Annotated in this window: 48 protein-coding genes (1 of these 48 running past the window's edge); 14 read left to right on the forward strand and 34 right to left on the reverse strand. The window is 63.5% G+C overall.

Going from position 1 to position 57,671, the window contains the following annotated elements; all coding sequences use genetic code 11:
- Nucleotides 1-224: 224 nt before the first annotated feature.
- From DNJ95_RS12385 to DNJ95_RS12405, 5 genes are all read left to right on the forward strand, one after another.
- On the forward strand, nt 225-1,562 hold the full coding sequence (locus DNJ95_RS12385; protein WP_131185042.1) for a TRZ/ATZ family hydrolase: 1,338 nt from the start codon (nt 225-227) through the stop codon (nt 1,560-1,562).
- Nucleotides 1,563-1,635: 73 nt separating this feature from the next.
- A complete protein-coding gene (ubiG, locus tag DNJ95_RS12390; RefSeq protein ID WP_131185043.1) occupies nt 1,636-2,334 on the forward strand; it encodes a bifunctional 2-polyprenyl-6-hydroxyphenol methylase/3-demethylubiquinol 3-O-methyltransferase UbiG in 699 nt (232 codons plus the stop codon).
- On the forward strand, nt 2,334-3,005 hold the full coding sequence (gene mupP / locus DNJ95_RS12395; RefSeq protein ID WP_131185044.1) for an N-acetylmuramic acid 6-phosphate phosphatase MupP: 672 nt from the start codon (nt 2,334-2,336) through the stop codon (nt 3,003-3,005). The genes ubiG and mupP overlap by 1 nt, the downstream gene beginning before the upstream one ends.
- 33 nt (nt 3,006-3,038) lie before the next feature.
- Complete coding sequence (locus tag DNJ95_RS12400) at nt 3,039-3,794, forward strand: YciK family oxidoreductase (protein WP_131185045.1); 756 nt, start codon at nt 3,039-3,041, stop codon at nt 3,792-3,794.
- Between the two features lie 196 nt (nt 3,795-3,990).
- Nucleotides 3,991-4,917, forward strand: coding sequence for a GGDEF domain-containing protein (locus DNJ95_RS12405; RefSeq protein WP_420824392.1), 927 nt, complete (start codon nt 3,991-3,993; stop codon nt 4,915-4,917).
- Between the two features lie 3 nt (nt 4,918-4,920).
- On the opposite strand, the gene DNJ95_RS12410 is transcribed toward DNJ95_RS12405, so the two are convergent.
- Together DNJ95_RS12410 and DNJ95_RS12415 are read right to left on the reverse strand one after the other, a co-directional pair.
- The gene (locus DNJ95_RS12410; protein WP_131185047.1) at nt 4,921-6,513 is read right to left on the reverse strand and encodes an ATP-binding protein; all 1,593 of its coding nucleotides are present in this window, start codon (nt 6,511-6,513) and stop codon (nt 4,921-4,923) included.
- Nucleotides 6,510-7,211 (reverse strand): response regulator, encoded by a 702-nt coding sequence (locus DNJ95_RS12415; protein ID WP_131185104.1) that lies wholly within the window; start codon nt 7,209-7,211, stop codon nt 6,510-6,512. Before DNJ95_RS12415 ends, DNJ95_RS12410 begins: the two co-directional genes overlap by 4 nt.
- Nucleotides 7,212-7,931: 720 nt before the next feature.
- Between DNJ95_RS12415 and DNJ95_RS12420 the strand changes: the two genes are divergently transcribed.
- Nucleotides 7,932-10,814 carry a ribonucleoside-diphosphate reductase subunit alpha gene (locus tag DNJ95_RS12420; protein ID WP_131185048.1) on the forward strand — a complete coding sequence of 961 codons (2,883 nt, stop codon included), beginning with the start codon at nt 7,932-7,934 and terminating at the stop codon, nt 10,812-10,814.
- A gap of 139 nt (nt 10,815-10,953) precedes the next feature.
- A complete protein-coding gene (locus DNJ95_RS12425) occupies nt 10,954-12,195 on the forward strand; it encodes a ribonucleotide-diphosphate reductase subunit beta (RefSeq protein WP_131185049.1) in 1,242 nt (413 codons plus the stop codon).
- Between the two features lie 273 nt (nt 12,196-12,468).
- Here DNJ95_RS12425 and DNJ95_RS12430 read toward each other — a convergent pair whose 3' ends face one another.
- From DNJ95_RS12430 to DNJ95_RS12440, 3 genes are all read right to left on the reverse strand, one after another.
- The gene (locus DNJ95_RS12430; RefSeq protein WP_131185050.1) at nt 12,469-13,653 is read right to left on the reverse strand and encodes a sugar transporter; all 1,185 of its coding nucleotides are present in this window, start codon (nt 13,651-13,653) and stop codon (nt 12,469-12,471) included.
- 261 nt (nt 13,654-13,914) lie between these two features.
- The gene (locus DNJ95_RS12435; protein ID WP_131185051.1) at nt 13,915-14,175 is read right to left on the reverse strand and encodes a cell division protein ZapA; all 261 of its coding nucleotides are present in this window, start codon (nt 14,173-14,175) and stop codon (nt 13,915-13,917) included.
- Nucleotides 14,172-14,399 (reverse strand): hypothetical protein, encoded by a 228-nt coding sequence (locus tag DNJ95_RS12440; protein ID WP_131185052.1) that lies wholly within the window; start codon nt 14,397-14,399, stop codon nt 14,172-14,174. The genes DNJ95_RS12435 and DNJ95_RS12440 overlap by 4 nt, the downstream gene beginning before the upstream one ends.
- A gap of 304 nt (nt 14,400-14,703) precedes the next feature.
- Between DNJ95_RS12440 and DNJ95_RS12445 the strand changes: the two genes are divergently transcribed.
- On the forward strand, nt 14,704-14,985 hold the full coding sequence (locus DNJ95_RS12445) for a peptidylprolyl isomerase (RefSeq protein ID WP_131185053.1): 282 nt from the start codon (nt 14,704-14,706) through the stop codon (nt 14,983-14,985).
- A 77-nt stretch (nt 14,986-15,062) separates the two neighbouring features.
- On the opposite strand, the gene DNJ95_RS12450 is transcribed toward DNJ95_RS12445, so the two are convergent.
- The 5 genes from DNJ95_RS12450 to DNJ95_RS12470 form a co-directional block, all read right to left on the reverse strand.
- Nucleotides 15,063-15,500, reverse strand: coding sequence for an HIT family protein (locus DNJ95_RS12450; protein WP_131185054.1), 438 nt, complete (start codon nt 15,498-15,500; stop codon nt 15,063-15,065).
- Nucleotides 15,501-15,758: 258 nt separating this feature from the next.
- The gene (locus tag DNJ95_RS12455; RefSeq protein ID WP_131185055.1) at nt 15,759-16,184 is read right to left on the reverse strand and encodes a DUF2141 domain-containing protein; all 426 of its coding nucleotides are present in this window, start codon (nt 16,182-16,184) and stop codon (nt 15,759-15,761) included.
- Nucleotides 16,185-16,241: 57 nt separating this feature from the next.
- Nucleotides 16,242-16,613 carry a metal-sensitive transcriptional regulator gene (locus tag DNJ95_RS19685; RefSeq protein WP_131185056.1) on the reverse strand — a complete coding sequence of 124 codons (372 nt, stop codon included), beginning with the start codon at nt 16,611-16,613 and terminating at the stop codon, nt 16,242-16,244.
- Nucleotides 16,588-16,872 (reverse strand): heavy-metal-associated domain-containing protein, encoded by a 285-nt coding sequence (locus tag DNJ95_RS12465; protein WP_207388768.1) that lies wholly within the window; start codon nt 16,870-16,872, stop codon nt 16,588-16,590. Before DNJ95_RS12465 ends, DNJ95_RS19685 begins: the two co-directional genes overlap by 26 nt.
- 19 nt (nt 16,873-16,891) lie before the next feature.
- Nucleotides 16,892-19,297, reverse strand: coding sequence for a heavy metal translocating P-type ATPase (locus DNJ95_RS12470; protein ID WP_131185057.1), 2,406 nt, complete (start codon nt 19,295-19,297; stop codon nt 16,892-16,894).
- Nucleotides 19,298-19,579: 282 nt separating this feature from the next.
- Here DNJ95_RS12470 and DNJ95_RS12475 point away from each other — a divergent pair, with 282 nt between their 5' ends.
- Both DNJ95_RS12475 and DNJ95_RS12480 read left to right on the forward strand, forming a co-directional pair.
- Complete coding sequence (locus DNJ95_RS12475) at nt 19,580-21,757, forward strand: TonB-dependent siderophore receptor (protein ID WP_165491627.1); 2,178 nt, start codon at nt 19,580-19,582, stop codon at nt 21,755-21,757.
- A 504-nt stretch (nt 21,758-22,261) separates the two neighbouring features.
- Nucleotides 22,262-23,920, forward strand: a complete 1,659-nt coding sequence (locus DNJ95_RS12480; protein ID WP_131185059.1) for an ABC transporter ATP-binding protein/permease — start codon at nt 22,262-22,264, stop codon at nt 23,918-23,920.
- An 89-nt stretch (nt 23,921-24,009) separates the two neighbouring features.
- On the opposite strand, the gene pmbA is transcribed toward DNJ95_RS12480, so the two are convergent.
- A complete protein-coding gene (gene pmbA, locus DNJ95_RS12485) occupies nt 24,010-25,356 on the reverse strand; it encodes a metalloprotease PmbA (RefSeq protein WP_131185060.1) in 1,347 nt (448 codons plus the stop codon).
- A gap of 133 nt (nt 25,357-25,489) precedes the next feature.
- Between pmbA and yjgA the strand changes: the two genes are divergently transcribed.
- Nucleotides 25,490-26,011 (forward strand): ribosome biogenesis factor YjgA, encoded by a 522-nt coding sequence (yjgA, locus tag DNJ95_RS12490; RefSeq protein ID WP_131185061.1) that lies wholly within the window; start codon nt 25,490-25,492, stop codon nt 26,009-26,011.
- 58 nt (nt 26,012-26,069) lie between these two features.
- Here the strand turns inward: yjgA and tldD are convergent, their stop codons facing one another.
- From tldD to DNJ95_RS12570, 16 genes are all read right to left on the reverse strand, one after another.
- Nucleotides 26,070-27,512 (reverse strand): metalloprotease TldD, encoded by a 1,443-nt coding sequence (gene tldD, locus DNJ95_RS12495; RefSeq protein WP_131185062.1) that lies wholly within the window; start codon nt 27,510-27,512, stop codon nt 26,070-26,072.
- Nucleotides 27,513-27,514: 2 nt separating this feature from the next.
- On the reverse strand, nt 27,515-28,360 hold the full coding sequence (locus tag DNJ95_RS12500; protein WP_131185063.1) for a carbon-nitrogen hydrolase family protein: 846 nt from the start codon (nt 28,358-28,360) through the stop codon (nt 27,515-27,517).
- 74 nt (nt 28,361-28,434) lie between these two features.
- Entirely contained in the window at nt 28,435-32,244 is a 3,810-nt protein-coding gene (locus DNJ95_RS12505) for a YhdP family protein (protein WP_131185064.1), read from the reverse strand.
- 34 nt (nt 32,245-32,278) lie between these two features.
- On the reverse strand, nt 32,279-33,736 hold the full coding sequence (rng, locus tag DNJ95_RS12510; RefSeq protein ID WP_131185065.1) for a ribonuclease G: 1,458 nt from the start codon (nt 33,734-33,736) through the stop codon (nt 32,279-32,281).
- Nucleotides 33,737-33,785: 49 nt separating this feature from the next.
- Nucleotides 33,786-34,397: a Maf family protein gene (locus DNJ95_RS12515; RefSeq protein WP_131185066.1), complete on the reverse strand. Its 612-nt coding sequence runs from the start codon at nt 34,395-34,397 to the stop codon at nt 33,786-33,788.
- A 263-nt stretch (nt 34,398-34,660) separates the two neighbouring features.
- Nucleotides 34,661-35,812 carry a PEGA domain-containing protein gene (locus DNJ95_RS12520; protein WP_131185067.1) on the reverse strand — a complete coding sequence of 384 codons (1,152 nt, stop codon included), beginning with the start codon at nt 35,810-35,812 and terminating at the stop codon, nt 34,661-34,663.
- Between the two features lie 283 nt (nt 35,813-36,095).
- Nucleotides 36,096-36,584, reverse strand: a complete 489-nt coding sequence (gene mreD / locus DNJ95_RS12525; protein ID WP_131185068.1) for a rod shape-determining protein MreD — start codon at nt 36,582-36,584, stop codon at nt 36,096-36,098.
- Complete coding sequence (gene mreC, locus DNJ95_RS12530) at nt 36,581-37,507, reverse strand: rod shape-determining protein MreC (protein WP_420824393.1); 927 nt, start codon at nt 37,505-37,507, stop codon at nt 36,581-36,583. Before mreC ends, mreD begins: the two co-directional genes overlap by 4 nt.
- Before the next feature lie 96 nt (nt 37,508-37,603).
- The gene (mreB, locus tag DNJ95_RS12535; protein ID WP_131185070.1) at nt 37,604-38,641 is read right to left on the reverse strand and encodes a rod shape-determining protein MreB; all 1,038 of its coding nucleotides are present in this window, start codon (nt 38,639-38,641) and stop codon (nt 37,604-37,606) included.
- A 298-nt stretch (nt 38,642-38,939) separates the two neighbouring features.
- A complete protein-coding gene (dapB, locus tag DNJ95_RS12540; protein WP_131185071.1) occupies nt 38,940-39,740 on the reverse strand; it encodes a 4-hydroxy-tetrahydrodipicolinate reductase in 801 nt (266 codons plus the stop codon).
- Nucleotides 39,741-39,826: 86 nt separating this feature from the next.
- The gene (gene dnaJ, locus DNJ95_RS12545) at nt 39,827-40,948 is read right to left on the reverse strand and encodes a molecular chaperone DnaJ (protein ID WP_131185072.1); all 1,122 of its coding nucleotides are present in this window, start codon (nt 40,946-40,948) and stop codon (nt 39,827-39,829) included.
- A 121-nt stretch (nt 40,949-41,069) separates the two neighbouring features.
- A complete protein-coding gene (dnaK, locus tag DNJ95_RS12550) occupies nt 41,070-42,983 on the reverse strand; it encodes a molecular chaperone DnaK (RefSeq protein WP_131185073.1) in 1,914 nt (637 codons plus the stop codon).
- A 96-nt stretch (nt 42,984-43,079) separates the two neighbouring features.
- Nucleotides 43,080-43,649, reverse strand: a complete 570-nt coding sequence (gene grpE / locus DNJ95_RS12555) for a nucleotide exchange factor GrpE (RefSeq protein ID WP_131185074.1) — start codon at nt 43,647-43,649, stop codon at nt 43,080-43,082.
- Between the two features lie 215 nt (nt 43,650-43,864).
- Nucleotides 43,865-44,308: a recombination regulator RecX gene (gene recX / locus DNJ95_RS12560; RefSeq protein ID WP_131185075.1), complete on the reverse strand. Its 444-nt coding sequence runs from the start codon at nt 44,306-44,308 to the stop codon at nt 43,865-43,867.
- Between the two features lie 13 nt (nt 44,309-44,321).
- Nucleotides 44,322-45,368 carry a recombinase RecA gene (recA, locus tag DNJ95_RS12565; RefSeq protein WP_131185076.1) on the reverse strand — a complete coding sequence of 349 codons (1,047 nt, stop codon included), beginning with the start codon at nt 45,366-45,368 and terminating at the stop codon, nt 44,322-44,324.
- Between the two features lie 84 nt (nt 45,369-45,452).
- Entirely contained in the window at nt 45,453-45,950 is a 498-nt protein-coding gene (locus tag DNJ95_RS12570) for a CinA family protein (protein ID WP_131185077.1), read from the reverse strand.
- A 745-nt stretch (nt 45,951-46,695) separates the two neighbouring features.
- Here DNJ95_RS12570 and DNJ95_RS12575 point away from each other — a divergent pair.
- From DNJ95_RS12575 to fdxA, 3 genes are all read left to right on the forward strand, one after another.
- The gene (locus DNJ95_RS12575) at nt 46,696-47,856 is read left to right on the forward strand and encodes a GGDEF domain-containing protein (RefSeq protein ID WP_131185078.1); all 1,161 of its coding nucleotides are present in this window, start codon (nt 46,696-46,698) and stop codon (nt 47,854-47,856) included.
- A gap of 192 nt (nt 47,857-48,048) precedes the next feature.
- On the forward strand, nt 48,049-50,622 hold the full coding sequence (gene mutS / locus DNJ95_RS12580) for a DNA mismatch repair protein MutS (RefSeq protein ID WP_131185079.1): 2,574 nt from the start codon (nt 48,049-48,051) through the stop codon (nt 50,620-50,622).
- 341 nt (nt 50,623-50,963) lie between these two features.
- On the forward strand, nt 50,964-51,287 hold the full coding sequence (fdxA, locus tag DNJ95_RS12585; RefSeq protein ID WP_131185080.1) for a ferredoxin FdxA: 324 nt from the start codon (nt 50,964-50,966) through the stop codon (nt 51,285-51,287).
- Nucleotides 51,288-51,589: 302 nt separating this feature from the next.
- Here fdxA and DNJ95_RS12590 read toward each other — a convergent pair whose 3' ends face one another.
- The 7 genes from DNJ95_RS12590 to hrpA form a co-directional block, all read right to left on the reverse strand.
- The gene (locus DNJ95_RS12590) at nt 51,590-51,781 is read right to left on the reverse strand and encodes a CsbD family protein (RefSeq protein ID WP_131185081.1); all 192 of its coding nucleotides are present in this window, start codon (nt 51,779-51,781) and stop codon (nt 51,590-51,592) included.
- 51 nt (nt 51,782-51,832) lie between these two features.
- Nucleotides 51,833-52,846, reverse strand: coding sequence for a glucosaminyl phosphatidylglycerol flippase (locus DNJ95_RS12595; RefSeq protein WP_131185082.1), 1,014 nt, complete (start codon nt 52,844-52,846; stop codon nt 51,833-51,835).
- Nucleotides 52,843-53,586: an N-acetylglucosaminyl phosphatidylglycerol deacetylase gene (locus tag DNJ95_RS12600; RefSeq protein WP_131185083.1), complete on the reverse strand. Its 744-nt coding sequence runs from the start codon at nt 53,584-53,586 to the stop codon at nt 52,843-52,845. The genes DNJ95_RS12595 and DNJ95_RS12600 overlap by 4 nt, the downstream gene beginning before the upstream one ends.
- Nucleotides 53,579-54,694: an N-acetylglucosaminyl phosphatidylglycerol synthase gene (locus tag DNJ95_RS12605; protein WP_131185084.1), complete on the reverse strand. Its 1,116-nt coding sequence runs from the start codon at nt 54,692-54,694 to the stop codon at nt 53,579-53,581. The genes DNJ95_RS12600 and DNJ95_RS12605 overlap by 8 nt, the downstream gene beginning before the upstream one ends.
- 225 nt (nt 54,695-54,919) lie before the next feature.
- Nucleotides 54,920-55,447 carry a DUF3087 family protein gene (locus DNJ95_RS12610; RefSeq protein WP_131185085.1) on the reverse strand — a complete coding sequence of 176 codons (528 nt, stop codon included), beginning with the start codon at nt 55,445-55,447 and terminating at the stop codon, nt 54,920-54,922.
- A gap of 34 nt (nt 55,448-55,481) precedes the next feature.
- Nucleotides 55,482-56,105, reverse strand: coding sequence for a DUF998 domain-containing protein (locus tag DNJ95_RS12615; RefSeq protein ID WP_131185105.1), 624 nt, complete (start codon nt 56,103-56,105; stop codon nt 55,482-55,484).
- Nucleotides 56,106-56,424: 319 nt separating this feature from the next.
- Nucleotides 56,425-57,671 carry the final stretch of an ATP-dependent RNA helicase HrpA gene (gene hrpA, locus DNJ95_RS12620; RefSeq protein ID WP_131185086.1) on the reverse strand. Its footprint extends 2,821 nt past the window's final position, so only the last 1,247 of its 4,068 coding nucleotides appear in the window; its start codon lies beyond the right edge, outside the window — the gene reads right to left on this strand; it ends in the stop codon at nt 56,425-56,427.

Raw genomic sequence — 57,671 nt, forward strand, 5'->3', positions numbered from 1 at the left:
ACACCGGAAAACCACTCAAACCTAATGTAACTTGTTGATTTGAAAGCTGTTTTCCTTCGCTACCGCGCCGGAAGTGGTGCGCATTATAGGCCAGGCAAATCTCACGTCAAGCGCTGTTTTCGATTTTCTGGGGAATACCCACAAAGCCAGCCTGGCCCGTGCTTTCTTCAAACTCGCGGACACAACCTATACACTCCGGCGAACCTCATGGAGACGGCCCGCCGATGCCTACACATCCACCCGCACCGCTGGACCTGCTGCTATTCCCGACCTGGCTGGTACCCGTCGAACCCGCCGGCGTCGTACTGCGCGAGCATGCGCTCGGCATCAGGGATGGCCGTATCGCCTTCATCGGCCCACGCCGAGAGGCACTGAAGCTGCAGACGACTCAGCGAATGGAACTGCCTGACACCCTGCTTGCCCCTGGCCTTATAAATGCCCACGGGCACGCAGGCATGACCCTGCTGCGCGGTATCGCGGATGACCGGCCACTGCATATATGGCTGCAGCAACATATATGGCCACTCGAGAAGCGCTGGGTCGACGAGGCCTTCGTCCGCGCCGGCACCGAGCTGGCCATTGCCGAACAATTGAAAGGCGGCACGACTTGCTTCTCCAGCATGTATTTCTTCCCTGACGCCATTACCGAGCAGATACATGCGTCAGGCACGCGAGCGCAGATCGCGGTGCCCATCATGGACTTTGCGGTTCCCGGCCTCAGGGATGCCGACGAGGCCATGCGCAAGGCAGTCGCCCTCTACGACGACCTTAAGCATCACCCGCGCCTGAGCGTGTCCTTCGGCCCGCATGCGCCCTACTCGGTCACGGACACGACCCTGGAGCGCCTCGGAATACTGAGCGCGGAAATGGATGTAGGCATGCAGATGCATATGCATGAAACGGCCAGGGAGGTGCTCGAAGCGGAGCATGAGAATGGCGAGCGCCCGCTGGCCCGGCTGGCTCGCCTGCAACTGCTGGGTCCGCGTTTCCAGGCCGTGCATATGGTGCATATGAACGATGCCGACCTCGAATTACTGGTCGAACACAACTGCAGCGTCATCCACTGCCCGGAATCCAACCTCAAGCTGGCCAGCGGCTTCTGCCCCGTCGAGCGACTGTGGGAAGCAGGCGTCAATGTCGCCCTGGGCACCGATGGCGCAGCCAGCAACAATGACCTCGACATGCTCGGCGAGGCCCGCACCGCAGCCCTGCTGGCCAAGGCCGTGGCCGACTCGGCCAGCGCCCTGAGTGCCCACCAGGCCTTGCGCATGTCGACACTCAACGGCGCGCGTGCCCTCGGGCTGGACGAGCAGGTCGGCTCCCTGGAAATCGGCAAGCTTGCCGACCTGGTGGCGTTCGATATGTCCGGCCTGGCGCAGCAACCACTCTATGAACCGGTTTCGCAGTTGATCTACTCGTCGACCCGGGACTGCGTCAAACATGTATGGGTCGCAGGCAGGCAATTAGTGGATAATCGCCAGTTGCTGCGCATGGACGAGCAGAAAATCATCGCCACCGCCCGCCAGTGGGCGGACAGGATCGCAGCAGGGCGTGCCTCATGAGGAAAGAGACCGTGACTCCAGCGGATCATCCTTCGCGGCACCCTGTCAAACCCGTTTTGAAATGGAACAGAGCATGAGCAACGTCGATCACGCCGAAATCGCCAAATTCGAGGCACTTGCCCATCGCTGGTGGGACAAGGACAGCGAATTCAAGCCGCTGCATGAGATCAACCCATTGCGCGTCAACTGGATCGACGAGCGTAGCGGCCTGGCCGGCAAGAAGGTCCTGGATGTCGGCTGCGGAGGAGGCATCCTCAGTGAGTCCATGGCCAGGCGTGGGGCCCGGGTGACCGGCATAGACATGGGCGAAGCCCCTCTCTCGGTAGCCCGCCTGCACTTGCTGGAGTCCGGCCTGGAGGTCGACTACCGGCAGATCACGGCAGAGGACATGGCCGCCGAGGCCGCCGGGCAATTCGATGTGGTCACCTGCCTGGAAATGCTCGAGCACGTCCCCGATCCGTCCTCGATCATCCGCGCCTGCCACGCGCTGGTGAAGCCTGGCGGCCAGGTGTTCTTCTCGACGATCAACCGCAACCTGAAAGCCTATGCGATGGCGATCATCGGTGCCGAATACCTGCTGCAACTGCTGCCCCGCGGCACCCACGACTACAAGAAATTCATCCGCCCTTCCGAACTGGGCTTCTGGTGCCGCGAGGCCGGCCTGGACGTAAAGGATATCGTCGGGCTGACCTACAACCCGTTGAGCAAGGAATACAAGTTGACCGATAACGCCGACGTCAACTACATGATCCAGACACACAAGGAGGCCTGATGCGCCTGCGCGCCATTCTGTTCGACATGGACGGCACCCTGCTGGACACCGCCCCGGACTTCATCGCCGTCATCCAGGCCATGCGTAGCGCCCGCGGCCTGCCCCCGGTCACCGAGCAAAGCGTGCGTGACGTGGTATCCGGAGGTGCGAGGGCCATGGTGCTCGAGGCCTTCGATGTCGATCCGCTGTCCGAGCAGTTCGAAATATTGCGCCTCGAATTCCTCGCACGTTATCAAGAACACTGCGCCGTATATTCGCACCTCTACCAAGGCATGCCGGAACTGCTGGCCGATATCGAGAAAGCCAGGCTGATCTGGGGCGTGGTGACCAACAAGCCGGTATGCTTCGCCGAGCCGATCATGCAGCGCCTGGGGCTGGCCGAACGCTCTTCCATCCTGATCTGCCCCGATCATGTCCGCCGCAGCAAGCCGGACCCGGAACCCATGCTGCTGGCCTGTGAACGGCTTGGCCTGGAACCGGCCAGCGTATTGTTCGTCGGCGATGACATGCGCGATATAGAGTCCGGGCAGGCCGCCGGGACACGCACCGCCGCCGTCCGCTACGGCTATATCCACCCGCAGGACAATCCGAACAACTGGGGCGCGGATATCGTGGTGGACAGCCCGTTCGAGTTGCGCTCGCTGCTGGATCGCGCCCTCTGCTCGTGCTGAGCTCACCCCGCCCTTCATATATAGAGGTTCATGATGTTCGACTATTCTGCGCCCAACGATCTGCTCGAGGGCCGCATCATCCTGGTGACCGGTGCCGGGCGCGGGATCGGCGAGTCGGTAGCCAAGGCCTATGCCGCCCATGGCGCCACCGTACTGCTATTGGGCAAGAACGAGGAAAACCTCAACCGCGTCTATGACGAGATCGAGGCGGCTGGCTACCCGCAGGCCGCAGTGATTCCCTTCAACCTGGAAACTGCCCTGCCCCACCAGTACGACGAACTCGCCGCCACCCTGGAAGGGGAATTCGGCAGGCTCGACGGCCTGCTGCACAATGCATCCATCATCGGCCCGCGCACACCCCTGGAACAGCTTTCCGGCGATAACTTCATGCGCGTGATGCAGGTGAACGTGAATGCCATGTTCATACTGACCAGCACGTTGCTGCCCCTGCTGAAACTCTCGGACAGTGCTTCGGTGATCTTCACCTCCAGCAGTGTCGGCCGCAAGGGGCGCGCCTACTGGGGCGCCTATGCCGTATCGAAATTCGCCACCGAAGGGTTGATGCAGGTTCTCGCCGACGAAGTGGACGATACGCTGCCCATACGCGCCAATAGCGTCAACCCCGGCGCCACACGTACCGATATGCGCGCCAAGGCCTACCCCGGCGAAAACCCGGCAAGCAACCCACACCCGGACGAGATCACGCCGATCTACCTCTACCTGATGGGAAGGGACAGCGCAGGCGTCAATGGAAAGGCGCTTGACGCAAGAAACGGAAGCCCTCTCTGAAAGTGCCGTTTTTCCGGCACAGCCATGCAGGCAAGAATGTCAAAACGGCAGCACCTTGCCTCATGTCTGGCGAAAAATTGCCACTTTCATCCACAAAAAATCATAAGCCAATGATTCAAAAGGATTTATAAAAACTGGCATCAAATTCGCTTAGCCCTTGTCATTCAGTGTAATCGCATCAGGGGCATTGGCCATGCTGACACTCTCGTCCAAGAGCACTACCGTCAATTTCAATACGCTCCGCCCGAAGCCCTTCGGCCTGTCCCCACTCAAGCACAACCGTCATGACGCCAGGAACCTGGATGACCTCCAGCACCTGCTGACCCAGCACCTGCAGACCAGCCTGGAAGTGGACCGTCTGTTCGGGTACTTCTTCGCGGATATCACCGGCCTCATCGCTCTCAGCGGGCTGAGCTACAGTCACGAAAAAACCGACCTGCACCTGCAACTCGGCTCGACGGCAGCCAATAGCTGCACGTTCCCGCTGATCCATGAATTCGAATCGCTTGGAATATTGACGCTGTACCAGGAGCAGCCTTTTACCCTGCAAAAGCAGATGCTGCTGGAAAACCTGGTCGATACGCTGCGCTTTCCATTGCGTAACGCGCTGCTTTATCGCAGCGCCGTCCAGGCATCTCTGAAAGACCCACTGACGGGTACAGGCAACAGGGCGGCCCTGCAGCAGAGCATACAGCGTGAAACGGAACTGGCCCGCCGTTACGGCCAGCCGCTGTCACTGATCATGCTGGACATGGATCACTTCAAGCGACTCAACGACGAGCATGGCCACGATGCCGGCGACCAGGCCCTGAAAAGCGTGGCCAGGCTGCTCAAGGCGCAGTTGCGCAACGTCGACATGGTCTTTCGTTTCGGTGGCGAAGAGTTCCTCCTGCTGCTCGCCAATACCCCCGCCAGCGCAGCCGTACAAGTCGGTGAACGGGTCCGCCGGGCAATAGAAACCACCCCGCTGGAGCTGCGTTCGACGAGCGTCCGGCTATCCGCCAGCCTTGGCTGCGCGGTCTACCGCCCCGGCGAATCGAGCGATGCCCTGCTGCAACGGGCCGATGCCGCGCTGTACCGCGCCAAGCAGGCGGGACGCAACCAGATGCAACTGGCCGTCTGAACATCAATCGCCGCCATGCCGTGCCGGCCATAGCAGAGTGAAGCGGGCGCCGCCCAGGTCCGCCCGCCCTACCTGTACACGACCGCCATGCCAGTAGATCACCCGGCGCACGATGGACAGCCCCAGGCCATGCCCGCCGGAGTCCCGTGTACGGCTGTCATCCAGCCGTAAGAAGGGCGTGAAGATCTTTTCCTGGTCAGCTTCCGGCACACCCGGGCCATCGTCTTCCACTTCCAGGCCCGCCCGGCCATCCTCATGAAAGAAACGCACCTGCACACGGGACTTGGCGTGGCGCATAGCGTTGCTCACCAGATTGATCAGGGCGCGGCGCAAATAACGTGGTTCCGCGTCGACCATCGCCTCTGCGTGACAGGGGCCGCGCAGCAGCTCGACCTCCGGGCGCAATGGCGCCAGTTCGGCAATGACCTGATCGATCAGCGCATCGAGCGCGACAGGCGTGAAATTCAGCGAAGGCGCACCTTTACCCAGGCGTATGTAGACCAGCATCTCGTCGAGCAACTGGTCGAGCTCCTCCAGGTCGGTATCCATGCCTTGCAGGTAACGGGCCCTGGCCTCGTCAGACGCCGCCTCGCAGCTCATTTCCAGACCGAAACGCAAGCGCGCGACCGGTGTACGCAACTCATGCGCCACAGCGCTGACCATTTCCCCCTGGATCGCCAGCAGACGCTGGAGGCGCCCTGCCATATGGTTGAAAGCCGCGGAAAGACGGCCGACCGAGTCGCTGCCGGAGTCCGGCACTCGGACATCCAACTGGCCACCGGCAATATGACTGGCCGCCTGCTCCAGCTCGAGCAGACGGCGCTCGAGCGGCCGCACCAGCAGATAGAGTGTCAGGCCGATCAGCGTCAGCCCCAGGGCCGCGATCAGCAACAACAACTGCGGGGGATAGAGGCTCATCCGATAAAGCGGACCGAGTTGCAGCACCCAGGTAGACCCGGGGACGATATCCAGCACCCGCAACGCCTCACCGTGGCCATCCTGCAGGACCAGCGTATCGCCCTCATCGAGATGCTGCCGCTGCTCCCGATCCAGGTTCACGGCCTCGATGGCGAGCAGGCGCATATCGAAGCCGAACTGCAACCGCCTGGCGAGTTCCGCCAACCGCTCCGGCTGCTCATCCGCCGGGTAGCGGACCAGCCCGGCGACCAGCAGATGGCTGGTCATCCGCGCCAGTTGCTCGCCTATCTGCTCCATTTCACCCTCCAGCAGCAGGCGTTCATCGGCACTGACCAGGCTGTACAAGGTGAACGACCCTGGACGTACCTGCCGGACCAGTACCTGGTCGCGCAGCAGGCGACTCTCCAGCCGGGGTTCGAGGTGAGCGTCCCTGAATGTGCGCACGCGCAGCACCGCGCCCAGCTCACGCCCCCAATCACTGGTGGCCTGCCGCCGCTGCACGATCGTCATATCCTGCAGCGCTTGCGCCATCATCCTGAAGGTGCCCCCGGCCATGGCTTCGCGATGCCGATCGACGCGCTCCTCGTTGAGCCAGTGCAGGCTGCCGGCCCCCAGCAGCCCCACCAATACCAGGACGGCGAGCGTGCCTCCATAGATGCGCAGGAAGATCGAGTTCACAGGGCCTCGGCAGCCGCCGCGACAAACAGGTAGCCCTTGCCGCGTACAGTCTTGATCAACCTGGGGTGTTCGGGATCATCGCCGATCTTGGGGCGAATGCGCGAAATACGCACATCAATGGAGCGGTCCTGGCCGTCATACTCGATACCGCGCAACTGGGCGAATATCTCCTCGCGCGAGAGCACCCGCCCCGCATTGGACACCAGCAGCCACAACAGATCGAATTCGGCGCCGGTCAGCTCGATCGTATCGCCATTCAGGCTGGCCTCCCGTAGCCTGCTGTCCACGGCCAGGGGGCCGAACCGCAGGCACTGCGGCAGCGTATCATCCAGCCTCCGCAGCAAAGCCCGGATGCGCGCCAGCAGCACTCGCGGACGTACGGGCTTGCAGACATAGTCATCGGCACCGCTTTCCAGCCCAATCACCTGATCCTCGTCGTCGGCACGGGCCGTCAGCATAAGAATCGGCCCCTGATAATGCTCACGCACCCGACGACAGACGGAGATGCCATCAAGACCCGGCAGCATCAGGTCGAGGACGACAAGGTCCGGGCGCTCCCTGGTGATCCGCTCGACAGCCTGCCCGCCATCGACCTCGATCGACGCAGAGAAGCCATTACCCCTCAGGTATTCCCGGGTCAGGGCAGCCAACCGCCGATCATCCTCGACGATGAGCACTTTCCACTTCTCCTGCTCCATTGCGCGCCTCTCTATGCCGGCCATGCCCGATATCCGCATGCGAACACCTGCATGCGACCGCAGCATTGTCGCCCATGCCGCCCCCCGGCCGCGACTGTCGATACCCCATGAACGCAAACACAACATATAGTGTTTTGCCATCATGGCGAAAAACCCTTTCCACTACCCTGAATCCGCTCGATCCCGATCATGCCCGGCAAAGCCCGAGGTAACGCGGCCTGTACTGCGCCGGGGAGAAAAAACCCACAATCGGCCCACAACTTATCCATAACTTATCCACAGGCGGACGCCTTGCATTCCCTCTCCCGAGCCACTATTGTGTCGCGCCGCGAGCCAAAGACCCCATATATGGGGTGTAAAGCAGACAAGAGACACAATTGGCAAGTAGCAGCCGGGAAATTTTCAGCCATGCGCAAGCCGGCACCTGCAGACCTCGCATTCCCCGGGCCGGCAAGGCCCATTGAGCACGCCCGACTGTCGCAACGACTTTGCGAAACTCTTCGTCGCCAGTAGTGTCACAGAAAAATCAAAAACACTAGATGTTGTGTTTTGCGTCTGATTGGCTATTCTTCCAGACAATCATTTCGAACCTTGCCAAGGTTCGGAAACAGGCCGTTTTGCAGTACCGGTTCAAGGTTCCTCTCCCCTCGCCGCGCCAGAGCGGCGGGCCAGAGAGGTCTCCGCCAGACAGATAGATCAACGAGAGCATTCGGAGCCCCCATGTATAGCGACCCATCCAGAGAAAACCCATTGGCCACCGGCGGCGCGCTGGATGACGTGGCGGCAACCGCCCCCGGCCTGTTGCGTGTCATCAAACGCAACGGCACCGTCGTCGCCTACACCGATGACAAGATCACCGTCGCCATCACCAAGGCTTTTCTCGCGGTGGAGGGGAACAATGCCGCCGCCTCGTCGCGCATCCACGACACCGTGCAGCGCCTGACCGAGCAGGTCACCACCACCTTCAAGCGCCGTATGCCTTCGGGGGGCACCATCCATATCGAGGAAATCCAGGACCAGGTCGAACTGGCCCTGATGCGCGCAGGCGAGCAGAAGGTCGCCCGTGACTACGTGCTCTATCGCGAAGCCCGCACCCAGGAGCGCAAGCGTGCGACCGAGAACACCCAGAACAGCGTTGCCCAGCCGCACCCGAGCATTCGCATCGCGCGTGCCGATGGTTCGGTCACACCGCTGGACATGGCCCGCCTGGCCACCATCATCGCCGACGCCTGCGAAGGCCTGGCCGAGGTCGACGGCGCGCAGATCGAACGCGAAACGCTGAAGAACCTGTATGACGGCGTCGCCGAGAAAGATGTCAATACCGCATTGGTAATGACCGCGCGCACCCTGGTCGAGCGCGAGCCGAACTACAGCTACGTCACCGCACGCCTGCTGATGGATACCCTGCGCGCCGAGGCGCTGTCGTTCCTCAATGTCGCCGGCAGCGCCACCCACCATGAAATGGCCGACCTCTACGGCAAGGCACTGGCCGCCTACGTCGAAGCCGGTGTCGAGTTCGAGCTTCTCGATCCGAAACTCAAGGGCTACGACCTGGCCAGGCTGGGCGCAGCGATCGACCATGAGCGCGACCAGCAGTTCACCTACCTTGGCCTGCAGACCCTGTACGACCGCTACTTCATCCACAAGGACGGCATCCGCTTCGAACTGCCGCAGATTTTCTTCATGCGCGTGGCCATGGGCCTGGCGATCGAGGAAGAACAGAAGGAAGTACGCGCCATCGAGTTCTACAACCTGCTGTCCTCGTTCGACTACATGGCCTCGACGCCGACCCTGTTCAACGCCGGTACTCTGCGCCCGCAGTTGTCTTCGTGCTACCTGACCACGGTTCCGGACGACCTGGGCGGCATCTACGACGCCATCCGCGACAACGCCCTGTTGTCCAAGTTCGCCGGCGGCCTGGGTAACGACTGGACCCCGGTACGCGCCCTCGGCGCCTATATCAAGGGCACCAACGGCAAGTCCCAGGGTGTCGTGCCCTTCCTGAAAGTGGTCAACGACACCGCCGTCGCCGTCAACCAGGGCGGCAAGCGCAAGGGCGCGGTCTGCGCCTACCTGGAAACCTGGCACCTGGATATCGAGGAATTCCTCGAACTGCGCAAGAACACCGGTGACGACCGTCGCCGCACCCATGACATGAACACCGCCAACTGGGTGCCCGACCTGTTCATGAAGCGCGTCTTCGACGACGGCCCCTGGACGCTGTTCTCGCCAAGCGACGTGCCGGACCTGCACGACCTCACCGGCAAGGCCTTCGAGGAGCGCTACGAGTATTACGAAGAGCTGACCAAGTACGGCAAGCTCAAGCTGTTCAAGACCATCGCCGCCAAGGACCTGTGGCGCAAGATGCTCTCGATGCTGTTCGAGACCGGCCACCCGTGGATCACCTTCAAGGACCCGTGCAACCTGCGCAGCCCGCAACAGCACGTCGGCGTTGTACACAGCTCGAACCTGTGCACCGAGATCACCCTGAACACCAACAAGGACGAGATCGCCGTCTGCAACCTGGGTTCGATCAACCTGCCGAACCATATCCGCGACGGCAAGCTGGACACCGCCAAGCTGGAGCGCACCGTGCGCACCGCCGTGCGCATGCTCGACAACGTCATCGACATCAACTACTACAGTGTGCCGCAGGCGCGTAACTCCAATATCAAGCACCGCCCGGTCGGGCTGGGCATCATGGGCTTCCAGGACGCGCTGTACCTGCAGCACATCGCCTATGGCTCCGAGGCGGCCATCGAGTTCGCCGACCATTCCATGGAGGCGGTCAGCTACTACGCGATCCAGGCTTCCTGCGACCTGGCCGACGAGCGTGGCGCCTACCAGACCTTCGAAGGCTCGCTGTGGAGCCAGGGCATCCTGCCGCTCGACTCGCAGCAGATCCTCATCGAGTCGCGTGGCCAGAAATACATCGACGTGGACCTGAACGCCACGCTGGACTGGGCACCAGTGCGCGAACGCGTGAAGAAAGGCATCCGCAACTCGAACATCATGGCCATCGCGCCGACCGCGACCATCGCCAACATCACCGGCGTGTCGCAGTCGATCGAGCCGACCTACCAGAACCTGTACGTGAAATCGAACCTGTCGGGCGAATTCACCGTGATCAACCCCTACCTGGTACGCGACCTCAAGGCCCGCGACCTGTGGGACCCGGTCATGGTCAACGACCTCAAGTACTACGATGGCTCGGTGCAGCAGATCGAACGCATCCCGCAGGACCTGAAGGACATCTACGCCACCGCCTTCGAAGTGGAAACCAAGTGGATCGTCGATGCCGCCAGCCGCCGCCAGAAATGGATCGACCAGGCGCAATCGCTGAACCTCTACATCGCCGGTGCCAGCGGCAAGAAGCTGGACGTGACCTACCGCATGGCCTGGTACCGTGGCCTGAAAACCACCTACTACCTCCGTGCCCTGGCCGCCACCAGCACCGAAAAATCGACCATCAACACCGGCAAACTGAATGCCGTGTCCAGTGGTGGCGACAACGTACAGGCCGCACCGGCCGCTGCCCCCCAGCCGGCCCCCGTGCCCCTGGCCTGCAGCATCGACAACCCGGACTGCGAAGCCTGCCAATAAAGCAGCGGCAAGCCGCAAGCTGGCCGTGATTGCCTGACGTGCCGCGAAAAGCGGGCAGAACATCACTGCTCGCTGCCAATCATCCCTCTTGCAGCTTGAAGCTTGCCGCTTGAAGCTGCTCCTGAAAGGAGCCCCCACCATGCTGAGCTGGGACGAATTCGACAAAGACGAAGAAACCGTTGCGGTCGCTGCCAAGGCGCAGCCCACCGCCACAGAAACCGAACGGCACGACGAACAGGCTGCCGGCTCCGTGCAGGAAGCCCGCGCTGTCGCCGCCGATGACTCGGACGCCGTGGCCCGCGCCAAGGCCGCACTGAACGAGCTGGATATCCAGGAAGGCCTGGACGAGCTGGAGGGCGAGTCCGCCCGCGTGCAGGTCGGCGACAAGCAGATGATCAACGCCCGCGCCGACCTCAACCAACTGGTGCCCTTCAAGTACGAATGGGCCTGGCAGAAGTACCTGGACGGCTGCGCCAACCACTGGATGCCGCAGGAAGTGAACATGACGGCGGACATCGCGCTGTGGAAGAGCGCCGATGGCCTGACCGAGGACGAGCGCCGCATCGTCAAGCGCAACCTCGGCTTCTTCTCCACCGCCGACTCGCTGGTGGCCAACAACCTGGTGCTGGCGGTCTACCGCCTGATCACCAACCCCGAGTGCCGCCAGTACATCCTGCGCCAGGCCTTCGAGGAAGCCATCCACACCCACGCCTACCAGTACTGCATCGAATCGCTGGGCATGGACGAAGGCGAGATCTTCAACATGTACCACGAGATCCCCAGCGTCGCGAAAAAAGCCTCCTGGGGCCTCAAGTACACCCGCTCCATCTCCGACCCCAAGTTCGAGACCGGCACGCCCGACACCGACCGCCAGTTCCTGCGCAACCTGATCGCCTACTACTGCGTACTGGAGGGCATCTTCTTCTATTGCGGTTTCACCCAGATCCTCTCCATGGGCCGCCGCAACAAGATGACCGGCACCGCCGAGCAGTTCCAGTACATCCTGCGCGACGAATCCATGCACTTGAACTTCGGCATCGACATGATCAACCAGATCAAGATCGAGAACCCGCACCTGTGGGATGCGCAGATGAAGGACGACGCCACGCAGATGATCCTGCAGGGCACCCAGCTGGAAATCGAATACGCTCGCGACACCATGCCCCGTGGCGTACTGGGCATGAACGCATCGATGATGGAGGACTACCTCAAGTTCATCGCCAACCGCCGCCTGACGCAGATCGGCCTCAAGGAAGAATACCCGGGCACCACCAACCCCTTCCCGTGGATGAGCGAGATCATGGACCTGAAGAAGGAAAAGAACTTCTTCGAGACCCGTGTGATCGAGTACCAGACCGGCGGGGCGTTGAGCTGGGATTGACCGGAAATCACGACAGGAACCCCGCCGCCAGGCGGGGTTTTCGTATAAGGACAGTCGGCGACAAGCCCGTCACGCCTCGGCTCGAATGTAGGCATGTACTCCGGTGCTCTGCCGCAGGGCGCCGCCAGGGATAGCGGCGCAGCCTACGCAAGACCGCCACCATTATCTTCCGCGACACTCGATCATTGACACGACACCAGGTCTATCGGCATTTCGTCGCGACCGTGCCGGAGCCAGTGATGGACCGTGCTTTTGCCTGCGACCTGCGGTTGCTCATTGCTCCTTGGCGGCCTGCGGGAAGCGCCTGGCCGAATACACGCCCAGCGCCAACCCGCCCAGCGCCAGCACGCCGCCGACGATGCCGATATAGGGCAGCCCCAGGTGAGTGCTGACCAGGCTGCCGAGCAGCGCACCACCACCGATGCCAATGTTGTAGATGCCGGAGAACATCGCCATGGCGACATCGGTGGCGTCCGAGGCCAGCGACAACACCTTGTACTGCATGGCCAGCCCGAAGCACATGATGGCGATGCCCCAGACCACGCTCAGAGAGCCGATCAGCGAGAAATGCCCGGCCGTTGTCAGCAGCAGCAACAGGCACAGCGCCAGGGCCGAGATCGCGATGAGCGCGAAGCCGTTGGGGAAGCGTCCGCTGTAACGGCTGAACAGCAGCGATCCCAGCACACCGGCACCGCCGAACAGCAACAGCAGGATGGTGGTTCGGTGGCCATCCAGTTGCGCCACGGTGACCGAGAAAGGTTCGATATAGCTGTAGGCGGTGAACTGCGCGGTGATGACCAGGGCCGTCAACACATACAGCGACACCAGCGCCGGTCGCCGGAACAGCACCGGCAGGCTTTTCAGCGATCCTGAATTCTGGCTCGGCAACAGTGGCAGCGTCCTGCTCAGGATAAAGACGGTCACGCTGGCAAGCAGCGCAATCGCCATGAAGGTGATACGCCAGCCCAGGCTTTCGCCGACCACCCGGCCCAGCGGGATACCCAGCACCATGGCCAGCGTGGTGCCGGTCGCCAGCAGGCCCAGCGCCTGTGCCTGCCGCCCCGCAGGCGCCACGCGCACGGCCAGGGAAGCGGTGATCGCCCAGAACACCGCATGCGCAAAGGCTATACCGATACGGCTCACTACCAGTGTGGTGAAGCTCCAGGCGATGCTGGACAGCACATGGCTGGCAATGAACAACAGGAACACCACCATCAGCAGCCTGCGCCGTTCGATATTGCGCGTCAGCAGCATCATCGGCAGCGAGGCCAGCGCCACCACCCAGGCATAGATCGTCAGCATCAGGCCGACATGCGCCACTGGCATGTCGAAACTGCCGCCGATATCGCTCAGTAGCGCCACCGGCACGAATTCCGTGGTGTTGAAAATAAAGGCGGCCAGCGCCAGCGCGATAACGCCGAGCCAACTGCCACCCTGGGCATTCGTGGTCGTACTCATGAGGGAGATTCTCGAATGGCGAGCAGCCATTTCACCCACGGGTAAACAGCGGCACGCTGACACGGTCAAGGACAGCTCAGTCCAGGCAGAGAGCCAGGAAGATCATTGGAGGAACTGGAATGGCGCGGATTCTACGCCGCATACCTGACAGTCACAACGGCAGACGCACGCCGCGGGGCATGCATGGCTTTCATGGGTACGCAATGACGGCGGCCAGTGGCCGACGCCAGGCTGGAAGCAGTTGGCACGCACGGTAGCACCCTACGGCAAGTCCACCAGTTGCCGGTTGATCCGCTCCAGGCTGGCGGCCAGGCGCTGCTCCTGCTGAATCAGGGGAACACAGAGGTTCAGCGCCGTCATCACCAGCAACTCCTGGTGGCTGGCATGGGGAAACCGCTGCTGGCTCTCCTGCACACGTACTTGCAGCAATTGCATGGCCTGCGCCAGGACAACCTCTTCCTCGGCGCAGGCACGGATCGAATAGTCGCGCCCGAGAATATTCAGTACGCGGACATCGCTCATGCCACCTCACCGACCCCTGCACGCTGGAGCAGCGCCTGCAGGCGTGCGAGCGTGGCGCCCTGCCTTTCCTCCTGTTCGAGCGCAGCCAGTTGCAGGTTGTCGTTTTCCTCTCGGGCCTGCCGCAACTGCTGCTCGAGCTCGGAGCATTGGCTACGCAGGGCCTCGTTCTGTTCCAGCAATTGGGAAACGACGTGTTCAAGCTGGGCAAGGGTTGTTTCGAACATGGGGCGGTATCTTGATTCCGATGAAGGGCGCCAAGCATAAGGAATGCAGGACGCCCGCGCCACCCAAGGCATCGCGCAATGCCGTTATTCACCCGGCAAGGTGCTTCGATAAAAGCGCTGGAGGCTGGAAAGCTGGACGAGAAACACCGGTCGCCACGCTCTTTCGTCCAGCCCCGAGCCCTCCAGCCCTGCTTTCGACTGCTTGCCGTGCATGGCGCGATCGCCCTGCCCGCATCGCCGGCACCGTTTGACTGGGCGCATGATTCGGGTAGGCTCGTCGGCTTTATCGAGAGGAGTAAACACCATGGCCAAAGCCACCGCCCGCCACATCCTGGTCGACACCGAAGCCAAGTGCAACGAACTGAAAGCCGCCATCGAGGCGGGTGCCGACTTCGCCCAGGTCGCCAAGGACAACTCCACCTGCCCCTCCAGCCGCCAGGGCGGCGACCTTGGCTCGTTCGGCCCGGGGCAGATGGTTCGCGAGTTCGACACCGTGGTATTCAGCGCCCCGCTGAATACCGTGCAGGGTCCGGTCAAGACCCAGTTCGGCTATCACCTGCTGGAAGTGACCAGCCGCCAGGACTGACTCGCCCGGCAAGGCAGCGGCCATGTCGCGCATGGCCGCTCGCGTTTAGGGTCTGCTGAAAACGACCGGCTTGCGCATCACTCGCCGATTCGCCGCACCAGGCGCTCCTGCAGGGCCTGGAGCTGCGCCGGCTCGGCCTTGCCCGCGGCATGCGCGCCCAGGCCCGCATCATCGAAACGGGGAATGATGTGGAAATGCAGATGGAACACCGTCTGCCCGGCCGCAGCGCCATTGAACTGCGCCACCTGTATGCCGTCCGGCTGCAGCTCGTCGGCCAGCGCCCTGGCCAGTTTCTGCGCGACCAGTGTCAGTTTCGTCAGGTTCTGCGCATCGACCTCCAGCAGATTGCGCGCCTTGCCCCGCTTGGGGATCACCAGCGTATGCCCGAAGGACTGTGGGAACAGGTCGAGGAACGCCAGCACATCGTCATCCTCGTAGACCTTGTAGCAGGAGGCTTCGCCACGGATGATCTTGGCGAAAATATTCTGATCGTCGTAGGCACCGTATAGGCTCATATGAATTCCCGAATGGATTGAACACCGGGAGAACATACCGCGTCCGCTGGCAAACGACAAAAGCGCCCGGCGCTCTCGATCGGCAGGAAGTGCTTCCGAGTCTTTTCCAATACAACACGCTTTCGCGCTGGGAACACGTCACTCACTCGCAGTGATGGATTGAGGAGCATGGCGACGATACCCATCGGCCCCCAGGATGAGAGGTATAGCTACGTGTTCTGCCGGGACACATTGGTACGCTCGGATCACCCTGCGGTTTCAATAGCGAACGTCGATATCCGTGGTGGTTTCCGGCCCGCTCACGTCGAACGCACTGGCCTCGAACTTTGGCGGGCCCATGACCCTGGGGTTGTTCGAGAGGCCGTAGCCTTCGCGGGGGAACATGCCAAGGCGCAGGTTGAGTTTCCCGTCGGCATTCTCGTCGTGGTAGACCATCAGTGCATAGCGCCCCGGCGCCAGCCCATCGAAATGAATCACCGCATCGCCTTCGACGGCACTGACCTGGCGCACGGCAACGGCCCGGGCCTCCTTGCGGAAGCTGTCGGGGTCGTTGTACAGGCTGGCCCGCACGCTCCCCCGCTCATGCTGCAGGCCGTGCACGACCACACTGAGGCGTACGTCCTCGGCAAAGACCGGGCCACTGGCGAACAGCGCCGGCAACAGTAATGCAACGATCGCTTTCATGGTTTCCCTTGCATGCGGTTCCCGCGAGACCATTCGGGTATCGGCGCGGGTATCGGCTCAACGCATCTTCTTGATGATGCCCAGCAACTCGGTAATGGCCTCTTCGCCGCCATCCTCGAGGATCGCCTGGCGCACGCAACCATTGGCATGGTCGGCGAGCAACTGGCTGGCCACCGCATCCAGGGCCGAGCGCACGGCGGAAACCTGGGTGAGGATATCCACGCAATAGCGATCCTTCTCGATCATCTGCGCGATACCGTTGACCTGCCCGCCGATGCGGCTCAGGCGATTGAGCAGCGCCTTCTTGCGTGGCTGCACCACGCTCTTGCCGTCGACCGTGGCGGTATCGGGCTCGCAGTGCGCACAGCGCGGCGCTTCAGGGGCGGGGGCGGCAACCTGGGCTTTACGGGATTTTCTCTGGACACTCATCGGGCAGGCACATCGTTATGGGACCGCGAGTGTAGCAAAGCACGCTCGCAATCCCTATGGCACCGGGCTCAGGAAACGACGTCGAAGCCCAGGTCCTCGACGGTTTCACGGAAGCTTCATCGTACTGCACGGTGACGGCACCGCTTTCCAGCACCACCTCGGTAGCGCTGACGCCTTCGAGCGCTTCGAGCGCACGCTTGACCTTGCCGGAGCAGCCGCCGCAGGACATGCCCTGAACCGCAAAAGTAATGGATGACATGGATGTTCTCCTGTTCGGACTAACGTTTATGGGTGGAAAGCGAGCGGATAGCCGGCTTCCATTTGCGTAACAACAGCGAATTGCTCAGTACCGACACCGAACTAAGCGCCATGGCCGCCCCGGCAACCACCGGATTGAGCAGCCCGAACGCCGCCAGGGGAATGCCCAGCACGTTATAGATGAAGGCGAAGAACAGGTTCTGCCTGACCTTGCCCAGGGTCGCCCGGGACAGGTCGATGGCATCCAGCAGGCTGGCCAACTGGCTTCTCATCAACACCACGTCGGCAGTATCCAGGGCGATATCGGAGCCGGCGCCAATGGCGAAGCCGATATCGGCGGCGGCCAGCGCCGGAGCATCGTTGATGCCATCGCCGAGCATGCCGACCAGGCCATCGCGCGACTTGAGCCGCTCGACCTCCTCGGCCTTGTGCTGCGGCAGCACACCGGCGATGAAATCGTCCACCCGCACCTGCGCCGCCACCACGGCGGCCACCCGCGGGCTGTCGCCGGTCAGCATGATCACGCGCACGCCACGCGCCTGCAACGCCGCCACGGTGGAGGCGGCATCCGCGCGCAACCGGTCGGCGAAACCGATATACCCCTGCAGGGTTCCGCCCATGGCAATGCCGATGGCGGTCTTGCCGCTGTTCTCCAGGGCTTCCATGTGCGCCTGGTCGAAGGCAACGCCTTCTTCCGCCAGGAACCGCGGCGAACCGAGCAGCGCCGTTTGCCCCTCGACCGTGGCACTCAGGCCACGCCCCGGCTGCGCCTGGAAATCGCTGACGGCCACCGCCTCCACCGAGAGGCTGTTGGCATGTTCCACCAGCGCCCGCGCCAGCGGATGCTCGGAGTCGCGCTCCAGGCCCAGGGCCAGCGCCAGCAGGCGTGCCTGCGACACGCCCGCCACCGGCAGCAGGTCGCTGACCGAGGGCCGGCCCTCGGTCAGGGTGCCGGTCTTGTCCACCACCAGTGTCCGCAGTTGCTGGGCGCGCTCCAGCGCGTCGGCATTGCGGAACAGGATGCCATTGCGCGCGCCCTGGCCGGTACCGACCATGATCGCCGTCGGCGTGGCCAGGCCCAGTGCGCAAGGGCAGGCGATCACCAGCACCGCCACCGCGCTGACCAGGCTGAGGGTGAACTGCCCGGTCAGCCACCAGCCGAGCAGCAGCGTCGACACACTGATGGCGACCACCACCGGCACGAATACCGCGGAAACCTTGTCCGCCAGGCGCTGCACGCTGGCCTTGGAGCCCTGGGCCTGCTCCACCAGGCGCACGATGCGCGCCAGCGCGGTATCGCTGCCGACACCGCTGGCTTGCACACGCAGGGCGCCATTGTGGTTGAGGGTGGCGGCGAATACCTTGTCGCCCTCACCCTTGAGTACCGGCACGCTCTCGCCGGTCAGCATCGACTCGTTGATCTCGGAAACACCTTCCAGCACCACGCCATCCAGCGGGATGCTCTCGCCGGGACGCACCACGAACACATCGCCGACCCGCAGGCTGGCCACGGCGCGGTCCTGCAACTGGCCATCGACCTCGACGTGCGCGACCTGCGGCTGCAGCCCGAGCAGCCCCTCGATGGCCGCTCCGGTCTTGGCCTTGGCCCGTGCCTCGAGCAGCTTGCCCAGCAGCACCAGGGTGATGATCGCCGCGCTGGCCTCGAAGTACACATGGCCATGATGGTCGCCCGACAGCACCACCACTGCGCTGTACAGGTAGGCCACGCTGGTGCCCAGGGCGACCAGCACGTCCATGTTGGCCGAACCGCCGCGCAGGGCGTTCCAGGCGTTCCGGTAGAAATGCCGGCCACACCAGAACTGCACCGGCGTCGCCAACGCCCACTGCAGCCAACGCGGGATGACCTCGTGGTAACCCATGAACATACCGATCATCTCGGCCATCAGCGGCAGGGTGAAGAGTGCCGCCAGGCCGAATTGCCAGCGCATGCCGCGCCATTCTTCCTGCTTGCGGCGCTTGGCGGCCTCACGGGCTGCTTCATCCACCACACTGGCGGAAAAGCCGGCCTTTTCGATACGCGCCAGCAGGCTGTCGACATCGGCCAGGCCCGGCTGGTACTCGACGTGGGCACGTTCGGCGGCGAAGTTGACCGTTGCCGAAACCCCTTCCAGGGCATTCAGCACTTTTTCTATGCGCCCCGCACATGCCGCGCAGCTCATGCCGGCAAGGGCCAGCTCGACCTGTTCGGGCGCCACCTCGTAGCCGCTCTTGCGTACCGCTGCGATTACCGCCCCGGGCTGCGTGCGTCCATCGGTCAGCTCGACCTGGGCCTTTTCAGTGGCAAAATTGACATTGGCCACTGTGCCCGGCAGGCGGTTCAACACACGTTCGATACGGCTGGCGCAGGCGGCACAGCTCATGCCGGTAATGGGAAAACTGATGACTCTTGGATGCTGAGAAGACATGCGGACGCTTCCGTTGACTGACCCGCCGATCATACCCTTGAAGGGTATTTTTTAAATACCCACATAGGGTATATAAAATTTTTACCCACATGACATTTAAATAAAAACCAATGAATTCATATATTTATATATCCATAGAATCTTTATGCCATTGAATATGTCGAAATAATCTTTTAATAACTTTTTTTCGTCCTCCTACCATCCATGCCACTGACCAGCCACAGAATCTGGCGGAAGTGCTCACTTTCATCTTTCTCGGATTCATTCCCGTGGGGGGAAATCATGTGCAAGACTCACTCTAAATCCTATACCCATACCCGGTATAGAAAATTCTCCAGGGCACTCGGCCTCGGCGTCCTGTTCGGCCTCTCCGCACCGCTGCTGGCGAACGAAGACAACCCCGAAGCGACCTCGACCGAACTGAAAACCATCACCGTATGGGGCCAGGCGCCCACCGAAGATACCGACGCCTATGTGGCCAAGAAGACCACCATCGCCAGTAAGCTGCCGCTGGCGCCCAAGGAAATACCCCAGTCGGTCAGCGTCATTACACGCCAGCGTATCGAAGACCAGAACCTCAATACCCTGGAAGACGCGCTGCGCCAGGCACCGGGCGTCACGGTGATCCCCAACGACACCGTGCAGAGCCAGTTCCTGTCACGCGGCTACGGCCTCAACGTCAGCATCGACGGCGTCCCCAGCACCAACGGCCTGAGTGGCGCGGAGCAGTTCGACCTGGCGGTCTACGATCGCGTAGAGGTGCTGCGCGGCCCAGCCGGCGCGCTGCAGGGCAGCGGCGACCTGGGCGGCACGGTCAACGTGGTGACCAAGAAGCCGCGCGAGCAATTCGGTCTCAATGGCTCGGTCAGCGCCGGCAGTTGGGACAACTATCGTGGCGAGTTGGACATTACCGGCCCATTGAACGCCGACGGTAGCCTGCGTGGCCGTTTCGTCGGCGTCGGCCAGGATCGCGACTTTTTCTACGACCGGACTCACCAGCGCAAATGGGTCGGCTATGGGGTGCTGGAATTCGACCTGAACGACGACCTTACCCTGTCGCTGACCCATATCAACCAGGACAACGACACCGATGTACCCTTCTTCGGCCTGCCTGTCAGCGCACCTGGCGGTACCGCCGGCAGGCTGCTGGACGTATCACGATCGACCAACCACCTCGCAGACTGGAGCTACAATCGTTCGCGCACCAAGGAAACCGTACTGGCCGCCGAACAGCGCTTCGCCAATGACTGGAGCCTAACCACCAAACTGCGTTACCTGACCCTGGACAGTAGCTGGAGAGACGCGGTTCCGCGTGGCACAGGTGTCAACACCGATGACTACACCTTCGAATATCGCTTCCTGCGCGACTACGATGGTGTCTACCGTCGCCGCGCTGCCGATATCTACGCTTCAGGACCATTCCAGTTGTTCGGCCGCGAGCACCGGGCGCTGATCGGCTACAACTACGAGGACTATCGTGATCGCTATAACATGGTCAACCGAACGACTACCTCTGCTACCGGCATAGACCTGTTCAACCCGGTATTTGCCGAACCTGACCTGCCGCACACCTCAGGCTTCGAGAGCCGCACCGAGCAGAGTGGATTGTATGGGCAGACCCGTCTGCGGCTGCTGGACCCACTGACCCTGGTACTGGGTGGGAGACTCAGCGACTACGAGTACAAGAGCCGCAATCGAGCGCCCTCAACCCCCAGCGACTGGAGCAATGGAGAGGATGCCAGTGACGAATTCACACCCTATGGCGGCCTGGTCTACGAACTGACCCGGCATGTATCGCTGTACACCAGTTACTCGGACATCTTTATTCCCCAGGATTATCAGAAAGCCGACGGCGGCACTCTGGATCCGCGGGTTGGCAAACAATACGAAATCGGCATCAAGACCAGTTGGCTCGACGACACCTTGAGCGCCTCGCTGGCCACCTTCCGTATCCGTGACGAAAACCGCCCAATGGAGGACCCGAACGACGACCTCTACTACATCGCCGCAGGCGAAGTGGAAAGCCGTGGTTGGGAGCTGGAGGTCACCGGCCGGCCACTGCCGGGCTGGGATATCAGTGCCGGCTACACCCGCCTGAAGACCCGTTACCTCAGCGACGACGACAACGCCGGGCTGTTCAGCCATGCCTCGCCCAAGCACAGTTTCAAGCTGTGGAGCCACTACCGCTTCCAGGATGGCCTGTTGAAGGGGCTGGCACTGGGCGGTGGCCTGGCGGCCACCAGTTCCTACGGCAGCGACCGTTACGCCTCGGATCGCGAACAGAGCGGCTACGCCCTCGTCAGCGCGGCGGCCAGCTATGAGTTGAACGAGCACCTGACCCTGGCACTGAACGGTGAAAACCTCACCGACCGCAAGTACTACGCCAGTCTTGGCAACAATACCTATAACACCTATGGAGATCCTCGCAACTTCACGCTGTCGCTACGCCTGAAGTATTGAGTAGAAGCTGCCGCGCCATAAGTGGGGAGATCGGTTCCCTTCTCCCGCAAGGCTACGGTGTTCACGCACTTTCCGGCTTGCGACACAGCCCACCCTCTCCGCTCGTGGGCTAACGTATGCACACATCTACACCTTGTCCTGGCGTTCCTGTTGTCACGAACCATGGTGACAATGGAAAGAGCCGTCGACGCGGTACCGAACCATTCGTAGGGCTTGCGGTTTCGCTGGCTCTTTCCCACAGGCGCTGCTGAAGGTGGCTGTGCTGATGCCAGGTGGCGGGACGGGGCCTTCGCCGCCAGGGATGGCGGCGAAGAGCTACAGGGAGGTATTCACGCGTGCCCCGTCCCGCCACCTGGCATTCGCACAGGAACGCTGATCCCGAGGGGCGAAGAGGTGTGCACACCGTAGCCCGCCAGGGGAGAAAGAGCACAGCAAGCCTATGCACAAACCGGTGCGTTGCCTGATTCCCCAGACCTCCATCCGTCCATTGACCCGAAACCCACCATGAAAACCACACCTTCCCCCTGGCAACTGATACGCCCCTACTGGTCATCGGAAGAAAAATGGCGGGCCTGGGGACTGCTGGCCCTGATCATCGTCCTCGACCTCGGCACGGTCTATTGCGCCGTGCAGATCAGCACCTGGCAGAAGAATTTCTTCGACGCGCTCTCCGAATACCAGCGGGAACTCATTTCACCCTTGATGTGGCGCCTGGCCGGGCTGATCGCCCTGACCACCTTCTGTGCCACCTTCAGCATCTTCTTCCGCCAGTTGCTGGAGATACGCTGGCGCAGCTGGGTCACCGAAGACTACCTGGCGCGCTGGACCCGCAAGCATGCCTACCAGCGTATCGAGTCCGCCAGGCTGGCGGACAACCCCGACCAGCGTATTGCCGAAGACCTCGCACTGATGGCCGGCAAGACCCTGGATCTCGGGCTGGGCCTTCTGAAAAACCTGGTCAACGCCGTATCCTTCGCCGTCATCCTCTGGGGCCTCTCCGGCAGCCTGCCGCTGACCGCCATAGGTCTGGATATCGAGCTGCCCGGTTATATGCTGTGGGCAGCCATCCTCTACGCAGCGCTAGGTTCCTGGCTGATGGAAAAGATCGGCAAGCCCATGGTCGGACTGGACTATCGCCAGCAGCAGTACGAGGCGGACTTCCGCTACCTGCTGGTGCGCATGCGCGAAAATGCGGAACAGATCGCCTTCTACCGCGGAGAAGCCATCGAACACAACCGCCTGCGCAACGCCTTCCATGCCATTCGCCAGAACTGGCGGGGACTGATGACCTACACCAAGCGTGTGGCCTTTACCGAATCGGTATACATCGAGGTGGGCTCGATACTGCCTTACCTGATTTCGATACCGCGCTACTTCGCGAAACAGATCACCATCGGCGGGGTGATGCAGCTCAGCGTCGGTTTCTCGCGCCTGCGTACTGCCCTGTCCTGGTTCCTTTTCAATTACAAGGAACTGGCGCTGCTGCGCTCGGCGCTCCGACGCCTGGGCGAGTTCGATGCGGTGCTGCGCCAGCCGCAGGTCTCCGGTATCCGACTGGTGCAGAGCGAGCACGCCAACCTGCGCACCCACGGCCTGAACCTGCAACGCCCGGACGGCTCGCCGCTCAGCGCCATCGCCGATATCGAGGTACGCCCCGGCGAACGCTGGCTGGTGCGCGGCCCCTCGGGTATCGGCAAATCAACCCTGCTGCGCGCCCTGGCCGGCCTCTGGCCGTACGGCGACGGGCGCATCGAGCTGCCCCGGGGCAGCCAGTTGTTCCTGCCACAGAAAAGCTACCTGCCGCCCGGCAGCCTGAAGGATGCATTGTGCTATCCCGCCGCCGCCGAAACCTTCGATGACGCCCAGTGCGCCCGGGCGCTGGGGCTGGTGCAACTGCCGCAGTACACCAAGCGGCTGCACGAGAGCGATCACTGGGAGAAACGCTTGTCGCCCGGCGAACAGCAGCGGCTGGCCTTCGCCCGCGTACTGCTGCACCGGCCCGACTACCTGTTCCTCGACGAGGCCAGCTCGGCGCTGGATGCGCAGAACGAGGACAACCTTTACCGCCTGCTCGACGAACACCTGCCCGCCAGCACGGTGGTCAGCGTCGCCCATCATGCCAGCCTGGAGCGCTACCACCAGAGGCGGCTGGATATCGGCTGAGGCAGCCAAGCTGCAAGCGTAGTCAGTGTGGAAGACGGCCTGCCCTCCCTGTAAAGCTTCTCCTTTCGGCTTACAGCTTGTGGCTGCCGTCAACTGCCCGCCACGGTCATGCGCTCGATCAGTATCGAACCGCTGCGGATATTGCTGCGTGTCTCGATATCGCTGCCGATCGCGACGATCTGGCGGAACATGTCCCGCAGGTTGCCGGCGATGGTCACTTCCTGCACAGGGAACTGGATTTCGCCGTTCTCCACCCAGTAGCCACCCGCGCCACGGGAATAGTCGCCGGTCACCAGGTTCAGCCCCTGGCCCATCAGTTCGGTGACCAGCAGGCCACGGTCCATGCGCCTGATCAGCGCCGCCTGGTCTTCGTCGCCATGGCTGACGAAGAGGTTGTGTATACCGCCGGCATTGGCGGTACTCGGAAGGCCGAGCTTGCGCCCGGAATAGGTGCCGAGCACATAGCGGGTCAGTTGCCCGTTCTCGACGAAGGACTTGGCATAGGTGGCCAGGCCATCGCTGTCATAGGCGGCGCTGCCCAGGCCTTGGGGGATATGCGGGCGCTCGTCCAGGCTCAGCCACTCGGGAAACAGCGTCTGCCCCAGCGCACCCTCCAGGTAAGAGGACTTGCGATAGAGGTTGCCGCCGGAAATCGCCGACATGAAATGCCCCAGCAAGCCGCTGGCCAGTTCCGACGAGAACAGCACCGGCACTTCGCAGGTCGGCACCGGGCGGGCGCCCAGACGGCGTACGGAGCGCTCGGCGGCACGTCGGCCGATCAGTTCGGGAGCGGCCAGGGCACTGCCGATACGGCTGACATCGTAGTCATAGTCACGCTGCATCTGGCCGTCGGTCTCGGCGATCATCACGCAGCTCAGGCTGTGCCGGGTACTGGCATGGCCGCCGATGAAACCATTGCTGTTGCCATAGGCCCGGCAGCCCTGGTGCGTGCTCAGGCTGCTACCGTCCGCCTTGCGGATGCGCGGGTCGCTGGCGAAGGCCGCGGCCTCGCACCGCAGCGCCTGCTCGATGGCCTGTTCGGGGGTGATGGCCCAGGGATGGTAGAGGTCCAGATCGGGCAGGCCGCTAGCCATCAGTTCCGCCGCGGCCAGGCCCGCATAGGGGTCCTCGGAAGCATGCCGGGCAATCGCCAGGGCCGCCGCCACGGTTTCGCGGATGGCTTCGGCGCCACTGCCGGTGGTACTCGCCGAGCCCTTGCTCTGCCCCACATAGAGTGTGATGCCAAAGCCCTGGTCGCGGTTGAACTCTACAGTCTCGACCTCACCCTGGCGCACGCTTGTGGACAGACCCTGGTCCAGCGATACCGACACCTCGCTGGCCGTGGCGCCCTGGCGGCGCGCCTCGTCGATGATGCGCTCGACCGTTTCATACAACGCCGGCAGCGCCTGCGGACCCACCTGTGATACTTCGCTCATAAACACTCCGATTTTCAGAAGCCGCAAGCCACGAGCGGAAAGCCAGCGGGTAAAGCGGCTCTTCTCTTGTCGCTTGCAGCTTGCGGCTTGCAGCTACTGTTATCATGGCGGCGTTTCCCTCTGGACCCGTCCCATGCCTGAATACTCCGACGCCGACGCTTTCGATGAAAAAAGCAAATCCCAGGTCAAGCGCGAGCTGCATGCCTTGCAGGATCTCGGCGAACGCCTGATCGCCCTCAAGCCCGAACTGCTCGAACGCCTGCCGCTGACCGATGCCCTGCGCAAAGCCGTACAGGACGCCCCCAAGCACAGCGCGCACATCGCCAAGAAGCGCCACCGCCAGTACATCGGCAAGCTGATGCGCGATCAGGATGTCGACGCCATCCTGGCCCTGATCGAGCAGGTGGATGCCTCGACCCGGCAATACAACGAGCGCTTCCACGCCCTGGAGCGCTGGCGCGACCGGCTGGCGGGCGGCACCGACAGTGACCTGGACGCCTTCGTGAACGACTACCCGGAAGCCGACCGGCAGCACCTGCGCAGCCTGATCCGCCATGCCCAGCACGAGGCGGCCCGCAACAAACCGCCAGCCGCCGCCCGCAAGATATTCAAATACATCCGCGAACTGGACGAGGTACAGCGCGGCCTTCGATAAGCCTCCCGCAGGAGCGGCCGGCCGCAAGGGCTTCACGGCCCAGGCCGCCCCTACCGGCTCAGGCGCCGGTACCGCCGACCGTGATCGCATCTATCTTCAGCGTCGGCTGGCCGACGCCCACCGGTACCGACTGTCCATCCTTGCCACAGGTGCCCACCCCGGCGTCCAGCGCCAGATCGTTGCCGACCATCGACACCCGGCTCATCGCTTCCGGTCCGTTGCCGATCAGGGTCGCGCCCTTGACCGGCGCGGTGATACGGCCATTCTCGATCAGGTAGGCCTCGCTGGTGGAAAACACGAACTTGCCGCTGGTGATATCCACCTGGCCACCGCCCAGGTTGGCGCAGTAGATGCCTTTGTGCACCGAACGGATGATTTCCTCCGGCTCGCTTTCCCCGGCCAACATGTAGGTATTGGTCATGCGTGGCATCGGCAGGTGCGCATAGGATTCGCGGCGGCCATTGCCGGTCGGCGCCGCCCCCATCAGCCGCGCATTCAGGCGGTCCTGGATATACCCCTTGAGCACGCCATTCTCGATCAGCGTGGTGCATTGTGTCGGCGTGCCTTCGTCATCGACGCTGAGCGAGCCGCGCCGCCCGGCCAGGGTGCCATCGTCGACGATAGTGCACAGGCTGGAAGCGACTTTCTGGCCGATCCTGCCACTGTAGGCGGAGCTGCCCTTGCGATTGAAATCCCCTTCCAGGCCATGCCCGACCGCTTCATGCAGCAATACGCCGGACCAGCCCGGCCCCAGCACTACCGGCAGGCTGCCGGCAGGCGCCGGCTGCGCCTCGAGGTTGACCAGCGCCTGGCGCAAGGCCTCGCGGGCATAGCCCATGGCCCGGTCCTCGGCGAGGAACCAGGCGTAGCCGGTACGACCGCCGCCACCCTGGCCGCCCCGCTCGCGCCGCCCATTCTGCTCGACGATGACACTGACATTGAAGCGTACCAACGGGCGGATATCGGCCGCCAGCACACCGTCCAGGCCGGCCACCAGGATATGCTCCCAGACCCCGCCCAGGCTCACGGAAACCTGTTTGATACGCGGATCGAGCGCACGCGTGGCGACATCGATACGTTTGAGCAGCTCGACCTTCTCCGCCCGGCTCAGGTCATCCAGCGGGTTCTCGGCACCGTAGAGGCTGGCGAACGACGGTCGTTGTGTCACCCCGACCTGCTGCGACTGGCCGCTGCGGGCGATCGAACGCGCCGCCTGCGCGGCCTGGCGCAGGGCATCGGCGGTGATGGCGTTGCTGTAGGCGAAGCCGGTCTTCTCCCCGGACAGGGCTCTTACGCCAACGCCCTGCTCCAGATGGAAACCGCCTTCCTTGACGATGCCGTCTTCCAGCATCCACGACTCGCTGACCTGATCCTGGAAATACAGGTCGGCGGCATCTATGCCGGGGCCGGCCAGCTCCGCGAGCAGCCCCGGCAGATCGTCGAGCTCCAGCCCTCCCGCACTCAGCAGGCGCCTGGAAACAGGCAATAACAACTCACTCATAATCACTCCTGGGTACCCGCGACAATGCGTGGTACGGAAAATCGGCGATGCCCGGTGACCGGCATGCGCTGGCGGATACTGCCCTGCCCTGCGCTGTCACGCCGGGCCAGCAGCACCCCGGGCCCCTGCTCCAGCTCGTGCAGAACGCGGCCCCATGGATCGATGATGGCGGCATGCCCGTAGGTCATGCGCCCGCCCGGATGTTCGCCACCCTGGGCCGCGGCCAGCACATAGCATTGTGTTTCTATCGCCCGTGCACGGATCAACGTTTGCCAATGGGCTGCCCCCGTCAGCGCGGTGAAGGCGGCTGGCGCGCTGATCAGCTCGGCACCCGCCAGTCGCAATGCCGTATACAGCTCGGGAAAGCGCAGATCGTAACAGACCGTCATGCCCAGGCGCCCGAACGGCGTATCCGCCAGCACCAGTTCATGCCCCGGCGCATAATCGTCCGACTCCCGATAGCGGCCACGCTCATCCTGCACATCGACATCGAACAGGTGCAGCTTGTCATAACGCGCGACCTGTTCGCCGTGCTCGTCGATCAGCAACGAACAGGCATTGGGCTTGCCCTGCGGCTGGCCATCCGGCGGTAGCGGCAAGGTCCCGGCCACTATCCATAACCTGAGGTCGCGCGCCGTGCGTTTCAACCACGGCAGGATCGGTCCCTGCCCCAACGCCTCGGCGCGCGCCAGCGCCGGCATGTCGGAATGCCCCATGGCCGCGAAGTTCTCGGGCAGTACGGCCAGCCCCGCGCCATTCGCCGCGGCCTGCGCCAGCAGCCGCCCAGCCTCGGCGAGATTGGCCCGCACATCGGCCTGGGTGACCATCTGGATAACTGCTAAAGACATACAAGGCTCCCGTAAAGGCGCTATAGGCTGGAGGCTTGGCGAGTGCTTGTCGGCCGATGGCGTTGTCTTCGGCTTCAATTCGGCTTCTCGAAGGGTCTGTCGAAGGTGATCTGCGGCGATTGCCAGGCCCCCTTGACGTCGTACTGCACCGTGGCGAAACGGGCCACCCTGTCCCCCAGCAGCTTGTCGGCGATGAACAGCGCCCCGCCGATGGCCGGCGCGCCGACGATCAGCGCGGCCAACGGCAGGTTGTTGCTGACCGGCAAGGTCACCAGCAGCTTGGCATCGATACTGTCGGTGACCATATCCAGCCGGCCATTCAGTTCCAGATTGCTCGACGGACTGGTGACAGTGATAGGTTCACGGGTCAGGAATACGCCATCGGAAGCCTGCAGGGTACCCTTGAGCCGGTCATAACCCAGGCCCTTGCCGAACAGGTCGGAGAAATCCAGCCGCAGGCGACGGCCAATGGCGTTGAAGTTGAGCAGGCCGAACACACGCAACGCCTGCGCACTGCCCTCGACCTCCTTGAACTGGCCATTGCGCAGTTGCGGCGCCAGCGTCCCCGAATAGCGTTGCAGAGCGAACCAGGCCGGCGACCCCGGCCAGTTGCCATCTGCATCGAGATGGAAGCTATTGCTGCTGGTCGATGGCGCGAAGCCCCAGGCGAGCAATACATCCTCGAGGTTGCCGCCGTGCAGACGCCCCTTGTAGGTCGTTCGCCCATCCTTCCAGGTCATCTCGCCACCGATCTTCAACCCCTTGAGATCCAGGTCGATATCGCTCATGGCGGTGCCACCGGCAACCGGCCGCAGCTTCAGCGCCCAGCGCCCGAGCAGGCTGTCGCCACGGAACAACTGTTCGATCAGCAAATCGACCGCCGGCAGGCTGGCGGGGTCGATGCCCGCCAGTGGATCGACGGAGACGCTCTGCGCATCCGCCTCCTTCGCCGCCGGCAGGCGCAGATAGCGCAGCCTGACGTCAATTGGCGCGCCGGTCGCGGACGGCAGGCGTACCTGGCCGTCGACCACCTGGCTGCGCAACCCCAGTTGCCAGGCGTTCTGGATCGAGCGCAGATCGACATCCAGCGAGTCGATACGGGTGCCGAAGCCCTCGAAGCGGTCCAGCCGCAACCGTGCCTCGCGAAGAAACGACAGATCCGCCGGCATGCCTTGGCGGCCCTCGCCCTGCACGTTTTCCAGCACGGCCTGCCAGGCATTCCAGTCCAGTTGCGACAAGCGCCCGCGCACGCGCAAGCCCTGGTTGCCCGGCAACGCCGCCGCGCCGCCGCCGAGGCGCAACTCGCCACGCCCCTCCTGCAGGCGCCCTGCAGGCGCCATGTAGACCAGGGCAGCCAGGGCCGCATGCTGGAATTCATAGCGCCGCTGCTCGCCCTGCAGGGTCATATGGAAGCTGGTATCACGGCGGGTCGAGGCACCCTTGCGGAAAGGCTCGGGCAGGTCGATGGCCAGGCCCTGGAGCGAAGAGTCCACCTGCAGGCGGGCGGCAGCACCGCCGATGTCGACGCGCAACTGGTAGGGCAGTTCACCACGGGCGGGCAGTTGCTGCGTCACACCCAGCCAGCGGGTCAGGCTCTCCAGCGCCAGGCTGCCGCGCACCTCGATGCGCGACAGCGGCTCGCCGGGACGCCCGGTCGCCAGGATACGCCCGCTGACATCCCGCCCGAACGCCCGGGCACTGACCCGGGTCGCACTCAACCCCTTGGCCGAGTCGTAGCGGAAATCACCCGCCAGCGCTCTCAGCTTCAATTCCGGCTCGCGTAACTGCAGGCTTGCATCGCGACTGGAAAAATCCACCCGTATCTGCGGCTGCGCGCCACGGGCCAGCGGAATATCCAGATCGAGCTGCGCCTGCAATGGCCCCTCGGCCTGCCAGCCGGCGAACACCTGCCCGGTGCCGAGCGGTGCTTCCTGCAGGATATGCATGCCATCGGCCAGTGTCCCGATGACCTTCCCCTGCAGCGCCAGTCGCGGCGTATGCCCTTCCCTGGCCGGCGCGATCTCGGCCTGCGCCTGCAGCACCTGACTGTTCAGGATGCGCCCCTCGTCCAGGCGTACCCGCACCCGGCCATTTTCCACCAGCACCTCGCCACGCCCCTCGCGCAGTGCCGGCCAGCCGGGCTGGAAAGCCAGCTCGGCGTCACGCACCTTGAAATACAGGCCGAGGTGGTGAGCCACCGCAGGGGCGCCCTTGTTCAACGAACCCTGGTACTGGAAATAGCCCTGCTCCACATGACCGGCGCGAATGGCGTCCTTCAGCCAGTCGACCAGTGCCGGTGTCAGCGCGGGAGAAAGCGTCGGCAGGTAGCGCTCGGTAAAACGGGCATCCGCGTCGCTCATCCCAACCCGCAGGTCCATGTAGTCTTCAGCCTCGGGATCGCGCATCAGGCGGATCAGCAAATCGCCCGCCAGTTGTCCTTCTTCGCCATCGAGCCGCAGGTAGGGCGCCCGCAACGTGAAAGCCTGCTCATCCAGATGCCACTGCAGGCTGCCCTGGCTGCGCCGGTAATGCCAGGCTGCGGGAAACAGCCGCGCCAGGTGCAGGGAAAAATCCCGGCTATCGAAACGCAACTCGCCACTCCCCAGGTCGCCGGTGATGCTACCGGAAACATTGCCGGCGGCCGGCACCCAGCCATGCTCGCGGATACTGACCGCCTCCAGGTTGGCGCTGTAGGACAGCCGCTGCGCCAGCTCCCGGTCGGGGCGATAGTCGAGCTGCAGGTTGCGCAGCAAACCGCTGGGGGCCAGATCGTCCAGCGCTTCGGCTGCGACTTCCGGCAGCACCATGACTTCGCGCAGCAGATGGGCCAGGGGCCGCAGTTGCACATGGTCGGCGCGCAGGCGCCAGTGCCCAGTGGCCCGTTGCTGGTCGAGCAGCAGGCGCATGTCGCCCTGATGCTCCTCGCCCTGGACGAAGGTCAGCCCGTCGAGCTGCATATGCCAGCCCGCTTCGCGCTGCTCGGCGTGGACGGTGACGCCCAGCTCGCTCAGCGGCGCGACCGAACGCTCGCCCTGCGCCAGTTCCAGGCGTGGTGCCTGCAAGCGCGCCACACCGCGCTCGAGCCGGCGCTCGCGGATACGCAACCAGAGCTCGCCGCCCATTTCCAGTTGGCGCACCCGCCAGTCCGACGGCAAGTGGCCAGGCACCAGCGCCGCCCAGTCACTTTGCGGCAGATCGAGATAGAGATCGAGGGCGGAATCCTGCCATTGGCGACCGTCGACATCCAGCCGTGCCTGCAGGGCCAGCGGCTTGCCATCCGGCAACAGCAGGTGGCCATCCAGCCGCAGACGCTCGCCCTGGCTCTGCAGCGCCAGGTTGGCATAGCTCAGGGTCTGCGGCTGCCCGCCCGCGACGGTCAGGGTCAACTGGCTGTCGATCAGGAGCAGATTGCGCACCCTGCGCAGCCCCTGCAGGATCGCCTGCGGATCGGCCGCCGCCTGCGGCGTATGTGGGCTGAAGCCCTCCACCCGCCACGCGCCCGTATCGTCCTGCTGCAGGCTCAGGTGCAGGCCGGCCAGACGCAGCTCGCTCAGGTAGGGCTGGCGCGTCCAGAGGCTCTCGGCCAGGTCGGGCACCAGTTCCAGGCGGTCCAGCCGCAGCGGGTTGTCGCCCTCGCCGATGAACACGTCATGCGCCAGCAGCCTCGGCAACAGGCCATCCCAGCGGCCTTCGAGGCGCTCGATGCTCACCGGCACACCCAGTTGCCGCGCCACGATGGCCTCGGCATCCGCCCGGTACTCGGCCACCAGCGGCACCAGTTGCCGCCCCAGGCTCACATAGAGCGCCAGCAACACCAGGCCGCCCCCCAGCAGACCGACACACCGGTAGAGGGTGCGGGCAACGAGATCGGCGAAGTGCTTCATGCGGGTGCTCTCCAGATACGCCCTGACTGTCTATTCAGAGCAGCACCACGTCATACTGTTCCTGGCCATACATGCTTTCCACCTGAAATTTGATGGAACGTCCGATGAATGCCTCCAGGTCGGCGACATTGCCCGACTCCTCGTCCAGCAGGCGGTCGATCACCTTCTGGTTGGCCAGCACCCGATACCCCTCGGCCTGGTAGGCGCGGGCCTCGCGCAGAATCTCGCGGAAAATCTCGTAGCACACCGTCTCCGGCGTCTTCAGCTTACCGCGCCCCTGGCAGTGTTCACAGGGCTCGCACAGTACCTGTTCGAGGCTTTCCCGGGTACGTTTGCGCGTCATCTGCACCAGCCCGAGTTCGGTGATGCCGATGATATTGGTCTTGGCATGGTCGCGTTCGAGCTGCTTCTCCAGGGTGCGCAGCACCTGGCGACGATGCTCCTCGTCCTCCATGTCGATGAAGTCGATGATGATGATGCCGCCCAGGTTGCGCAGCCGCAGTTGCCGGGCAATCGCGGTGGCCGCCTCGAGGTTGGTCTTGAAGATGGTTTCTTCCAGGGTGCGATGGCCGACGAAGGCGCCGGTGTTCACATCGATGGTGCTCATCGCCTCGGCCGGATCGATCACCAGGTAGCCGCCGGACTTGAGCGGCACCTTGCGCTCCAGGGCGCGCTGGATTTCGTCCTCCACCCCATAGAGATCGAAGATCGGCCGCTCCCCCGGGTAGTGCTCCAGGTACTCGCCCAGTTCCGGCATCAGTTCGTCGACGAACTGCCCGACCTTCTGGAAATTCTCCCGCGAGTCGATGCGGATCTTCTCGATACGTGGGTTGACCAGGTCGCGCAGGGTCCGCATCGGCAGCGCCAGGTCCTCGTAGATCACCGTCGGCGTGGGCGCCGTCTTGATCTGCCCGGCGATCTGCTCCCAGAGACGGCGCAGGTAGCGGATGTCCATGAGGATTTCATCCTTGCCCGCGCCCTCGGCGGCGGTACGCAGAATGAAGCCGCCATTCTCCTCGATACCCTCGGCGGCCACGCACTCGGCCACAACCTGCTTGAGCCGCTCGCGCTCGGCCTCATCCTCGATACGCAGGGAAATACCGACATGGCTGGTACTCGGCATATACACCAGGTAGCGCGAGGGAATCGACAGTTGCGTGGTCAGGCGCGCGCCCTTGGTGCCGATCGGGTCCTTGGTCACCTGCACCACCAGGCTCTGGCCCTCATGCACCAGTGCGCTGATCGGCTCCACCGCGTTGCCTTCGCGGCTGGAAATCTCCGAAGCGTGGATAAAGGCCGCACGGTCCAGGCCGACATCCACGAAGGCCGCCTGCATCCCCGGCAGCACCCTGGCTACCCGGCCCTTGTAGATATTGCCGACGATGCCGCGCTTTTGCGTACGCTCGACATGCACTTCCTGCAGCACGCCGTTTTCCACCACCGCCACACGCGACTCCATGGGCGTGATGTTCATCAGGATTTCTTCACTCATTGTTCTTCTCCCCTGGGGTTCCCGCTGCACGACAGCAAAGGGCCTCGACTCATGCTTCACCGCCGGACGTGAAATGCCAGCAGCCGATGCCATGCCTGCCGAGCAACCGGGCAGTCTCGTACAGGGGCAGGCCCACCACTGCGGAATAACTGCCATGCAAGTACTCGACGAACACCGCCGCCGCGCCCTGGATGGCATAACCGCCGGCCTTGTCCGCCGGTTCGCCGGTGTCCCAGTAGCGCCCGGCCTGCTGCACGGAAATCTCGCCGAAACCGACACGGCTCTCCACCAGGCAGGTCTCGCAGGCATCCGGCCCGACCAATGCGACAGCGGTCAGCACCCGATGTTCGCGCCCGGACAACGACCGCAGCATGGCCAGCGCGTCGTCGCAGTCGGCAGGCTTGCCGAGGATGCGCCCATCGAGCACCACCGAAGTGTCGGCCCCCAGCACGAACAGCGCCGCCCCCTGCTGCCGTTGCCGCAGCGCCAGCCGCCCGGCCTCGGCCTTTTCCTGCGCGATGCGCAGCACATAGTCCTCGGCGCGCTCGGCGGCAAGCGGGGTTTCATCGATGGAAACGGGCAGAAGAGAAAAGGCAACGCCGATCTGTTCGAGCAATTCACGACGGCGTGGCGATGCGGAAGCGAGAAACAATGCGGCCATGCCGGCTCCTTGTTGGAAATGCGGACAGGTTCGCATATCTCGGCATGTGGCGGGAAGCGCCAGTGGGGCAGCGGCTACCGGTATCGGCAGCAGGTCTTTCTAGAGTCGTGCAGGCAAGAGCCGGACAAAGCGTCGAAGGCTGGACGAGAGGTCGGAGTCCATCTCGTCCAGCCTTCGAGCCGCCAGCGCTCCCCTCGCCTTCCGGGCGTCTGTCGGCTTTTACCCATCAACCGCCATGGCGGCTACCTTGCAATGGCTGGCTATCAGAAGTTGAAATTAATCACCTGGTCGCCATTCAGATCCAGGGAACGGCTCTTGGTCACGCCGCCGACACTGACCTTGATCTCATAGGCGCCACTGTCGAGCATCAACGATACCGGCGTGGAGCCATAGGCCTGATCGTTGATCAGCACCTGGTCGTTGAACCTGTTGCTACGCACGATCAGCGAATGGCTCTTGCTGTCGCACAGTTCATAGGACACATCGAGTATGGCGCAGGCCATCATCTTCTTCGCCGTGACCGCCGCTTCGATACTGACCTGTGCCGAAACCGTACCGTCCAGGCTCATGTTGGCCTGGGAGAAATCGCTCTTGGTGCGATAGCTGAACCAGTTGGGGCTGACCTTCAGGTCGCTCACCTGGTCACGGATCTCCTCGCCCAACACCCGCTGATAGTGCTCCTGCACCCACTGCGGCATGCGGCCGTCGTACTCGTAGTCGGCCAGGCAGGCCGCCAGGCTCTTGGCGGTCGAGCAGCGGAAGGTGATGGCTTCGTTGAAATAGATGGTACGGTCCAGGCGTTGGGCGATGGCCTGGATACGCTTGCTGTCGCGCTGGCGCACCTCGGATGCGAGTTGTGCCTTGAGGCGCTCGACATCGCGCGCGGCCTGGGTGAACCTGAGATGCTGGTCGCCAAGTTCCTTCTCGACGCTCTGCACCCGCAGGCGCACGGCATTCTCTTCGTCGGCACTGCGCTTGTAGTCCTCCAGCAGGCTGTCCAGGCGCTCGCGATTGGAGGTCTGCGCGAAGAAATCCTCGACTTCCAGGCGAATCAGCTTCTTCACGTTGGTCGATTGCAGCGCAGCGGCGCTCTGGGCGCTCTTCTCGACCCGCAGGCTGTCTTCCAAGCGCTTGCGATCCAGCAGGATTTCATCGAGTTCGGCAATCTTCACCGCCAGTGCCTGGGCCCGGGAAGAAGTCGGCACACCCGAGGCCGAATCCCCGGGAGCCTTTTCGCCCGCACCGGTAGTGACCAGCAGGGTAGGTGCCGCCGGCTTGTCTTCGGCTTGCGACTCGCCGCCACTGACCAGAGAAAGCAGCAACAATGCGCAAAAGAACGATGCCGTCAGTAAGACCGGCTTGCGCGCGCCCAAATATCCACCCGGTTTGGAACAATACGAAACATCAGTTTCCATAACCACTCGCCCGTGCTCTGTGTTGGTATTTCTATTTTTTCTGGAAAACGGCCACCTGGATCAGGGCCTGCCGACGTTTCATTACGCTCTCGCTGCAACCGATATCGCATCGATACCCGGCCCCAGCGCTTGCCCCTCCCCCCACGCCAACCTCGATTGAAAGCGGCGCACAAAACAGAAAGAGTCGGCATGGTTTCAGAAAAAACGCCCGCGTTCAAGATTGTCATGGCCAGAAGCCATGCCCCAAGTCAACGATTTGCAGCGAAACAGCGAGATCGGACAGTCAATTGACGTGGAAACGGCGGCGAACGCCCTCCAGGGCGATATAGATCCAGGGCCACAGCAGTGCACTGATCGGTACAGGAACCAGGAACAGCAAAGTCGGTGGATGATTACCGGTCAGGGTGCGCAACCAGAGCTGAACCAGTTGAGCCACCCCGAAGATGACCAGCAGGACCATACTCTGCTGCCATAGAGGGAACATACGCAAGCGTTGTTGCAGGCTCAGTACCAGAAAGACGATCAGCACCAGTGGCAAACCGCTCTGCCCGAGCAACGTGCCACTCAGGACATCCAGCGCCAATCCCAGGCAGAACGCCACGGTCATACCGCCACGCTGCGGCAGCACCAGCGCCCAATAGGCGATCACCAGCCCCAGCCAGAGCGGTCGCCCCAGCGCCATGCCCTCCGGCATCGGCGCGATGCTCAACATCAGCGCCAGTATCCAGCTCAGCCAGATGACCCAGACATTACGCGAGGCTTCCTGGATCACTGGGCGGCCTCCTGTTCCCGGGTCGGCGCCTGCTCGACAGCGCTCTCCTCGTCCTGTCTGTCGGCGTTCAGTTGCGCCTCCGCAGCGGCATTGGCCCGCTCTTCCGGACTTCTCGAATCGCTGAAGACCAGCAGCAGGTAACGGCTCCGGTTGAGCATCGCGGTCGGCGCCGCGCGCACGATGGCGAACGGCTGGCCGGAACCGTGGATGACCTCGGTCACCTGCGCCACCGGATAGCCCGCGGGGAAGCGCTGGCCGAGGCCGGAGCTGACCAGCAGGTCGCCAACCTTGATATCCGCGGTCTCGGCGACATGACGCAATTCCAGGTAATCGGCATTGCCGGTACCGGCGGCGATCGCTCGCAGGCCATTGCGATTGACCTGCACCGGAATGCTATGGGTAACGTCGGTAATCAGCAGGACACGCGAGGCATAGGGCATCACTTCCACGACCTGCCCCATCAGGCCGCTGGCATCGAGTACCGGCTGGCCGATGAAGACACCATCCTTCGCCCCCCGGTCAACCAGGATGCGATGTGTGAAGGGATTCGGATCGACACCGATCAACTCGCCGGCGATCACCCGGTCATCGACCAGCGCCGAGGAATTGAGCAGTTCGCGCAAGCGCACATTCTGCTCGGTCAGGGTCGCCAGCTTCTGCAGGCGCCGCTGCATCAGCAACAGCTCCGCCTTGAGCTTCTGGTTCTCGGCCAGCAGGTTGCTGCTGGAGGTCATCTGCTGGGTCGCCCCCTCCCAGACGCGCACCGGCAGATCGGCCAGCCAGTAGAATGGCGCCAGCACCATCCCCATCTGGCTGCGCACGACCTTCAGCGCATCCAGGCGCGCATCCACCACCATCAAGGCGACACTCAGCACGGCGAACACCAGAAGGCGCACACCCAGAGAAGTCTTCTTGGCGAACAGTGGTTTGATGGCGGGCTCCTATCCAAAGCGGCATCAGGCCACAAGCCGCGGGCGACGGGGAAACTCCCGATCCACCCGTGGCCCGCAGTCAGCGGATCACTCCGTGGACAACAGGTCCATGGCGTGACGGTCCATCATTTCCAGCGCCTTGCCGCCACCACGGGCGACACAGGTCAGCGGCTCTTCGGCAACGATCACCGGCAAGCCGGTTTCCTGGGACAGCAATTTGTCCAGGTCGCGCAGCAATGCCCCCCCCCCGGTCAACACCAGGCCGCGCTCGGCGATATCGGAAGCCAGCTCGGGCGGCGACTGCTCCAGCGCACTCTTGACCGCCTGCACGATGGTCGCCAGCGACTCCTGCAGGGCTTCGAGCACTTCATTGGAATTGAGCGTGAAGCTGCGCGGCACGCCTTCGGCCAGGTTGCGACCACGCACATCGACTTCGCGAATCTCGTTGCAGGGGAAGGCGGTGCCGATTTCCTGCTTGATGCGCTCGGCGGTGGATTCACCTATCAGGCTACCGTAATTGCGCCGGACGTAGGTGACGATGGCTTCGTCGAAACGGTCGCCGCCGACCCGCACGGATTCGGCATAGACCACGCCATTGAGGGAAATCAGCGCGATCTCGGTGGTACCGCCACCGATATCGACCACCATCGAGCCTCGCGCTTCGTCCACCGGCAGGCCGGCACCGATGGCCGCAGCCATCGGCTCCTCGATCAGGAACACCTCGCGCGCGCCCGCGCCCAGCGCCGACTCGCGAATGGCGCGGCGCTCGACCTGGGTCGACTTGCAGGGTACGCAGATCAGCACACGCGGCGAGGGTTGCAGGAAGCTGTTCTCGTGTACCTTGTTGATGAAGTACTGCAGCATCTTCTCGCAGACGCTGAAATCGGCGATCACGCCATCCTTCATCGGACGGATGGCATTGATGTTACCGGGTGTGCGACCCAGCATGCGCTTGGCGTCGGTACCGACGGCCACCACGCTTTTCTGGTTACCATGGCTACGGATGGCGACGACGGAAGGTTCATCCAGAACGATACCGCGATCACGCACATAGATAAGGGTATTGGCAGTGCCCAGGTCGATCGAAAGATCACTGGAAAACATGCCACGCAGTTTCTTGAACATGGGGAAGGGCCCTGGGGCGAACGCGTGGGAAAAATGGCGCAAACAAGGCGCGTATAAAAAGTGGCGCAAACTCTAACAACCGTCCGCGCATAGGGCAAGGCGCGAGTGGTTTTGCGGGCGGATTCGGATGGCAGCATACATCCGCAGAAGCGGCCCTGGCCGCGAAAACGCTGCCCGCATGCCACTGGCGCGACATTTGATGCCTGCCACTACACCAGAAGCATCATCGGCCTGAAAGACAGGGCCGCCACCCTGTCAAACTTTTCTTCCAGCTTATGGCTTCAAGCTTCCGGCCACGTCAAAGCCCCAATACGTCCTGCATATCGTACAAACCGGCAGGGCGGCCCTGGAGCCAGAGTGCCGCGCGCACGGCGCCCTTGGCGAAGGTCATGCGGCTGGAAGCCTTGTGGGTGATCTCCACGCGCTCGCCATCGGCGGCGAACAGCACGGTGTGATCGCCCACTATGTCGCCGGCCCGCACGGTGGCGAAGCCGATGGTCTCGCGCTCGCGAGCACCGGTCTGACCCTCGCGACCATAAACCGCAACCTTGCGCAAATCGCGGCCCAGCGCGTTGGCCACCACCTCGCCCATGCGCAGCGCTGTGCCGGAAGGCGCATCCACCTTGTGCCGGTGGTGAGCCTCGATGATCTCGATATCCACCTCGTCCCCCAGCACCTGCGCAGCGGTATCCAGCAGTTTCAGACATAGGTTGACGCCCACGCTGAAATTGGCGGCGAAGACGATAGGAATCTCTTGCGCCGCCTCGGCCAGCCGTTGTTTTTCCTCAGGGCTGAAGCCAGTGGTGCCGATGACCATGGACTTGCCGGCCTGCCGGCAGGTTCCCAGGTTCGCCAGGGTCACACTGGGGTGGGTGAAGTCGATCAGCACATCGAAATCGGTGGTCACCACGCCAAGCTCGCCGACCAGCGCCACGCCGACCTTGCCAAGTCCCGCCAGCTCACCCGCATCGGCGCCAATCAGGCTGCTGTCCGGCCGGTCGATGGCGGCACTCAGTTGCGCCCCCTCGGCCTGGCGCACGGCCTCGATCAGGATCCTTCCCATGCGCCCGGCGGCGCCCGTCACTGCTATTCGTTGCATAGAGTCAGCTCCAAGCTGCAAGCCTCGAGCCACAAGCCAAGCGCAATACCCTCTTGCGGCTTGCAGCTTGCAGCTTGCGGCGGGGTTCAGACATCGCCAAAGAAGCGCTTCACACCCTCGAACCAGCCGCTGGCCTTGGGTGAGTGGGAGTCGTCGCCGTCGAGGGTCTTGCGGAACTCCTCGAGCAACTCGCGCTGGCGCTTGTTCAGGTTGACCGGCGTTTCAACCGCGACCCGGCACATCAGGTCGCCAGCACCACCGCCACGTACCGGCGCAACGCCCTTGCCACGCAAGCGGAACAGCTTGCCGGTCTGGGTGCCCTCCGGAATCTTCAGCTTGACCCGGCCATCCAGGGTCGGCACTTCCAGCTCGCCGCCCAGGGCGGCATCGGCGAAGCTGATCGGCACCTCGCAATACAGGTGCTTGCCGTCGCGCTGGAAGATCGCATGCTCGCGCACGCTGACCACGACGTACAGGTCTCCGGCTGGCCCCCCCAGGGAGCCGGCCTCGCCTTCGCCCGACAGGCGGATGCGATCGCCGGTATCCACACCTGCCGGCACCTTGACCGACAGGGTCTTCTGTTCTTCGACCCGACCATGGCCATGGCAGGAGCCGCAGGGGTCGGTGATCATCTTGCCGGTGCCATGGCAGCGCGGGCAGGTCTGTTGTACCGAGAAAAAGCCCTGCTGCATGCGCACCTGGCCAATACCGTTACAGGTGGTACAGGTGACCGGGCTGGTGCCTTTCTTGGCCCCGGAGCCATCGCAGGTCTTGCAGTTGACCAGGGTCGGCACGCGAATGGTGACCGTGGTGCCGCGCACGGCTTCTTCCAGATCCAGCTCGAGCGTGTAGCGCAGGTCGCTGCCCCGCTGGGGACCACCGCGCTGGCCGCCACGCTGGCCACCAAAGAAATCACTGAAGACATCACCGAAGATATCGGAGAAATTGGCGCCGCCATGGCCTGCGCCACCGCCCATCTGCGGATCGACGCCGGCATGTCCATACTGGTCATAGGCGGCGCGCTTGCTCGCATCGGCAAGCACTTCGTAGGCCTCGTTGGCTTCCTTGAATTTCTCTTCCGCGTCCTTGTCGTCCGGGTTGCGATCCGGGTGGTACTTCATCGCCAGACGTCGGTAGGCCTTCTTCAGCTCCGCCTCGCTGGCACCGCGCTCGACGCCGAGCACCTCGTAATAGTCACGCTTTGCCATAAGTCTTCAACACCTTTGAAACCTCTCCTCCCCAGACACGCCAACGCGGGAGCAAGCTCCCGCGTGGCGGATACAGGCCCCGGCTGCCACGCAGCGGGGCTGAAACACAGGCAAGCCGGGCTTACTTATTGTCCTTGACTTCCTCGAACTCGGCGTCGACCACGTCGTCGCCGCCCTTGGCCTCATCGGCTGCGGGCTTGGCGTCGCCGGCCGGCTCCTGCTCGGCATAGAGTTTCTGTGCCAGCGAGGAAGAAGCCTGGGAAACCGCAGCCACCTTGGCGTCGATCTCGGCCTTGTCGTCACCCTTGATCGCCGCTTCCAGCTCGCCGATGGCCTTCTCGATGGCGCCCTTCTCTTCCTCGGAAGCCTTGTCACCCGCCTCCGCCAGCATCTTGCGAGTGGCATGCACCAGTTGGTCGCCCTGGTTGCGCGCACCGGCCAGTTCCTCGAACTTGCGGTCCTCCTCGGCGTTGGCCTCGGCATCGCGCACCATCTGCTCGATTTCCTCCTCGGACAGGCCCGAGTTGGCCTTGATCACGATGGACTGCTGCTTGCCGGTCGCCTTGTCCTTGGCGGACACATGCAGGATACCGTTGGCGTCGATATCGAAGGTCACTTCGATCTGCGGCACGCCACGCGGCGCCGGCGGAATCTCGGCCAGGTCGAAACGGCCCAGCGACTTGTTCTGCGCGGCCTGCTTGCGCTCGCCCTGCAGGACGTGAATGGTCACCGCGGACTGGTTGTCGTCCGCCGTCGAGAACACCTGCGACTTCTTGGTCGGGATGGTGGTGTTCTTCTCGATCAGCGCGGTCATCACGCCACCCATGGTTTCGATACCCAGGGTCAGCGGGGAAACGTCCAGCAGCAGCACATCCTTGACATCGCCAGCCAGTACCGCGCCCTGGATGGCGGCGCCCATGGCCACGGCTTCGTCCGGGTTGACATCCTTGCGCGCTTCCTTGCCGAAGAACTCGGCGACCTTCTGCTGCACCAGCGGCATACGGGTCTGGCCACCGACCAGGATCACGTCGTCGATGGCACCGACATCGATACCGGCGTCCTTGAGGGCGGTACGGCAAGGCTCGATGGTACGCGCCACCAGGTCCTCGACCAGCGCTTCCAGCTTGGCGCGGGAAATCTTCACGTTCAGGTGCTTCGGCCCGCTGGCATCGGCCGTGATGTACGGCAGGTTGACATCGGTCTGCTGGCTGGAGGACAGCTCGATCTTGGCCTTTTCCGCCGCTTCCTTCAGGCGCTGCATGGCCAGCGGATCGCCCTTGAGGTTGATGCCGCTTTCTTTCTTGAACTCGTCGACCAGGTAGTCGATCAGGCGAATATCGAAGTCTTCACCGCCGAGGAAGGTGTCGCCGTTGGTGGCCAGCACCTCGAACTGATGTTCGCCATCGACTTCCGCGATCTCGATCACCGACACGTCGAAAGTACCGCCGCCCAGGTCATAGACGATCACGGTGTGGTCGCCCCTGGTCTTGTCCATGCCATAGGCCAGCGCCGCGGCGGTCGGCTCGTTGATGATGCGCTTGACATCCAGGCCGGCGATACGACCGGCGTCCTTGGTGGCCTGGCGCTGGCTATCGTTGAAGTAGGCCGGAACGGTGATGACCGCTTCGGTGACAGGCTCGCCGAGGTAGTCTTCGGCGGTCTTCTTCATTTTCTTGAGGATTTCCGCGGAAATCTGCGGAGGCGCCATTTTCTGGCCATTCACTTCGACCCAGGCGTCACCGTTGTCAGCCTTGGCGATCTTGTAGGGCACCAGGCTGATGTCCTTCTGCACCACGTCCTCGTCGAAACGACGACCGATCAGGCGCTTGACCGCGTACAGCGTGTTGTGGGGGTTGGTCACCGCCTGGCGCTTGGCCGACTGGCCGACCAGAATCTCGCCGTCGTTGGCGTAGGCAATGATCGAAGGGGTCGTGCGCCCGCCTTCGGCGTTCTCGATGACCTTGGCGTTGCCGCCTTCCAGAATGGAGACACAGGAGTTGGTGGTCCCCAGGTCGATACCGATGATTTTGCCCATTTATCTCTCTCCCGAATTCCTGAATTTCCGCGCCCGTTTACCGGCTGCGGTAACACTAAAACGCTTGCCCTGAAGATGGGGGTGACGCAATGAATTTCAAGCCTGCTCGTCGATCGAAGGTGGCGTTTGCGCCGGAGCACGGCTGACCACGACCATGGCCGGACGCAGCAGGCGGCCATTGAGCAGATACCCCTTCTGGAAAACCTTGAGCACACTGTTGGGTTCGGCGTGGGTACTTTCTTCCATCGCCATGGCCTGGTGGTGCTCGGGGTCGAAGGGTTCGCCCTGCGGATCGAGTGGCAACAGCTGGTGGCGCGCCAGGGTGTCCTGGAGCAGCTTGAGGGTCAGCTCCAGCCCTTCGCGGATTGGGCGGATCGCCTCGTCGTCCGGGCTGGACAACTCCAGGCCACGTTCCAGGCTGTCGAGCACGGGCAACAGGTCACCGGCGAACTTCTCCAGTGCAAACTTGTGCGCCTTCTCCACATCCTGCTCGGCGCGACGACGAACATTCTGCAATTCCGCGGCGACGCGCAATGACTGATCCTGGGCCGTCGCCAACTGTTCTTCGAGCGCCTGCACACGCCCGGCGAGATCGCCGTTCGCCTCGGCCACCGCTTCCTCGTTCAGGTCCGGGGTCTGGTTATCCAGGTTCTGCTCGTCTGCCATACCGTTCTCCATACAATGCATCCGCGGGAAACAGCCCGCACCTGCACGCTATATGGGGGCATTCGATGCATGTTCAAGGCCCTGGAAACACGGCCGGTCGGCCAAGTCCGCCCTCCACCCGGCGCGGGTGCGGCCTTGGTCGCGAAGATGAAAACCTCATGGGCAACGGCATGCCGTTGGCGGGCAAGCCCGCCCCTACGACCCGGGAACAAAGCTCAACGCCCGGACAACAGGCGCCCGATCATATCCTGCGGATAGCCTCTGTAAGCGAGGAAACGCCCCTGCCTGGCGCGCTCACGAGCATTGCCCGGCAACTCGGCGAACTTGCGCTCCCAGACCTGTCGCAGCCGCTCCGCCCAGTCGAAACCACTGGAGGACAGCGCCACCTCGATATCGGCACGGGGCAGCCCACGCTGCGCAAGCTCTTCGCGAATGCGCAGGGGACCGTAGCCGGCCATGGCCTTGCTACGGATGAAGCTTTCCAGATACCGGGCTTCGCTGAGCAATCCCTGTTCGGCCAGGCGATCGAGGGCTTCTTCTATCAGTGCTTCGCCCGCCCCACGCTGGCGCAGCTTGCGCGCCAGCTCGATCCGCCCATGCTCTCGCCGAGCCAGCAGGTCCATGGCGGCACGGCGTACCGCAAGCGGGTTATCGAGCATGGCCTGGCACTATTCAGGCATCGCTATCGAGCGAATCGTCCAGCGGAGCATTGCCTTTGCTGGAATTCGCGGAAACCACCAGCAGTTTTTCACGGATCTGTTGTTCGACGGCATTGCCCACGTCCGGATTGTCTTCCAGGTACTTGGCGGCATTGGCCTTGCCCTGGCCGATCTTGCTGCCCTGGTAGCTGTACCAGGCGCCGGCCTTCTCGATCAGCCCCTGCTGCACGCCCAGGTCGATGACCTCGCCATTGCGGTAGATACCCTTGCCATAGAGGATCTGGAACTCGGCCTGGCGGAAGGGCGGCGCCACCTTGTTCTTGACCACCTTGACCCGGGTCTCGCTGCCGACCACCTCGTCGCCCTCCTTCACCGCACCGATACGGCGGATATCCAGGCGCACAGAGGCATAGAACTTAAGCGCATTGCCGCCGGTGGTGGTTTCCGGGCTGCCGAACATCACGCCGATCTTCATGCGGATCTGGTTGATGAAGATCACCAGGCAGTTGGCATTCTTGATATTGCCGGTGATCTTGCGCAGCGCCTGGGACATCAGTCGCGCCTGCAGGCCGACGTGGGCATCGCCCATCTCGCCTTCGATCTCGGCCTTGGGCACCAGCGCGGCCACCGAGTCGACGATGATCACGTCGACCGCGTTCGAGCGCACCAGCATGTCGGTGATTTCCAGCGCCTGCTCGCCGGTATCCGGTTGCGAAACCAGCAGGTCATCGACGTTCACGCCCAGCTTGCCGGCATAGTCCGGGTCCAGCGCATGCTCGGCGTCGACGAAAGCGCAGGTAGCGCCCTGTTTCTGCGCCTCGGCGATCACGGAAAGGGTCAGGGTGGTCTTGCCCGAAGACTCCGGCCCATAGATCTCGACGATACGCCCCTTGGGCAGGCCGCCGATGCCAAGCGCGATATCCAGCCCCAGCGAGCCGGTGGAAATGGCGGGAATGGCCTGACGCTCATGGTCCCCCATGCGCATCACCGCGCCCTTGCCGAACTGTTTCTCGATCTGCCCCAGGGCGGCAGCCAAGGCGCGCTTCTTGTTCTCGTCCATTGCAATCCTCACTTGATCAAGAGGGCCATAGGCCACAACAACTGTATAAGTAGCCAGTATTAGAACATAGCCCAAATGTCACGCCTAGCCCTGTAGCGCTTTTTCTCCACGCGCCAGTTCGATCAGCCCCTGCAGCGCCACCCGCACCGTCGCCCGCCTGACCGCCTGGCGGTCACCGGGGAACAGGTGGCGCTCGCTGAGCACCCGCTCACCCGCCGCCCAGGCCAACCAGACGGTGCCCACCGGCTTGTGCGGCGTACCGCCCCCCGGCCCGGCGATACCGCTGACCGCCACGGCGAAATGAGCGCCACTGGCGGCCCGGGCGCCTCTCGCCATGGCTTCCACTACTTCGCGACTGACCGCGCCCACCTGCTCCAGCAGGTTGCCGGGAACTCCCAGTTGGCGGGTCTTCTGCGCATTGGAATAGGTCACATAGCCCGCTTCGAACCAGGCTGAACTGCCGGCCACGCGAGTGATCGCCTCGGCGATGCCGCCACCGGTGCAGGATTCCGCGGTCGTCACCTGATGCCCCAGGTGCAGTAGAAGCCGCCCCAGTTCATCCGCCAGTGCTTCCAGTTCCATAAGGCCTCCATCTCGTTATAGATCGGAAATCCGGCAGCAGACGACAGCCTCCCGCCAACCGGTCCGGCGTTGGAGCGACACCTTAGGGTCTGTTGCCGTTTCGTCGCAAGCCGCGTTGTCGTGAGAAATCGCCCCTGATTAGGCCGCGCCCGTTCCTGACGGGCTTGCGGCATTCACTCCATCCCTGGAGATTGCGCAGGACGCAGGCAATGGCCACTCCCTTGTCAAGTCCTGCAACGACAGCGGGGGCGATTTCTTGCACAACCCGAAGGGCCGGGCCTGTTTTTGCACGAGGCTGCGTTACTCGATGGCTCATTTAGCCCACTACAAAAACGCCAGGAGCGTTTTTGGGCGTAAGCCCCGAAGGGGTGAAGCGCATGGACGCGCTGAACAAACTTCGCATCTCGTGCCTTGCCTGGTGCAAAAACAGGCTCCGGCGCAGTCTCGACGAAACGTCAACAGGCCCTCGCATTTCCTTCCCGCATCCCTCCGCTCATGACGCCATGTGCGCCACGCGTGGCGAAAAGGCCGAAAAGAGCGCCGGGAAAGCTGGAGGCCGTACGCAACACGAAGAACGCCCGCGAGCCCGTGCCTTTCATAGTACGGCCCAGCGCCCTTATCGAAGCCCCCTGCCGCTGCCAACGGGATAACGCGAGCGCCCCGATGTCACACCCGAGTCCATGCCCAAAAGCGCTGGAACCCTGTATTTTGGCGCCTACGACAATACTTCCATACTCTCATCCTCGTGAACCTGCCTCCCGACCACTACTTCGTACTCATCGTCCCCATAGGCATCTTCCTGCTGGGCATGGCCCTGTTCACCTGCTGGAGGGTGCTGCGCCAGCAGCATTTCCTGCCCTGGCTGGCGACCGGATACCTGCTGCCGGCGCTGGCCATGGCGGTGCAATCGCTGATGAGCAACGAGCAGCTTGCCGACTGGTCGGTGATCGCCGCTGCGCTCTACCTGGTCGGCGGCTGGGCATTGACACGCGGCCTGGCGATGCGCCATGGCGGCGATGTTTCGCTGCCACTGGCTATCGTCATCGGTGTCACGACACTCGCCCTCCTCTATTACTACTCGAGGGTAGAGGAGCAACTCTGGACTCGAGCGATCTGCCTGAACACGGCGCTGGCACTGATGTACCTGCTGCCGTTTCGCAGCATTCTCCGCAGAAGGAACCCGGGCGATACGCTGGAGCGCATCGTCCGCTGGTCGTACATCGCCTGCGTCGGTTATGCGCTGCTGCGCCCCCTGCTCATCATGGCCCTGGCTCCCGACTACGAGATGGCGATGCTGACGCGCTCCGGCTACTGGCTACTGACCCTGGCCGCAAGCCTGATCTTCAGTATCTGGTTCATGTTCATCCTGCTCGCCTGCGCCCTGCGCGATGTCATGCGGGTATTGCACGAAGAGCGTAATCGCGACCCTCTCACGCAACTGATCAACCGCCGCGCTTTCTTCGAATCGGCAGAGCGCGCCCTGCAAGACAGCAACCTGGCACCCTGGGCATTGCTCGCTTGCGATGTCGATCACTTCAAGCAGGTCAACGACACCTGGGGACATACCGCCGGCGACCAGGTACTCCAGAGTGTCGCCCATATCCTGACGGAGCAGGTACGACGGGATGACCTGGTCTCCCGCTTCGGTGGCGAGGAGTTCATCATACTGCTGAACCGCTCCGATGCCGGCCACGCCCGCAGCGTGGCGCAACGGATCCAGTCGCAACTGGCGCTGACACGCTTCAGCGCCATCCCGGGCAAGGTCACTGTCAGCTTCGGGCTGACGCTGGTAACCTCTGCGGCTGACCTGGCGCACGCTATCGAACGAGCCGATATCTCGCTCTACCAGGCCAAGCAGTCGGGGCGTGACCGTATCTGCATGCTGCCGGAAGAGCCGCCAGCCTGAACGCAGCAGCCCGTCGGAAACAGGCAGGTGCAGAGAACAGCTGCATCACGCCGGCCCGGCGCAATGACATTCCACAGTGCGGCCTGCCCCGCCGAACTGCGCCTGGGTGCGCCTTTCCTGGCCATGAGCGGCCCGGCAGCGGCTTCGACCTGCCGCAAACTCCAGTACAGCAAATACAAGTGACCGATCCATATGAGTAAAAACGATTTTTCCGCTCACACACCGATGATGCAGCAGTACTGGAAACTGAAGAACCAGCACCCCGACCAGTTGATGTTCTACCGCATGGGCGACTTCTACGAGTTGTTCTATGAAGATGCCAAGCGCGCGGCCGCATTGCTGGACATCACCCTGACCGCCCGCGGGCAGTCGGCGGGGCAGGCCATCCCCATGGCCGGTATCCCCTTCCACGCCGCCGAAGGCTATCTGGCACGCCTGGTGAAACTCGGCGAGTCGGTGGTGATCTGCGAACAGATCGGCGACCCCGCCACCAGCAAGGGGCCGGTGGAGCGCCAGGTGGTGCGCATCATCACCCCCGGCACGGTGAGCGACGAAGCGCTACTCGACGAGCGCCGCGACAACCTGCTGGCCGCCGTGCTCGGCGACGAGAAACTGTTCGGCCTGTCGGTGCTGGATATCGCCAGCGGCCGTTTCAGCGTGCAGGAACTCAAGGGCTGGGAAAACCTGCTGGCCGAACTGGAGCGCATGAGCCCGGCCGAACTGCTGATTCCCGATGACTGGCCACAGGGCCTGCCGCTGGAAAAACGCCGCGGCGTGCGCCGCCGCGCGCCCTGGGACTTCGACCGCGACTCGGCGCACAAGAGCCTCTGCCAGCAGTTTTCCACCCAGGATCTCAAGGGCTTCGGCTGCGAAAACCTGACCCTGGCCATCGGCGCCGCCGGTTGCCTGCTGGCCTATGCCAGGGAAACCCAGCGCACCGCGCTGCCGCACCTGCGCCGCCTGCGCCATGAACGCCTGGACGAAACCGTCGTGCTCGACGGTGCCACCCGCCGCAACCTGGAACTGGATACCAACCTCGCCGGCGGTCGCGACAACACCCTGCAATCGGTGCTCGACCGCAGCCAGACCGCCATGGGCAGCCGCCTGTTGAGCCGCTGGCTGCACCGCCCACTGCGCGACCGCGCAGTGCTGGAGGCACGCCAGGGGTCCATCGCCTGCCTGCTGGAGCACTACCGTTTCGAGTCGATCCAGCCACAACTCAAGGATATCGGCGACCTGGAGCGCATCCTCGCGCGCATCGGCCTGCGCAACGCCCGCCCGCGCGACCTGGCGCGGCTGCGCGATGCCCTGGCCGCCTTGCCGCAACTGCAGCAGGCGATGCAGAACCTGGAAGCACCACACCTGCTGCAACTGGCCGGCAGCATCCGCACCTACCCGGAGCTGGCCGAACTGCTGGCACGCGCCATCATCGACACACCGCCGGCGGTGATCCGTGACGGCGGTGTACTGAAGAGCGGCTACGACGCCGAACTGGACGAACTGCAATCGCTCAGCGAGAACGCCGGCCAGTACCTGATGGACCTCGAGACCCGGGAAAAGGCCCGCACCGGCCTGGCCAACCTGAAGGTCGGCTACAACCGCGTGCATGGCTACTTCATCGAATTGCCGAGCAAGCAGGCCGAATCGGCGCCCCCCGACTACATCAGGCGCCAGACGCTGAAGGGCGCCGAGCGCTTCATCACCCCGGAACTGAAGGCGTTCGAAGACAAAGCACTGTCAGCCAAGAGCCGCGCCCTGGCACGTGAGAAGCAGCTCTACGAAGCACTGATCGAGCAACTGATCGAGCACCTGGCGCCGCTGCAGGAGTCCGCCGTGGCGCTGGCGGAGCTGGATGTGCTGAGCAACCTGGCCGAACGCGCGCTCAACCTCGACCTGAACTGCCCGCGCTTCACCGAACAGCCCTGCCTGCGCATAGAGCAGGGGCGCCACCCGGTGGTCGAGCAGGTGCTCGACACCCCGTTCGTCGCCAACGACCTGGGGCTGGACGACGACACGCGCATGCTGATCATCACCGGTCCGAACATGGGCGGCAAATCCACCTATATGCGCCAGACCGCACTGATCGTGCTGCTGGCGCAGATCGGCAGCTTCGTGCCGGCCGCCGCCTGCGAGCTGTCGCTGGTGGACCGCATCTTCACCCGTATCGGCTCTTCCGACGACCTCGCCGGTGGCCGCTCGACCTTCATGGTCGAAATGAGCGAAACCGCCAATATCCTGCACAACGCCACCGACAGCAGCCTGGTGCTGATGGACGAAGTCGGCCGCGGCACCAGCACCTTCGACGGCCTGTCGCTGGCCTGGGCCGCCGCCGAACAGCTTGCGCGCCTGCGCGCCTTCACCCTGTTCGCCACCCACTACTTCGAGCTGACGGTACTGCCGGAGAGCGAAGCGGTGGTCAGCAACGTGCACCTGTCGGCCACCGAGCACAAAGAGCGCATCGTCTTCCTGCACCACGTCCTGGCGGGGCCGGCCAGCCAGAGCTACGGCCTGGCGGTGGCGCAACTGGCGGGCGTACCGGAGGAAGTCATTCGCCGCGCCCGCGACCATCTGTCACGGCTGGAGAGCAACAGCCTGGCCCATGAATCGCCGAAAATGGCGCCCGGCCAGGCAGCAGCGCCGATGCAAAGCGATCTGTTCGCCAGCCTGCCACACCCGGTGATCGAAGAACTCCATCGCACCGACCCGGATGAAATGACGCCCCGGCAGGCGCTGGAACTGCTTTATAGCCTGAAAAAACGTATCTGAGGGCCATGCCCTCAATGTTGCTGGAAAGCGACGACCGGATACGGCCATAAAGCCGGAGAGAGCGCTGAAGACTGGACGAAAAAGTGAACACCACACTTCGTCCAGCCGCCAGCGCTCTCTCCGGCTCTTCAGGCTTTATGGCCCCCGCCTGCAAGGAGATCGACGGGGGAAGGTAGCCAGCCTGACAGATGCGAATTCGACGCAATAATGCAGCTAACCCAAAAGTCAACAGCCTGCACATGAAAGCTGCTAGAATCGCGCACATTTTTTGGATGGGCGGTATGCCTGGTGCCGCCATACCACTGTCGTGCCAATCGACACGCCTGAGGAGATAGCTAGAAATGACCTTCGTCGTCACCGACAACTGCGTCAAGTGCAAGTACACCGATTGTGTGGAAGTCTGTCCGGTGGACTGCTTCTACGAAGGCCCGAATTTCCTGGTGATTCACCCGGACGAGTGCATCGATTGCGCTCTGTGCGAACCCGAGTGCCCGGCCCAGGCCATCTTCTCCGAAGATGAAGTGCCGGACGATATGCAGGAATACATCGAGTTGAACGCCGAACTGGCGGAAGTCTGGCCGAACATCACCGAGAAGAAGGATTCGCTGCCCGATGCCGCCGAGTGGGATGGCGTCACCGGCAAGATCCAGCATCTGGAGCGCTAGGGTCCGCGTGATTGACCAGATACCTTTGTGGGCGGCCCCGCAAACGGAACCGGCCACAAAGGCGATGCCGGCAAGCCTGCCGAGGCGCGATGGCACCGGCGAAGATGACTAGCAATCCGACCATTGCGCCGCGGCGAAGCGGTCGGGGCCCTAGCGTTCTCAGACCCTGCTCAATATCTCGCGGGCTAGAGCCCTGCAAGGCAAAAACAGGCGGAAAAGCGCAGTTTACAAATAGTAAATGAGCATTTTGAGCCTGTTTCTGACACAGCAGGACCGACGCGCAACAGATCGTGAACAGGTTCTCAGACCTTGTCCACGCCCTTCTTCAACGCATCCTTCGCGCCGCCCTTGAGCTGTTGCGCCTCCCCCTTGACCTCTTGCTGCAGCCCCTCATCCTTCAAGCGATCGTTGTCGGTTGCATCGCCAATGCTCTGTTTCACCTTGCCGATGACTTCGTTGGCCTTGCCCTTGATCTTGTCGCCAGTGCTGCTCATAAGAACCTCCAGTCGTTGAGTACATGCCTGGAAATTGACCGGGCCGGCGCCTCAAGAGTTTCCATTTCCCGAGGAACGGTCACGCCGGCGCATGAGCCGCTCCAACAGTGGGCGCCCGGCCAGTTGCAGGAACACCGGGGCCCCGGCGATCAGGTAGAAGTGATAGGTGACGAAACGCCAGATCAGGATGGCCGCCGCACTGGTGGACTTGCCGACCATCGGTGCCAACAGCGCCGCCGAGGCCAGTTCGGCGCTGCCAGCGCCACCGGGCAGCAGGCTCAGGTGCCCGGCACCGAGGGCCAGCATCTGCACCAGGAAGCTCCAGCCCCAGTCGATCTGTCGCCCCAGGCCAAGCAGGGTCAGGTACAGCACGCTGTAGCGCAGCAGGCCATGCAGCACGGTCAGCAGGAAGACGCTCAGTAGCAACAGGCGCGGCAGGCCCAGGCTGGCGCGCAAGGCATTGCGAAAGCGCAACAGCATCCTGGCCCAGCGCCAGCGGCGGCGGCGCCCTACCCCCAGGCGCGCCAGCAGTACGCCGGCGCTGCGGAACAGCCCAAGATGAAAGCGCGCCAACAGCCCCAGCAACGTCAGCACAACCAGCATGAGCGCCAGGCTGCCGCCCAGCAGATTGTCCATGAAAGGCGTCAACGCATGGGTCAGGCCATAGACCAGCACGCCCAGCATGGCACAGGCGAAGAACAGCAGATCGCTCAGTTGCTCCACCGCGTAAGTGGCGGCGCCCTTGGCTGGTGCCACGCCCTGGCGCGCCAGCAGCACGGCCAGGGTCACCGGCCCTCCGGCACCGCCCGGCGTGGCGCAGATGGCGAACTCGGTGGCCATGACGATGGCCGTCGCCCGCCCCTGCCCCAGGCTCTTGCGCCCCAGCAACAGGCGCAGGCGCAAGGCATTCAGGCTCCAGCCCAGCACGATCATGGCCAGCATGCCCAGCAACCAACTGAGGGGAAAGCGGCGCAAATGCCCCAGCGACTCGCTGCCGCCCAGCAGCAGGGGGATCAGCGCGGCGGCGATCAGGGCCGCCAACAGTATCCATCCACCGCGGTTCATGGCTGCCGGCGCAACCAGTCGAACTTGGTCAGTGCCTGGCGTCCATCCGCCAGCTCCTGGCGCAGGACCCGCAACCAGTAGTCGCGGGAGAAAGCGTGGCGCATATCCACCGGGTGCAGCCCCAGCCGCAGCCCGGGCGAATGGGCACAGCGCCGTCGCGCCGATTCGCTGTTGAGCCACGACAGCCCGCGCCGCCAGCCACTGCGGGCACTCCAGACCAGGCCTGGCGCCGGCAGCCGCTGGAAATCCGGCAGGCGGTACAGGCAACCGGGTGCGCTGCTGTAGGACAGCCCGCTATCGCGCAAGGCCCGGCGCGTGCCCTCACTCATCAACCAGGCCGGCGCCACGAAGCCGTGCAGGGGCCAGACGAGTTCCCGGAACAGTTCGATACCCCGCTCCAGGCGCTCGCGGGCCGAGGCCTGGTCACGCCCGTAGAACTCGCCCTCGTGGGTGTAGACGCGGCGCATGAACCAGTCCACCGGGGCGCGCGGCGCCGGCCCCTCATCGGCATGGTGAAAACCGTGCAGCACCAGTTCGTCGCCCCGCTCGAGACGCGACGCCAGCATCCGGCAGAAATCGGGATACTGGCGCAAGGGATTGCGCCGATGGAAATCCGGCACCACCAGCCAGGTGATGGGTATTCGCCCCAGGGCATCCACCCGCGCCACGAAAGGCTGGTAGTCCCGCCAGGTTTCCGGGGCCACGTCGTGCAGCACCAGCATCAATGCGCGCTCAGCCATGGGCGGCCACCGCCGACTCGGCATACCCGGTCACGGCCCGGTAGTGGACCAGCAGGCCGGCGATGACCGCATCCCAGGCATAGTGGGCCTCGACATGCAGGCGCGCCTGCTCACCCATGCGCCGCACATCGGCCTCGAACAGCTCCCGCACGGCCCGCGCCATGTCCTTCGCATCCAGCGGCCGGCAGAGGTTGCCGGCATGCGCGGGAACCAGTTCCGGCAGTGCCCCGGCACGCGCCGCCACCACCGGGATGCCACAGGCCATGGCTTCCAGCGCCACCAGGCCGAAGGTCTCCTGGTTGCCCGCGTGCAGCAGCACGTCACTACTGGCCATCAGCCTGGCGACCTCCACGGCCGGGCGAAAGCCATCCATGACCGTGACATTCTCCGGCACCCGTCGTGGCATGCAGGAGCCGACCAGCAGCAGGTGATAGGGCCCCCCCAGCTCCCTGGCCACCTCCAGCAACACGGGCAGGTTCTTCTCGCGCGACCCGCGCCCGGCGAAGATCATCAGGCGCGCGCTATCGTCGAGCCCCAGTTCGGCGCGCAACCGCTCATCGCGCCAGCGCGGATGGAACACCTGCAGGTCGACCCCCAGCGGCCGGACGTGAACATTGCGCACGCCAAGGCCGAGCAGTTTGTGCGCCATCACATGGCTTGGTACCAACACCCGGTCGAAGCGGCCATACAGGTTGGCAACATAATGCTCCAGCCGCTCGCCGAGCCAGTCACCGCCACGGTTGCGCGCCAGCAGGGGCAGGTCGGAATGATAGAAACCGATCACCGGTACATCCAGGCGGCGCCCCGCGTCCAGCGCCGCCCAGGCCGTCATGTAGGGATCGCCGACCTCGATCAGGTCCGGATTCAGGCTGCGCAGCAGGTTGCGCCAGGGGGAACGCCGCAGCGGGAAACGGTAGCCCTTGCCGAACGGCAACAGCGGCGCGGGCAGTTCGTAGATGCCGCCTTCCTCGCCATAAGCGGCGCCCGGCACCAGGACACTATGGCGAATACCGGGATAGTGCTGCAGGCGCCGGTGCTTGGCTTCCAGATAGGTACGCACGCCGCCGCTGGCTGGCGCATAGAACATGGTCATGTCAACGATATGCAAGGCACTGCTACTCCATTGAGTCGGTGCCATGGCACAAGCCACTGGCCGCTCACACAGAAAGAATCTGTAATGATTTCAATGGACCCCCGCCGCCGGCAGTCGTTCTGCCCATATGTCACAAGACTGTATGGAACGCCTTGGCGTGGGGTGCGCCGGGATAACTGCGATCATTGCGGTGCGCACGGCGCATCCTGCGCACCACGGCGATAGCCGATCGGCCCCGGGCTATTTCGCCTCGAGCGCCGCCAGCCACTCGGCGTACAGATGCGTCTGCTCCGGCTCCAGGCCGAGACGCTGCATATGTTCCAGGTGCTGGTCGATCTCATGCACCATCGGGTCGATACCGCCGGGGTTGCCATCCAGCCGGCACATCTGCATCACCCCCAGGTGGTAGAAGCGCAGCAGTTTCAGCGCATGCGGCTCATCCCGCGCAACGGCCTCCCTGATACGGTGCATGCGGTTGGTCACCCGCATCAGGTTGCGCTTGAGGCGCCAGCCGTACACGGCGGGCGCCATCCAGGGGCGGGGCCAGAAGACCAGGCGGACCAGCGCCACGCTCAGCACCAGGCCGGCCAGCACGCCCGCCAGGTTCAAGCGGAAATTATCGCCCCCGGGCGTACCGAACAGTTGCACGCCCAGGGTCGACAGCCCCAGCCCCAGGCCAGCGAAGATGACAACAACCAGCAAGGTGATACGGCGTGTCTGTTGCCGATAGCGCTGTGGCTCCATCGGCTGGATTTCGAAAAGCGTCACGGCAGTTGTCTCCTTGCAGACGATAAGTGCAGGCTCAGTCCGACAAACGCCGGGACTGCCACCAGATGGTCAATGCCAGCGCGGCCACCCACAGCACCTGGACACCATAGTTGAGCCGCTGGTAAAGCCCGAATCCCTGCCCGGCCTCGACGGCCTGCGCCATCAACGGCATGGTCAGCACCGCCAGCATCACCGCCGCCACCGACAACAGGCTCAACACGCGGCTGCCGAGCAGCTTCTGCGCCAGGAAGATCCAGATGAAGCTTGCCAGCAGCAGACTCAGGAACATCACGAAACCGGCCAGGTTATGCAGGTTCTGGCTGCTGGACGGCCGCTCCAGCGAGCAACCGACATCGCACGCGTAATAGCCCGTGGCAAAGCTGGCCAGCCCGTGCAGCATCACGAGCACGGCAGTCGCACGCGACCAGAGGTTGCCGAATTGCAGCCACAGGGCCAGACCAAAGAGAACGAACAACACCCCGAGAGGGTAGTTGTTGATCAGCGGGGAAATACCATGGGTGGGGGCACCCAACGCTCCCAGCTCGCTCATGGCCTGGTCCACATGGCTGTAACCGGGATACAGTGCGCCGGCCAGCATGACCCCGAGCGCCAGCCAGAATGGAATCAGAACCCCCGCCATAAAACCGTATTTGCGCATGTCCCCTCCGTCGTTATCGTTAATGCATTGAATCGCCAGGCGGCCGTTCAAAACCTCGCAAACCAGAGCCTGCTCTTAACGCAGCAGGCCAGACTTAGAACAGGCTCTCACGCCCATGCCTTTCAGCGTCTTTGCAAAGGCCGCGTTCAAGCCACTGTCGCGAACGATCTGGATATCCGCGCACCTGGGTCCCCGCCTTCGCGGGGACGACGGTGGGGGACCTCTCGCTTCTCCCTGCTTCCCCTACCCCTGTCCTTCCCGCGAAGGCGGAATACACGCAATGGTGGTAGCACTCCTGCCTTGCCGGCAAGCATGGTTCTCACGCCTCAACGCTTGCCCATTGCTTGCCCAAGCGCTTCTCGGACACCGGCATCTTCGTGCCCAGTTGCTGTGCGAACAGAGAGACACGGTACTCCTCCAGCATCCAGCGGTACTGATACAGCTCAGCATCACGCCGACCTTCCTTCGCATGTTTTTCCAGGCGCGCCTGGTATTGCTGCCAGCAGGCAGTCAATTCGCCCGCCCAGACACGGTCCCTTTGCACCTGCGAGCCGACCTTGTCCAGGCGCTGTTCGATGGCCTTGAGGTAGCGAGGAAACTCCTTCAGCCACTCGGCCGGGGTATCGCGGACGAAGCCCGGATAGACCAGGTTCGCCAACTGCTGCTTGATATCGTTCAGCGCCACCGCCTGGGCCAGGTCGATACGGCCCTTGAAGCGCTTCTGCAGGCCGTGCCATAGCTTGAGTATCTCCAGCACCAGGCGCGCCAGTTGCCCGGCCTGCTCGCTCCAGTCGCCACGCCGGCGTTCGGCGAGGGTGGCCAATGCACCGCCTTCGCGGGGCAGCTCATCGAGACCGCTGAGGATGCAACTGTCCAGGCTGGCCAGCAGGAGGTCCTCGACCAGTGCCTCCACCCGGCCCAGCTCGCGATAGAGCAGGCCAAGCTCCGTCAGCCCTGGCAGGCGGCCGCGCAAGTGCTTGGCCTGCTCGGCCAGTTGCTGCAACAGCAGCCGCTGCAAGGCGCGGCGGTGCTGGAAGTCCGCTTCGGCACGGGTCGGAAAGCGGCCCTGGTGGACCTCGCCCTTCTCCTCCACCAGGGCCGGGTAGACCGTCATCGACAGCCCCGCGACCTGGTGTTGCGCCTGTTGCTGCAAGGGGGCGAATGCCTCGGCCTGTACCCGCTCCTCACTGGTGCGCTTGCCGGGCGTGGCCAGGGCGATCCGCCCGTCGGCGGCGAAACGCGCCGTCAGCTCGGACAGCTCGCGCCCTTCTCCCAACGGCCTGCCTTCGCCGTCGACCACCTCGATATTCATGCGCAGGTGGCTGTCGAGCTGCTGTTCGGCCTCCTGCCAGGCTTCTTCCGGTACCCGTACGCCGGTCATGCGCAGCAGTTCCTGCCCCAGCGCCTGGGTCAGGGAGGCGCTGGCGAACGTCACCCGCGCCAGGGCCGCCTGGACGAAATCCGGTACCGGCACGAAATTCTTGCGCAGGGCCTTGGGCAGGTTGCGCACCAACGCCACGCACTTGGCCTCCAGCAAGCCCGGCACCAGCCAGGCCAGGCGCTCGG

The sequence above is a fragment of the Stutzerimonas kirkiae genome, assembly GCF_004327335.1.
Classification (GTDB): domain Bacteria; phylum Pseudomonadota; class Gammaproteobacteria; order Pseudomonadales; family Pseudomonadaceae; genus Stutzerimonas; species Stutzerimonas kirkiae.

Excerpts from the sequence above, each read along its gene's own strand:
- DNJ95_RS12385 (WP_131185042.1), top strand. The coding sequence starts at position 225 with ATGCCTACACATCCACCCGCACCGCTGGACCTGCTGCTATTCCCGACC.
- ubiG (WP_131185043.1), top strand. The coding sequence starts at position 1,636 with ATGAGCAACGTCGATCACGCCGAAATCGCCAAATTCGAGGCACTTGCC.
- mupP (WP_131185044.1), top strand. The coding sequence starts at position 2,334 with ATGCGCCTGCGCGCCATTCTGTTCGACATGGACGGCACCCTGCTGGAC.
- DNJ95_RS12400 (WP_131185045.1), top strand. The coding sequence starts at position 3,039 with ATGTTCGACTATTCTGCGCCCAACGATCTGCTCGAGGGCCGCATCATC.
- DNJ95_RS12415 (WP_131185104.1), bottom strand. The coding sequence starts at position 7,211 with ATGGAGCAGGAGAAGTGGAAAGTGCTCATCGTCGAGGATGATCGGCGG.
- DNJ95_RS12420 (WP_131185048.1), top strand. The coding sequence starts at position 7,932 with ATGTATAGCGACCCATCCAGAGAAAACCCATTGGCCACCGGCGGCGCG.
- DNJ95_RS12425 (WP_131185049.1), top strand. The coding sequence starts at position 10,954 with ATGCTGAGCTGGGACGAATTCGACAAAGACGAAGAAACCGTTGCGGTC.
- DNJ95_RS12430 (WP_131185050.1), bottom strand. The coding sequence starts at position 13,653 with ATGAGTACGACCACGAATGCCCAGGGTGGCAGTTGGCTCGGCGTTATC.
- DNJ95_RS12435 (WP_131185051.1), bottom strand. The coding sequence starts at position 14,175 with ATGAGCGATGTCCGCGTACTGAATATTCTCGGGCGCGACTATTCGATC.
- DNJ95_RS12440 (WP_131185052.1), bottom strand. The coding sequence starts at position 14,399 with ATGTTCGAAACAACCCTTGCCCAGCTTGAACACGTCGTTTCCCAATTG.
- DNJ95_RS12445 (WP_131185053.1), top strand. The coding sequence starts at position 14,704 with ATGGCCAAAGCCACCGCCCGCCACATCCTGGTCGACACCGAAGCCAAG.
- DNJ95_RS12450 (WP_131185054.1), bottom strand. The coding sequence starts at position 15,500 with ATGAGCCTATACGGTGCCTACGACGATCAGAATATTTTCGCCAAGATC.
- DNJ95_RS12455 (WP_131185055.1), bottom strand. The coding sequence starts at position 16,184 with ATGAAAGCGATCGTTGCATTACTGTTGCCGGCGCTGTTCGCCAGTGGC.
- DNJ95_RS19685 (WP_131185056.1), bottom strand. The coding sequence starts at position 16,613 with ATGAGTGTCCAGAGAAAATCCCGTAAAGCCCAGGTTGCCGCCCCCGCC.
- DNJ95_RS12465 (WP_207388768.1), bottom strand. The coding sequence starts at position 16,872 with ATGTCATCCATTACTTTTGCGGTTCAGGGCATGTCCTGCGGCGGCTGC.
- DNJ95_RS12470 (WP_131185057.1), bottom strand. The coding sequence starts at position 19,297 with ATGTCTTCTCAGCATCCAAGAGTCATCAGTTTTCCCATTACCGGCATG.
- DNJ95_RS12475 (WP_165491627.1), top strand. The coding sequence starts at position 19,580 with ATGTGCAAGACTCACTCTAAATCCTATACCCATACCCGGTATAGAAAA.
- DNJ95_RS12480 (WP_131185059.1), top strand. The coding sequence starts at position 22,262 with ATGAAAACCACACCTTCCCCCTGGCAACTGATACGCCCCTACTGGTCA.
- pmbA (WP_131185060.1), bottom strand. The coding sequence starts at position 25,356 with ATGAGCGAAGTATCACAGGTGGGTCCGCAGGCGCTGCCGGCGTTGTAT.
- yjgA (WP_131185061.1), top strand. The coding sequence starts at position 25,490 with ATGCCTGAATACTCCGACGCCGACGCTTTCGATGAAAAAAGCAAATCC.
- tldD (WP_131185062.1), bottom strand. The coding sequence starts at position 27,512 with ATGAGTGAGTTGTTATTGCCTGTTTCCAGGCGCCTGCTGAGTGCGGGA.
- DNJ95_RS12500 (WP_131185063.1), bottom strand. The coding sequence starts at position 28,360 with ATGTCTTTAGCAGTTATCCAGATGGTCACCCAGGCCGATGTGCGGGCC.
- DNJ95_RS12505 (WP_131185064.1), bottom strand. The coding sequence starts at position 32,244 with ATGAAGCACTTCGCCGATCTCGTTGCCCGCACCCTCTACCGGTGTGTC.
- rng (WP_131185065.1), bottom strand. The coding sequence starts at position 33,736 with ATGAGTGAAGAAATCCTGATGAACATCACGCCCATGGAGTCGCGTGTG.
- DNJ95_RS12515 (WP_131185066.1), bottom strand. The coding sequence starts at position 34,397 with ATGGCCGCATTGTTTCTCGCTTCCGCATCGCCACGCCGTCGTGAATTG.
- DNJ95_RS12520 (WP_131185067.1), bottom strand. The coding sequence starts at position 35,812 with ATGGAAACTGATGTTTCGTATTGTTCCAAACCGGGTGGATATTTGGGC.
- mreB (WP_131185070.1), bottom strand. The coding sequence starts at position 38,641 with ATGTTCAAGAAACTGCGTGGCATGTTTTCCAGTGATCTTTCGATCGAC.
- dapB (WP_131185071.1), bottom strand. The coding sequence starts at position 39,740 with ATGCAACGAATAGCAGTGACGGGCGCCGCCGGGCGCATGGGAAGGATC.
- dnaJ (WP_131185072.1), bottom strand. The coding sequence starts at position 40,948 with ATGGCAAAGCGTGACTATTACGAGGTGCTCGGCGTCGAGCGCGGTGCC.
- dnaK (WP_131185073.1), bottom strand. The coding sequence starts at position 42,983 with ATGGGCAAAATCATCGGTATCGACCTGGGGACCACCAACTCCTGTGTC.
- grpE (WP_131185074.1), bottom strand. The coding sequence starts at position 43,649 with ATGGCAGACGAGCAGAACCTGGATAACCAGACCCCGGACCTGAACGAG.
- recX (WP_131185075.1), bottom strand. The coding sequence starts at position 44,308 with ATGCTCGATAACCCGCTTGCGGTACGCCGTGCCGCCATGGACCTGCTG.
- recA (WP_131185076.1), bottom strand. The coding sequence starts at position 45,368 with ATGGACGAGAACAAGAAGCGCGCCTTGGCTGCCGCCCTGGGGCAGATC.
- DNJ95_RS12570 (WP_131185077.1), bottom strand. The coding sequence starts at position 45,950 with ATGGAACTGGAAGCACTGGCGGATGAACTGGGGCGGCTTCTACTGCAC.
- mutS (WP_131185079.1), top strand. The coding sequence starts at position 48,049 with ATGAGTAAAAACGATTTTTCCGCTCACACACCGATGATGCAGCAGTAC.
- fdxA (WP_131185080.1), top strand. The coding sequence starts at position 50,964 with ATGACCTTCGTCGTCACCGACAACTGCGTCAAGTGCAAGTACACCGAT.
- DNJ95_RS12590 (WP_131185081.1), bottom strand. The coding sequence starts at position 51,781 with ATGAGCAGCACTGGCGACAAGATCAAGGGCAAGGCCAACGAAGTCATC.
- DNJ95_RS12595 (WP_131185082.1), bottom strand. The coding sequence starts at position 52,846 with ATGAACCGCGGTGGATGGATACTGTTGGCGGCCCTGATCGCCGCCGCG.
- DNJ95_RS12600 (WP_131185083.1), bottom strand. The coding sequence starts at position 53,586 with ATGGCTGAGCGCGCATTGATGCTGGTGCTGCACGACGTGGCCCCGGAA.
- DNJ95_RS12615 (WP_131185105.1), bottom strand. The coding sequence starts at position 56,105 with ATGCGCAAATACGGTTTTATGGCGGGGGTTCTGATTCCATTCTGGCTG.